Here is a 44586-nt window from a genome sequence, read left to right on the forward strand (position 1 = left end):
ATGAAGGACGCCATGGCGCAGCTCGGCGACGGCGGCGGGGCAGCCGCGCTCATGACGTCCTGGCAGCTGTACGCCACCGCCGCCGCCGGGGTGGGTTCGCTGTTCCTCCTTCAGAACGCCCTGCAGGCGGGCACCCTGGTCGCCGTACAGCCGATGCTGACCCTGGGCGACGCGGTGATCAGCATCCTGTACGGCGTGACCCTGTTCGGCGAGCATCTGCGTACCGGCTGGTGGCTGCTGCCCGAACTGGTCGCGCTCAGCCTGATCGCCCTGGGCTGCGTCGAACTGGCCCGCTCGCCGCTGGCATCCGGCAGCGCCGTACCGGCGTCGCGCGCCACCCGCGTGAAGTGACGGCCCGCCCGCCGGGAGGCCCCCTGAGCACTGTCCCGTATTCCCTGGCGGACGCACGACCACAGCTACGGCACCTGACCGCGTCGTCGCAACACCCGAATGCGCCCAGTATCCGGCTTCGACGCTCTGCTCGCCTACTTCCTCGACCGGCTCGTGCCCGTGTGCACCCAGCTGCTCGAAGCAGCAGCCGTCGCCGGCGAGATCCGCTCCGACATGGATGCCTACGAACTCATGCGCCGCGTCGGGAACCTTTGCACCGGCGCGGACAGCGATCCCCACTACGACGCACGTCGACTGGTCGAGCCCCTCATCGCAGGACTACGCCGACCGCACCAACTATCGGCCGGGCAGCTGATGCAGACCGGCCACCCCGGCCGCGATCAGCGCGAAGCACGGACCCTCGGCAGCCCCGCTCAGGAGCGCGGTCACCCGGCCGGCGTCGAACTCTGATGGGCCGTCAGCTTCGGCAGGTCGGAGAAAGGAAGGCTCTCCGCCAACGCTGCAAGGGATTGCCACAGCTCCGGACGAGCTGGCGCGCAGGACCCCAGGTCGGTGGGACGGCGGGGGCGCCACCGGAGTCGGCGCGGCCGGCCGCGCCCGTGGGGACGCCCCGGAGGGACTACTCCGTGCCAAGAGCTCCGCCTGAAGGCTGTGCATGGCCCTCGCGCCGAGTGGCAAGGGGCACGCTCAGGATGATGGTGGTGCCCTTCCCGGGAATGCTGCGGAGCGTGAGCTGGGCGTCGATGAGGTCTGCGCGCTCGTGCATGGCGGAGAGCCCCACTCCCCGCACGGTGGAGGCCGGGGGTGTGGCGACGCGCAGGACCGGCCAGCGTCTGGAATCCGGGGGCTGTGGCATTCCGTGCCCGTCGTCGGCAACGGTCAGCGTCATCACACGGCGGTCAGCCTCCATACCGACAGTGATCCGAGTGGGCTGGGCGTGTTTCACCGCGTTGGTCAATGCCTCCTGGACGATGCGGTACACGTGGGCCTGCGCTTCTGGAGTCAGCCGGTCGCTGATGTCGGTGTCCTGCGGATCGATCCGGAGATCGACGCGGATACCGAAGGTCTCCGAGGTGCGTCGGCACAGCGCCTCCAAGGCCACGCGCAGTCCCAGTTCGTCCAGGACCAAGGGACGCAGATCCGTGATCAGGTGGCGCAGCGAGGTGATCTGGTTGCCCACCAGGGAGCGTGCCTGCTCGATGGCGCTGTGCATGGCCTCGGGGCGGCCGTCGGCGACGGCGGAGGAGAGCACCACCTGCACGGCGCCGAGTTCCTGGAGGGTGTCGTCGTGCAGTTCCCGGGCCCAGCGGCGGCGTTCGCGCTCTGCGCCGTCGTGGCGGGCTCGGACACGTTCACGTTGGAGGCCTCGGTCTCGGTGGGTTGCACTGCGGACGGTGGAGGCCGTGTACGCAACCAGGAGAAGCGGGAGCACGTGCAGGGTGTTCATCAGCGGTTGCTCGGTGATGCGGACCAGGCTGGCCACGGCGAGCATGAGCGCGAGGGCACCGGCCACCACCATCCAGGTCCGGCGTCCCGCGGTGTACAGCGGCGCTGCCGCGAGATACGGGGTGGCCGCGGCAAGGGAGAGGGCCAGCTCGGAGGGCAGCGGCTGGTCGGTGACCTCCAGAGCCACCGCGGCCGCGAGCAGACAGGTTCCCGCCGCCTGCAGGGCAAGGCCCCATCGGAACCGGCGCGGTCCCCTCATGGCACCAGGCCGCGCTCGCGGGCCGCGGCGATGAGCTCCGCCCGGGTGTCCTTGCCGAGCTTGTCCCGGATCCGGGCACGATGGGTCTCCACCGTCCGGACCGAGACGTAGAGACGCTGCGCGATCTCCTGATTGGTGTGGCCCAGCGCCAGCAACGACAGGACCTCGGCCTCGCGTGCGGTCAGTGACTCCTGGTCGGCAGGTCCCGGCATCTCGACGGCGAGCCTGGCTCCCAGTACCGGCTGGACGTACGTCGCACCGCTGGCGACCTGGTGTGCGGCGGCCAGCAGTTCCTCGGCGGCTGCCTCCTTGAGCAGGTAGCCGGCCGCGCCGGTGCGTAGCGCCTCGCGGGCGAACGCCGGATCCTCCTGCATCGTGAGGATCAGGATCCGCGTGCCGGGTGATGCGGTGAGCAGCGCGGGAATCATGGGCAGGCTCGACTGGCCGGCCATGGTCAGGTCCAGGACCAGCACCCGCGGATGGGTCCGGTGCACGGCCTCGAGGGTGTCGGGGACCGTGGCGCTCTCGGCGACAATCCGGAATGCCGGGTCCTGGGCCAGCAGCAGCCGCATTCCGGCCCGGACCACCAGATGATCGTCGGCCAGTACGACGGTGGTCCTCGGGGGCCCTTGCCGGGACGGGGTGGAGCTGGGGGCGTCCATAGCTGCAACGGTAGATCCGCTGTGGCGGTCAGGCAGCCGCTGTCGGCTCGCGTGCGGGAAACCCGCAGGAAGGTGCGCGGGGATGGCGCAGCCGCGGACGGACATACCTGCGGTGCAGGTGCAGGGTCCTACGGATGCGCAGTGCGGGTCGGCACCGATGTGCCCGACGTCGTCGGGGCGGATGCTCAAAGGGATTGATTCGTGCATCCCCGCTCCCTTGAGGCAGTCCCTCATGACCCGATCCGCTCTCCCGCTCCCCCGGGCCGGCACCGGCCTCCGCAGGGCGAAGCGTCCAGCCGCTCAGGTGGGTACCGGCGGCCCCCGCGGGTGGCAGCTGTGGCACTTCCCGTGCCGCCTGCCGGCGGGCGGCGTCCTCACTCAGGCTGCGGTCCCGGTCGCGCTGATCATCGCCATCACTCTGGGCGCCACCTTCGCCCCTATGACCATCCATCTGTCCCCTCTCCTGGTCGCTGCCCCCACCTCCATGGCGGCGTTCGCCGGCTCCCGTTTCATCGCGGGTACCGCCCTGGCCGCCAGCGCGGCAATGCTTGTCATCGACCGCCATGACGGCCTGCTGCATTCGCCACTCCTGCCGATCCACATCGGCGCCCTGCTGGTGGTGTCGGGTTTCGTCGTCGCCGCCCGGGCGCTGCACGACCGCGACCTGAGGGAACTGACCCAGGTACGCGCGGTGGCCGAGGTGGCCCAGCGGGTCGTGCTGCGCCCCCTGCCCCGGCAGCTGGGTCCGCTGCGTGTCGCCTGTACGTACCGGGCGGCCGCGGCACACGCCCTGGTGGGCGGCGACCTGTACGCCGCCGCCCGGACCGGCCGGGCGACCCGGTTCCTCATCGGCGATGTCCGTGGCAAGGGCCTGCCCGCCGTCGAGGACGCCTCCGCCGTTCTCGGCGCCTTCCGCGAGGCCGCTTACCAGCACGCCACCCTTCCTGAACTGGCTGCCGCCCTGGAGAGCAGCGTCCGCAGGCACTTGGCGCAGCTCACCGACAGCGACCCCGAGAGCAGCGAGCGCTTCATCACCGCGCTCCTGGTGGAAATCCCCGACGAGGCTCCTCTCGTCCAGGTCATCAGCTGCGGGCACCCCTCACCCCTGTGGGGCCACTGCGGCAAGGTGGCCGCCCTGCCCATGCCTCATCCCGCACCACCCCTTGGGCTGGCGAGCACCTTTCCCGACACGTACCACGTCGACACCTTCGAGTTCGGCCCCGCAGACACCCTGCTGCTCTACACCGACGGCGTCATCGAAGCCCGCAACATCACCGGCGGCTTCTATCCGATCCTCGAGAGGGCCTCCACCTGGCCTTGGGATTGCCCGCACAGCCTGCTGCGGCACATCAACCACGACGTGGACACCCACACCGGCGGACGCCTGCAGGACGACCTCGCCCTGGTGGCCGTCCAGCGCACCTCCGCGCCGGACACCGGCCAGGGACCGGACTTCCCCCAGCCACCCCACTGCACGGAGGCCCACCCGTGACGCGCCTGCTGCTCCCGGAACGACACGCCATCCATGGAAAGGCGATGACGACGATGACCGTCACTCGACTGAACGCGGGGCTGTGTGCGCTGCTCATCGTCTACATCGGTGCGTCGTGCGCCGTGCAGCTCCAGGATTCCGCAGGCGGCCTTGTCCGCTGGTCGGGGTTCTCCGTGCTCATCCCCGTCGCGGCCGCCGCCCTTCTGCCTCCGCGGCGCTCCCTGATCATCGGAGTCTCCACGCTGGCTGCCACCATCGCCGTCTACGGCTTCGCCATCCACGGGGTATCGGCAGGCGGCCGGACGGTCGTCATCACCGCAGTCGCGCTGTCCTTCGCCTTCGGCCTCGTCCTCTGCTGGGCGCGGCCGCATCTGCTGCACACGCCCGCCACAGCCACGCGGAACCCGCCCAGCCTGCCGTGCCCGGACGGCAAGCAGGCCGGTAGCGCCCCCGACACACCGCGTGCGGTTCCGGCCTCAGCACGCAGCATCCTTCCCGAAGCGTTGCCGCAACCCGCGGTGGTAGAGCTGGCCAGCCAATACCGGACCGGGTCCGGCCAGCTTGGCATGCGTGCCCATTGGCTCGACGCCATCCCGTTGTCCGGCACCCGGGTCGGACTCGTCGCCGGCGCCGTGGCCGGGCCGGGCGCCGACGCCACCGCCACCGAACTCCGCACGGCGGTACGCACCCTGGCCGACATCGACCTGCAGCCCGAGGAACTGCTCACCCATCTCAACGATGTCCTGGCCCGGCTCCGCCCCGACAACCGTCCCAGTCACGACACCCGGACCACCAGCACCGTCAGCGCCCAATGCCTGTACGCGGTCTACGATCCCGCCTCCTGCCGCTGCACACTCGCCGGCGCCGGAAGCCCCTCACCCGCCGTCATCACACCCGACGGCACGGTCACAGTCATCGACCTGCCCGAAGGCCCACCCCTGGGACAGACAGACCTGCCCTTCGAAGCCACCGAGATAGACCTACCCGAAGGCAGCCTGCTCCTGCTGTACACCAACACCGGCACCGGCACCAGCGCGCATGAACCCGGCGGCGAGGAGCTGCTCGGCGCACTCGCCCGGCCCCAGTCCTGCCTGGACGCCACCTGCCGAGCCGCCCTCGATGCCCTGCTCCACGCTCCCCACACCCAGGTAGCTGTCCTCGCCGTCCGCACCCACGCCCTGGACACCCGCACCGTCGCCACCTGGGACCTGCCGGCCGACCCGGCCGCCGTCTCCCACGCCCGCACCCACATCGCGGAAAAACTGACCGCCTGGGGCCTGACGGACGCCGCCCCCACCACCGAACTCATCGTCAGCGAACTGGTCACCAACGCCATCCGCCACGCCCAACCCCCCATCCAGCTGCGCCTGATCCACCACGCCGGCAGCCTGGTCTGCGAGGTCGCCGACGGCAGCAGCACCTCGCCGCACCTGCGCCGGGCCCGCACCTTCGACGAAAACGGGCGCGGACTGTTCATCGTCGCTCAACTCGCCGAACGCTGGGGAACCCGCCACAACCACCACGGCAAGACCATCTGGGCCGAGCACACACCCGCACCTGACCGGCCCACCACAACGGCCTGAGCTTGTCCTACCTTCGGGGTGCGGCAGGTCCACCTCGCCGCCTCCGCAGCGCGCTCATCGACCTGAGGGGGACGTTGCGGCCTCGTCAGGAATGTTGAGCAGTTCGTTGCAGTGGTCTCGTGCAGCCAGTCCACCCTCGTCGCCCGCGTCGGCTGACTGCAGTCCGTAAGTGAGGACGCCCCTCCGCCTTCCGATGCACCACATCCGACGCCGCGCGCTGATCCACCAGAAATTACGAAGCAGCCCTCAGGCCGTCCGCCCGGATCCCGACCCTGTACCGGAAGCGGCCTTGATGCCCTTCGTGATCTCGTCCATCACCGAGAGCGCGGGCGCCTTGGAGCTGATGTCGAAGCCGGAGCGTACGACGACCAGCATGTCGGTGGAGTGCGGGGACGGGAGGGCCAGCGACTGCACGTACCCGTCGTCGCCCTTCTTCGTGACCACCTTCCAGCGCACCAGATAGCCCTTCTGGCCCGCGACGGTGACCGGCTCGGACTTGAGCTGCTGGTGCGAGCTGATGGCGCCGTAGGCCTTGCCGCCGTACGACTCCTTGGCGTTGACGACGATGTCCGCCTTGGCTGCCGCCTCCGCCGTCCTCGCCGTGATCTTCAGCGCCTGGGCCGGGGCGGTGAACACTCCGCCGCGCTCGCACTTCTGCGAGGGGTCGGCCGGGCAGGTGTACGTGCCGGTGCTCACCGACGCACCGATCGTGGCCGACTGCCCCTTCCAGCCGTCCGGCACCGGAAGGCTGACGCCGCTCATCACGTCCGTCACATAGCCGTCCTCGGACGGCGGCTGCTGCGGTTGCTGCTGGTCGGGCGCCGGGCTCCGGCCACCGCCGCCAGTACCACCCTGGCCGCCCCGGCCGTTCTGCCCGCCGGGGAGACTGGGCGCGGGCGACGCGGCGTCGGAGGAGGTGTTCTTCGTACGGCCGGAGTCGTCGGTCAGCATCAGGACGCCACCCGCGATCGCGGCGAGCACCACCACGCCGGCGGTGACGCCGACCCCGATCCGGATCCGGCGGCGCCGGACGGCCGCGGGCGGCATGCGGAGCTGATCGGTCCACCGGCTCCCGTCCCACCAGCGTTCCTGGACGGGGCCTGTTCCTGTATACCCGGGGTCCGTATGCCAGCCGGGAGGGCTCATCTCGGTCACGACGTCCACCGTAGAGGCCCTCCGTGAAAATCAGATGAAACCGCTTCGCCGAATTCGGCCACGCCCCTCTCGCCCGGGACTCCCGCCCGAGGGCCGTCCGACCGTGACCGGGGAGGTGTCGACCATGACCTGAGAGGTAATCGACGCATTTTCCCCCGTCGGACATCGTGTTCCTCACGAGCAGCACAGGAGCTCGGCCGCACTGCCGGGACATGACGAGAGGACAGCACGATGACCGCATACGAGGACGCCGTCCAGCGCTACTTCGTCGCCTGGAACGCAGCGACCCCCGAGGAGCTCGCCAAGGCCGTCGCCGCCGCGTTCACCGAGGACGCCACCTACACCGACCCGCTGGCCGACGTGCGCGGCCACGACGGGCTCGCCGCCGCGATCAGTGGTGCCCGTCAGCAGTTCCCCGGCTTCGAGTTCAAGCTGACCGGTACCCCCGACGGGCACCACGACATCGTCCGTTTCAGCTGGGACCTGGTCTCCACCGACGACGGTTCGGCGCCCGCCGCCGGGTCCGACGTCATCACCCTCGACGACGACGGGCGCATCAGCTCCGTCAGCGGCTTCCTGGACCGGGTCCCCGGCGCCTGAACGGGCGTTACACGGACCGGGCGGACCGGCGGCGCAGCGCGGGGTCGGTCAGCGCGACCGGTTGGTCACCGGCGTCGCGGGCCGACAGGTTGGTGCCGGGCGGCACGATCTTGTCGATCTGGTCGAGGACGTCCCGGCTCAGCCGCACCCGGTCCGCGCCGAGCTGGCCCGCCAGCTGTTCCTGCTCGCGGAGATCGGCCAGACACTCCGCGATGCGGCCCGCACCGGGTTCGACCACGACGAGTACCTCGGGGTCGAACACGTCCAGGAGCAGCGCCGCAGCCCGACCCACCAGCCGGGCCCTGCGCCGGAACAGCGCCACCGCCCGTGCTTCCCCGGCCAGGGCCTGGTTCAGCAGCTCCCTGAACGAGGCGACCAGCAGCCCCTGTTCGGCCGCGCGCCGCACCATGGCCCGCTCGCGCGTGGCGAACGGTGCGTTCAGCACCCTTACGCGGACACGTCCCGGCCCTGGCCGGAGACGAACCTGCCACCCTCCAGCAGGGTCTTGAGCGTCGAGAGGATCATGATCCAGCCGCCGCTGACACCCTCCAGCATCTTGCTGTCCGGGCTGTCGAAGCCATCGTGCGTAATGGTCAGCTTGACGCCCATCGCGGCCTCCTCGGCGGGCTCGATGTCGAACGTGACCTTCGACCGCTCCTTGACCGCCTCGGCCCACTCCTCGTCCGACATGAGACCGAACATCTCGCGGTGCATGGGCTGCAGGGTGTGCCAGGTGTACGCGAGGCGCTTGCCGGGCTCCGCCTCAAGGACCCGCTGGCCCACCTCTTCGAACTCGCCCTCCGGGTCCATCTTCCAGCGGACCGGCGCGCCGACCTCCCAGGTCGACTCGGGACCATAACCGCCCATGTAGATCTTGATGAGCTCGGGGTCGATCAGCGCCTGGTAGAGCTTCTCCGCCGTGGTCTGGATGTACGTGACGTAGACGAACTCGGGCTTGTCCATGACCGGACTTCCTTCCAGTGTGCGTTTGAGATGGGACAGGGCTGCCATACGGCCGCGCTCGTACCGGCCGATCCAGCGGTCGGCGACCTCCTGGACGGTCACCGGGTTGAGGTGGTGGAGCTTCTCGCGGCCCCTGCGGACGGTGGTGACCAGTAGGGCGGACTCCAGGACCGCCAGATGTTTGCTCACCGCCTGCCGGCTCATGGCGAGCCCTTCGCTCAGCTCGCGCAGAGTCTGCCCGCCGCGCGCGTCGAGCCGGTCGAGGAGCTGCCGACGGCTCGGATCGGCGAGCGCCTTGAATATCGCGTCCATCGCCACCGCGGTCGCCATCGCCTCTCCGATCTCCTGGCCCCCGTCGCACTATAGGCAACCTTTTGGTTGCCCATCGAGTGACGGGCGGACGATCGGACACCAGGGCGGTGGAACGATTTCTGGAATTAACCTCTGATGCCTTGTCATCACCGGTTCTACGCGCATAGCTTGTGGCCTCTCATCACACTCTGAGGGGCAGCTGACCGTGCACATATCCAGACCGCGTTCCGTCCTGCTGGCCGGCGCGGTCGCCGTGACCCTCTCGGCGACCGCTCTGCCTGCCGCCTTCGCGGCACCGTCCTCGACCGCCGTGATCTCCGAGGTGTACGGCGGCGGGGGCAACTCGGGTGCGACGCTCACCCGCGACTTCATCGAGCTGGCCAACGCCGGCTCCTCCGCATACGACCTGTCCGGCTTCAGCGTCCAGTACCTGCCGGGCTCGCCGTCCGCCGGTTCCCTGTGGCAGGTCTCCGCGCTGACCGGATCCGTCGCCCCCGGCGGCCGCTACCTGGTCGCCCAGGCCGCGGGCACCGGCGGCACCGTCGCTCTGCCGACCCCGGACGCCACCGGCACCGTCGCGATGTCCGCGACCAGCGGCACCGTCGCCCTCGTCTCGGGCACCACCCCGCTGACCTGCAAAACCGCGGCCGACTGCGCAGCCGACACCCGCATCGTGGACCTCGTCGGCTACGGCTCCGCGGTCGTACGCGAGGGCAGCGGGCCGGTGACGGGTACCTCCGCCACCGCCTCCGTGGCGCGCGCCGCGTCGCTCGCCGACACCGACGACAATGCGGCCGACCTGTCCGCGGGGGCCCCGACACCGGTCAACGCGGCCGGTGAGACGTCCGGCGGTGCGGGACCGGGCGACCCGGGCAACCCGACCGAGCCCGGCACCGTGCGGGTGCACGACATCCAGGGCACCACCCGCGTCTCGCCGCTGGACGGCCAGTCGGTGACCGGCGTCCCCGGCATCGTCACCGGTGTGCGGACCAGCGGTTCGCGCGGCTTCTGGATCCAGGACGCCACGCCGGACGCGGACCCCCGTACGGGCGAGGGGGTCTTCGTCTTCACCGGATCCGCCGCACCGGCCGTCGCCGTGGGCGACTCGGTGCTGGTCAGCGGCAAGGTGGACGAGTACTACCCGTCGACCACCACCCAGTCGATCACCGAGATCACCGCCCCCAGAGTCACGGTCCTGTCGTCGGGCAACGCACTGCCCGCGCCGGTCGTGCTCGACGCCGCCTCGGTACCGGACGCATACGTCCCCTCGGCGGACGGCGGATCGATCGACGCGCTGGCCCTCGACCCGGCAACGTACGCCCTCGACCTCTACGAGTCGCTCGAAGGCACCCGCGTCGAGATCGCCGACACCCGGGTCACGGGCGCGACGACCGCGTACCACGAGGTCTGGGTGACCATCAAGCCGAACGAGAACCCGACCCTGCGCGGCGGCACGCTGTACTCCTCGTACACCGACCAGAACACCGGCCGCATCAAGGTGATGTCCCTCGACGCCACCCGCCCGATCCCCGTCGCGAACGTGGGCGACGCGCTGTCCGGCACCACCACCGGCGTCCTGGACTACGACTCCTTCGGCGGCTACAACCTCCAGGCCACCGAGCTCGGCACGCTCACCGACCACCACCTGCGGCGCGAGGTCACCCGGAAGCAGATGGGCAAGGAGCTCGCGGTCGCCACGTACAACGTGGAGAACCTGGACGCGCTCGACGAGCAGGGCAAGTTCGACACCCTCGCCGCGGGTGTCGCGGTCAACCTCTCCTCGCCCGACATCGTGTCGCTGGAGGAGATCCAGGACGACAACGGTGCGGTGAACGACGGCACGGTCGGCTCCGACACGACGCTCAAGCGGTTCACCGACGCGATCGTCGCGGCGGGCGGCCCGCAGTACGCGTGGCGCTACATCGCCCCCGAGAACGGCAAGGACGGCGGCGAGCCCGGCGGCAACATCCGTAACGTCTTCCTCTTCAACCCCGAGCGGGTCGACTTCGTGGACCGCCCGGGCGGCGACGCGACCACTGCGGTGACAGCCGTGAAGACGGAGAACGGCGTCACCCTGTCGGCCTCGCCCGGCCGGATCGCCCCGACCAGCGACGCCTGGAACGACAGCCGCAAGCCGCTGGTCGGCGAGTTCCGCTTCCACGGGAAGCCGGTGTTCGTCATCGGCAACCACTTCGCCTCCAAGGGCGGCGACCAGCCCCTGCACGGCCGCTACCAGGAGCCGACGCGCAGCTCGGAGACGAAGCGCGTGAAGCAGGCGACGGAGGTCAACACCTTCGTCAAGTCGCTGCTGGCGGCGGACAAGTCGGCGCGGGTCATCACTCTCGGCGACCTCAACGACTTCGCGTTCTCGCCGACGATGGCCGCGCTGACCGGCGGCGGGACGCTCAAGCCGCTGATCACGACACTGCCGGAGAACGAGCAGTACAGCTATGTGTACGAGGGCAACTCGCAGACGCTCGACCACATCCTGATCAGCCCCGGTGTCCGCCGCTTCGACTACGACGTGGTGCACATCAACGCGGAGTTCGCCGACCAGGCGAGCGACCACGACCCGCAGATCGTGCGCGTGGACGTGAACGCCCCGGACCAGGGTCACCACTGACCTGACCGGCCCGCCCGACGGGTGTCGGGAGCGATGCGGGCGGCAGGAGCCGGGCGGCCCCGCACAGCTCTCCGCCGGCTCGGCCGCAGCGTCCGAGGATCCGACGATGCGGTCGAGCCGGGAGCCGCGAGATCACCGGCCGGTTCAACACTTCGGGGCGAGCCCGGGGGCCGTCGCGCCATGCCCCGCCCGACGCGGGCGCGGCAGTGCGGCGAGCCCCGGGGCGGTGTCGAGGGGGCGGTCGGTGAAGAAGCGGGCCACGAGATCCGATACATCATCGGGCCGTTCGAGGACGACCCAGTGGTCGGATTCCGTGAGGGTGAAGAACCGGCTTCCCTCGATGGTGGCGGCGAACTCCCGCTGCTTCGCCGGGGAGCTCACCGTGTCATGCTCCCCGGCGAAGACCAGAGCGGGCACGCCGGCAAGGCCGCCGGAGAAGTCCGGTGGATCTCCCAGCACCCGGCACACCGAGTCCGCAGCATGCGGTGAACGGCACAGCGCGTGCAGGAGCGAACGGCGTACGTAGCGAAGCGCCAGCTCCCTGCGGTGGACCGTGCGGTCCGGGTCGAGGCACATCAGCCCCTCGGCGGCGAGGGTCGCGGCGCCCTCGAGGTCACCGGCCTTCAACCGGTCCTCGGCCCGTCGCCAGTGGGCGCGTTGACCGTCGTCGATGTAGGACGGCACACCGCCGAGGATCAGCCGGGCGATGCGGCCCGGGTTGCGCTGAGCGCACTGGAGAGCGATCGAGGTGCCGTAGGAGTACCCGAAGAGATTGACCTTCTCCACACCCAGGTCGTCGATGATCCGGGTGAGGGCGGAGCGCATGATCCCGGCACTGGGGACGGCCGGAAGGGCGTCGGCCCCGCCCATCCCGGGCAGGTCGGCGGTGACGACATCGGCGACTGCCCCCACGTGGTTGTCCATCTGGGGCCAGCCGAACATTCCCTGGAGCGCCCCGCCGAGGATGACGACCGGTTCGGTGCGTGGTGCGGGCTGCTGCAGGAGCCGGTAGCCGTACCGCAGTCCGTACACCGACAGCGTCCGGAGAGTCTCCTCGGGCATGCGGGGTCTTCCGTTTCTGCATCAGGCCCTGGTGAGGACGAGTGCGGCGTTGTGGCCGCCGAAGCCGAGCGAGGTCTTGACAGCGACGTCGAACACGCCCGGTCGGGCCTCCTTGCTGACCACGTCGATGGGGATCGCCGGGTCGGGCGCGTCGAGATTGACCGTGGGCGGCACGAGTTGGCACTGGAGCGCGAGCACGGTCAGTGCCGTCTCGATGCCGCCCGCGGCACCGAGGGTGTGTCCGGTCATCGCCTTGGTCGAGGTGACGAGGGGATGGTCGCCGAGGACCCGGCGGAGCATCGTGCCCTCGATGAGGTCGTTGGCCACCGTCGAGGTGCCGTGGGCGTTGACATGGCCGACGTCCGCTCCGTCGACCCCGGCGTCGGCGAGCGCGGTGCGCAGCGCCCGTTCGATGCCGAGCCCTTCGGGGTCGGGGGCGACGGCGGAGTACGCGTCGCTGGCCGCCCCGTATCCGGCGATGCGGGCGCGGACCGTGGCGCCGCGGGCGCGGGCGTGCTCCGGGCGTTCGAGCACCAGGAGGCCGGCGCCCTCGCCGACGACGAAGCCGTCGCGGTGGGTGTCGAACGGGCGACAGGCCGCCTCGGGGTCGTCACGGCGGGTGGAGACGGCCTTCAGCTGGCAGGCGCTGGCGATCAGCAGCCGGGAGCAGACCGATTCGGCGCCGCCCGCGATGACGATGTCGCAGGCGCCGGTGCGCAGCATCTGGTGGGCGGTGCCGATCGCGACGGTGCCGGAGGAGCAGGCGGTGGAGACGGCCTGGCTGGGGCCGCGGGCACCGAGGTCCGTGGCGACGCTGCTGGCGGCGCCGTTGACGGCCGTCAGCGGGGCGAGCTTCGGGGAGACCCGGCGCGCACCGCGCCCGGCGAGGGTGGCGTGCTGCTCGTCGTAGAAAGGCAGTCCGCCGTGTGCGGAGCCGATGACGACAGCGACCCGTTCGCTGTCCCAGACCGAGGGGTCGAGCCCGGCGTCGGCGACGGCTTCGCGGGCCGCGATGACGGCGAGCTGCGAGAAGCGGTCCATCAGCCGGTGCGTTCCCACACCGAGGACGGCCTTCGTGTCGAGGCCGGTGATCGTGTACATGAAGTCGCAGGGCAGATCGGTGAGTTCGGGCCGCCGCAGGACGGAGGGCGCGGTGACTGCCTCGGACACGGTGCGCCAGGTGGCATCGGTGCCGACGCCGGCGGAGGTGACCAGACCGATTCCGGTGACGGCAGCGCTGAACGGCTCCAAACGCTGCGGCGGGTTCCGACGCGCGGCTACCGGACGGGCCGCCGGGCTCTCGCCGGCCGGCCGGGCCATCACGTTCTCGTCGCCCGGACGGGCCACCAAGCTCTCGGTGGCCGGGCGCGTTGTCACGCGGCCACCTTGCCGTGGATCGTCTCGACCAGTTGGCCCCAGGTGTCCCGCGAGGTCAGCTGGACATTGTCCAGATCGACCCCCATCCGGTCCTCGATCAGGAGCCGCAACTCCTCCAGAGCCAGTGAGTCCAGGCGGAGCTGATGGAGCGGCACCTCGGGCCCGATCGCCAGGGGATCGGTGCCGAAATTCGACACCAGCAAGGTACTGATCTCTTCCGCTGTGCTCATGGGGGCACTCCTCCGCTGTCGTACACGGTGACGCCTGCCGCGCGAGGTGCACGTGCCATCGGGGGACGCCGGCCGGTTCCGGGTGGACTCTTTATACGCCTTCGCGGTGAGGTGTCCGGTCCGCTGTCCCTCGTGCGGTGGTTGACCGTCCAGGTGTACGAATCCACAGTTCCGCGCGGAAGGGCCCCGATCTGTCGGCCAACCCCATTGGAGTGAAAGGGAGTTCGACACGCCTGAAGATCATTGTCATGCCCTGGACACATGAATACCTTGGGCGGGCTTTGTGGCCCCCGGCCCACCCCACTAGGGTCCGGGGGCCGTTCGTTCTTCTCTCCCCCCACAGAGCAGGAGCAGGTATGCCCAGACGAGCCGCAGCCCACACCGGGCGTCGCGCATCCGTCCTCGCGGCCCTCGCCGTCACCGCACTCAGCGCGACCGGCACACCGGCCGCCGCCGCCACGGCCGCACACCTTCCGGCGACACCCGCCGACGGCCGACACACCATGAACCAGGCGTTCGTGCAGGCGGCCGGAAGGTTCGACGTACCGCGTGATCTGCTCGCCGCCGTCGGCTACGGCGAGACCCATCTCGACGGCCACACCGGGCAACCCAGTCAGGCAAACGGGTACGGCGTGATGCACCTGGCGAGCAACCCCGCGAACCGGTCGCTGGAGAAGGCTGCCGCCATCACCGGCGAGCCGCTGTCCCGGCTGCGGCGGGACACCGCGGCCAACATCCTGGGCGGTGCGGCCGTGCTGCGTTCCTACGCGGACCGGCTGGGCCTGGACGGCGGCGAACGCGACGACATCGACGCCTGGTACCCGGCCGTCGCGCAGTTCAGCGGCACGACCGGCCGCGCCGCCGCCCGCTACGCCGACACCGTCTACGCATTCCTGGCACACGGGTTCGCCGCCGCCGTCCCCGGTGGCGAGCGGATCTCGGTCACCGCACGCCCCGTCGCGCCGGAGAAGGGCACCCTCTCCGCCACCGCCGGACGCGGCCCGATCACCCCTTACCCGTCGGCACTGTGGGTCCCGGCCGACTCGCACAACTTCACCGTCGGCCGGACGGCAAAGATCGACAAAGTGATCATCCATGTCACGCAGGGCTCGTACGCGGGCTCCATCAAGTGGTTCCAGGACCCGACGGCCGAGGTGAGCGCCCATTACGTGGTCCGCTCCTCCGACGGGCAGATCACCCAGACGGTGCGCGACAGCGACACCGCGTTCCACGCGAAGGAGGCCAACGCATCGGCGCTCGGCATCGAGCACGAGGGGTACATCGACGACCCGTCCTGGTTCACGGACACGATGTACCGCGCCTCGGCCGCGCTGACCAGGGCGCTGTGCGACAAGTACGGGATCCCGAAGGACCGGGCCCACATCATCGGGCACAGCGAGGTGCCGGGCACCGACCACACCGACCCGGGACGGTACTGGGACTGGAACCGCTACATGGGCTTCGTCGAGGGCAACAGCGGGGGCGGGAACGGCGGGAGCAACAGCAACGGGAGCAGCGGGAGCAGCACCAGCGGCAGCAGCGACGGGCTGGGGTTCGCCTCGTACCCGCTCCTGCAGAGCGGAGCGTCGGGCGCCCAGGTCACGGCGGTGCAGCAGTTGCTGAACACGCAGGGCTTCGCCGCGGGCGCCGCGGACGGGAGCTTCGGCGCGGCCACGTTGAGCGCGGTGAAGGCGTACCAGACGACCCACGGGCTGCCCGCGGGGGGCATCGTCGGCCCGAAGACCTGGACCGCGCTGCTGTCGGCCGGCTCCACGCCGACGCTGCGGCAGGGCGACTCGGGCGCCGATGTGAAGCGGCTCCAGCGGTCGCTGACCGCGGCGCTCGGCACGACCGTGGACGCCGTCGGGACCTTCGGTCCCGTCACGGCGACGGCGGTTCGCACCTACCAGACCCGCCAGGGGCTGGCGGTCACCGGGATCGTGAGCAGCAACACGTGGGCAGCGCTGCACGCGGGACGCTGACCCTGCATGCCGGAACGCAGCCGCTGAACGGCGGCCACGACGCGATGGTGCGCCGGAGGCCGTCTCGGCAAGCCATCGGATGGACCGTCAGGTGTCCTACACATCTCTTCTGTTGGGCACCTGACTCTGCTCCCGCACAACGGCTGCGGCCCGGCAGCCCTCCGCCCGGCGCGCCGGCGCATAGCCCGCCGCGGCCCGCCCGGACACTCGACCGCTCACCCTCGCAGGACCCGGAGGACACTGGAGACGACCGCAGACATGTGTGGGCCACGGGATGTCACCGAGGAGAGCCGTTGTGAGAGTCGGAGCCGCCCGATCCGCCGCAACCCAGTGGGTCGCCGAGCACGCCCGGACCGATCCCGGGTTCCGTGGTGCGTACTTCAGTGGTTCGACGGTCGGCCTGCCGGGCGACGCCGAGCTGTCACCGTCCTCCGACGTCGACATCGTGGTCGTCAGGGCCGAGGACAGTCCTCCGGCCAAGCCCGGCAAGCTCCGCTTCCGCGACACGCTCCTGGAGGTCAGCCATCTGCCGTGGGCCGAGCTCTCCTCGGCGGACGCCGTCCTCTCCTCGTACCACCTGGCCGGGAGCTTCCGCAGGGACACGATCATCGACGATCCGACCGGCCGGCTGCGCGCCCTGCACGCGGACGTCTCGCGCCGGTTCGCCGAACCCGCCTGGGTCCGCCGCCGGTGCGAGGACGCCCGCCACCGCGTCGAATCCCGCCTCGCCGCGTTCGACTCCTCCGCACCGTTCCACGAGCAGGTGACCGGCTGGCTGTTCCCGACCGGAGTGACCACCCACGTCCTGCTGGTCGCCGCGCTGCGCAACCCCACCGTGCGCCTGCGCTACGTCGCGGCCCGCGAGGTTCTCACCGCGTACGGGCACGACCATCTCTACCCCGAGCTGCTGGAACTCCTGGGCTGCGCACGGATCCCCGCCCCCGTCGTACGGCACCATCTGGACGAGCTGGCCAACACCTTCGACACCACCGCCCGGGTGGCCAGGACGCCGTTCCTCTTCAGCAGCGACATCACCGTGCAGGCACGGCCGATCGCCATCGACGGGAGCCGGTCGCTCATCGACCGGGGCGACCACCGCGAGGCGGTCTTCTGGATCGTCGCCACGTTCGCCCGCTGTCACACCATCCTGGCCGCCGACGCCCCGGAGCTGCACGCCGCGCGCACCCCGGCCTTCCGGGCGGCGGTCGCCGATCTCGGCATCACGTCCACGGACGATCTTCTCCGCCGCGCCGAGGACGTGGACCGGTTCCTGCCCCGGCTGTGGCGGACCGCCGAGGAGATCCTGGACAAGTCGGTGGGCGGACCGGCCGTTTGAGGGCACCGGCAGACACCTTCTGCGGGGTGTCCGCACCGACCGGTCGCCTGCTACGTTGCACGCATGTTCCTCCCCCGTGCCTAGGACCCCGCACCGACCGCACCCTGCAACACCGGGTGCGGCACTCCGGCGTCCCTGTACACGCACAGCGCGTGACTCCGCGCTGCCTTCCCGAGGAACAGTCCTCATGCTTTCGCCTTCGCACGCTCCCTCGTACGCAACCGTCCTGCGCACCCGTCATGCCTGCCGCACCTTCGGCGCCGCACTGCTGGGACGGCTCTCGTACGGGATGGTCTCCCTCGCCCTGATGCTGGCGGTCAAGGATGCCACCGGCTCGTACTCCGTGGCGGGCGCCGTCATGGCGCTGTTCGGCGCGACCAGTGTCTTCCTCTCACCCGTCCGTGCCGCGCTGATCGACCGGTACGGGCCACGCCGCGCGCTGCCGCCCATGGGGGCCGCCTACGCACTGCTCCTCTCCGCTCTGGCGTATGCCACCTGGCAGCCCGGCGTCTCGGGGCTCCGGCTGGGGGCGCTGGCCGTCGCGGCCGGTGCCTGCACCCCACCGCTCGGGCCCGTGATGCGGACCGTGTGGAGCAGCCTCGTACCCGACCGGGAACTGCTGCAGCGCGCCTACAGCCTGGACGGGGTGGCCGAGGAGCTGCTGTTCGTCACCGGGCCGTTGCTGGTGGGTCTGCTCGTGAGGTTCGCCGAGCCGGCGGCCGGTGTGGCTGTCAGCGCCGCTCTCGTACTCGTCGGCGCGTCGGCGCTGGTGTCGTCCCCGGCGCTGCGCGGTACGGGCGGCCGCCCGTCCGGGGCGACACCCCTGCCGACTTCCGGACCGTCCGGGAAACGGCTGCTCGGTAACGTCGGGCTGCGTCACGCCGCCGTGGTCTCGGCCGGCGTGGGACTGTGCCTGGGCGCCCTCGACCTGCTCCTGGTGGCCTTCACCGAAGAGCGTCATCAGGGTGCCTCGGTGGCCTGGGTGCTGGCGGCGCTCTCCGCGGGGAGCGCGGTCGGCGGTCTGGCGTACGGCGCCGTCTCGTGGCGCATGCCGAGTCGGCTTCGGCTGACGGTACTTGGCACGGCCCTCGGGGTTTCCTCGGTCGTGGCGGGGGTGTCGCCGAACGTGTACGTCCTGGTGGCCGTGGTCGCCGCAGCCGGGCTGTTCGTCGCGCCGGCCATCACCACCGCCTATCTGATTGCGGACGAGTCCGTCGGCGCGGGCAGCCGTACGCAGGCCGGCGCCTGGGTCAACACCGCGCTCAATGCAGGGTCTTCCGGCGGTACGGCCGCGGTCGGTCTGCTGGTGGGCCGGCTGCCGCTCACGGTGTGTTTCACGCTCGCGGCGGCGGCCCCGGTGCTGCTCTGCGCGGCGTTCGCCTTCAGCCGGGACCGGCGGTGATGTTCTCGCTGCCCGCACTCGACACGGTGGCGGACGCGGACGGGCGTGCCCGGCCGTCCCGTGGGACGAACGGCTCGGGCCGGTGGTGCGCGACATGAGGAGGTAACACCCTCCACCGCACCGTCCCTCCGGAACGCGAAGAGGCGGCTCCGCTCCCCGGCAGGGAGTGCGGAGCCGCCTCGAGCAACGTGCTCAGCAGGCCACTTCGGCCGAGGTCACTTCAGACCGAACGCCCGGATGATCTCCTGGTCGATCCCGAGCCCGTTTCCGGCCTCGCTGTGCGCCTTGACCGAGACGAAGCCGCCGGCCTTCTCGGGCGTCTTGAACCGGGCGGTCCAGTTGCCTTCGGAGGTCTTGCGCAACTCCGTAGCACTCCAGGTCCTGCCGTCGTCGTAGCTGACCGACAGCGAGGCCTTCTTGGCCTTCACCGCGCCGTCCAGCCACTCCTGCGTGCCGGAGGCGAGGCCGATCTCGGTCCACCGGCCGGACTTGACGTCCCCGGCGAGGTCGGTGTCGACGTCGTAGTCCAGCTGCAGCATCGGGATGTTCACCTGCCAGGGACCGTTCTCGTCCAGCGCGCCCGAGACGAAGTTCCACTCGGTGTGCGTGCGGGTGGACGTCTTCCAGTTCTCCGCGTCACGAGAGGCATCGAGCACCAGGCGGTACGGGAGCTTCTCCGGCGACACATCCTGTGCGTACGCGTCACGTCCGGGAGATTTCAGGATCAGCGTGTCGCTCTGGTAAAGGGCGATGGTGCCGGTGTCGTACTCCATGTCGGGCATCGAGCCGGAGTGGCCCTTTCCGGAGTCCGTCCACGGAGTCATGTTGAACTGCATGCCGTTGTAGATGCTGCGGGCCGGACCCCAGTAGCCGGTACCGAGCCGCGGGTGGCTGACCGGTGCGAACCAGTCGTCGGCGTAGGTGCGGCCGGCCGTGTAGTCCAGCTCGCCGCTCCGCATCTCGTAGGAGGTGTTCGTTGCGGTGGCGTCGAAGACCGAGTGGTTCTCGGACCAGTGCGACCCGCCGGGCAGCGGGGTGACCCATTCGGTGCGGGTACCGGGGAACTTCTCGTACTCCTCGAAACCGATACCCGTGCCGTAGTCCGGGACGTCGTAGCGGTAGCCGGCGCCGAGCGCCTCCCGCTGGCCGTAGAAGGTGTTCTCCACCTTCGCCAGCTGAGGCGTCGACGGGGCGAAGGCCAGATCGCGGTCCGGGACGGCGCCGTCGTGGCGGTCGACCAGGTCATACAGATAGCTCGCGAACCGCTGCTGATCGATCGTCAGCTGCCTGCCACGCTGGGCAGCCTTGATCAGCGTTTCGCCCGCGAGGCGCTGGACCGAGGCAACCGGGATGGCAGCTGTGGATCCGTATGCGGCGTACCACTCCATCAGCACACCGCGACCGTCATTGACGACGAACAGCGCCTTGGCACCCGCGGCGACCGCATTGGCGATCCGGTCTGCGGGGGCGACCGCGTCGCTGCGGCGGATCACGACGGCCTTGCCCTTGACGTTCAGGCCCTGGTAGTCGGCCGCGGCACCGTTGCCCGCGAAGACACCGGTCAGCTTCTGGCTGCTGTCCTCGGCGACGAGGGAACCGCCCTGCGCGGTCACCGGGACATCATGGCCGTCGGCCGACAGATCGATCTGCTTCTCGCCCTGACGCCAGCGGGTCAAGAAGCTGAAGCTTCCCTGGGTGACCTTCTTGGTCGGGCTCACCCACAGCTGGTCGTACATGACCGGAATCTGGAATGCGTCGCGCTGGACGGTGCCGTCCGGCGCGGTGCGTGCCATGTCATAGCGCAGCTGGCGGGTCTCGGTCGCCTTCGGCGTCTTCACGCTGACCTTGCGGGCCTTGGAGGCGTCGAGGGTGACCGTCATGGGCTTGTCGAGGATCGTCTCGGGGGCCGCCAGGAAGGCGACGGCCTTCGAGTCTGCGCGGTCACCGGCGATGTCGACGGAGGCCCAGGCGGCGTAGGTGCCCGGCGGCAGACGCAACGTGGTGTCTCCCGACACCTGGACGACGTCCAGATACTGGTCGCCGAGCTTGGCAAAGACGACGTAGCCGTCCATCGGCTTGCTCTCACGATCACGGAGTCGGAGCGTGAGGTCGTAGAGTTCCCGCTCCTTGTGCACGGCGAAGCCGGTGTGAGCGACCGTAGCGCCGGCCGTGTTCCTGGCGATGACCTGGCCGGAGAACTGCGTATCGACGGGTACCTTCGCCGGGTCCACGGTGAGCAAGACGTCGGCGGTGGAACCCGCCGGGACGGTCAGCTCCGACATGGAGAGCGTGTACGCGGCCGAGTCCGTGTCGGTGGCCAGGTCCAGGGTGACGTCCTGCGTACCGGTGTTGCGGTACGTGATCTTCCGCTCGGCGACCGGGTCGGACGCGCTGTGCGGCCAGTCGTACGAAGCGACGGCGACGGAGCCGGTGGCCTCGATCGTCGTGTCGATTGCCGCCTTCACGTCGAGCCGGCCGGTGCCCTGCTCGTACGGCGTGTAGTCGGGCAGCTGCTTCGACGAGGTCATCAGCGCGCCCTTGATGCGCTGACCGGACCAGTCGGGGTGACGCTGCTTCAGGATCGCTGCGGCGCCCGCGACGTGCGGGGTCGCCATCGACGTACCGGACATCTGCTGGTACATGCCGCTGATGCCGGGGACCGCCTGCGAGGCGGCGGCGTTGATGTCGACGCCGGGGGCGGACAGGTCGGGCTTCAGGCCGAACGACCTGACCAGGGGCCCCATTGAGGAGAAGTCCGCGCGGCCGTCCTGCTTGTCGACGGCCGCGACGGTGAGCGCCTTCTCCGCCGAGCCGGGCGAACCGATGGTTCCTGCGCCGTACGCGTTGCCGGCGGCGATCACGTACAGCGGACCGCCGTCCGCCGAGAGGGCGTCGACCGCCTGCGACATCGGGTCGTTGCCGTCGTCCGGGATGCTGGAGCCGAGGCTCATGGAGACGACGTCAGCGCCCTCGGCCTTCGCCCACTCCATCGCGGCGATGATCCCGGAGTCCTCGCCGGAGCCCCCGTTGCCGAGGACCTTGCCGATGATCAGGTCCGCGCCCGGGGCGACCCCCTTGTTGACGCCGTCCGACGCGGCACCGGAGCCCGCGATGGTGGAGGCGACGTGCGTGCCGTGGCCGTTCTTGTCGAGGACCTCCTCACCGGGAACGAAGCTCTTGGACTCGAGAATGCGGTCCTTGACGTCCGGGTGGGTCGGGTCGATGCCGGTGTCGAGAACGGCGACCTTGGTGCCCTTGCCGTCATATCCCTCGGCCCACGCCTGCGGGGCATTGATCTGCGGCACGGAGTCCTTGAGCGTGGCCTTCGCGCGGCCGTCGAGCCACAGCTTGGCGATGCCGTCGTCCAGCGAACGGGCTTTGGACGGACGCGCGATGTCCTTCCAGAAGGAACGGGCGGTGTCCTTGTCGGCCTTCAGCGCGGCTCCGTGGATGCTGTCGAGCAGGCGGACCGTCTTGGCACCACTGGGGGTGACGGGCAGCGAACGGGACCGGCCCGCCGAGTAGGTGGCGATCAGCGGGATGCCACCGGTCCGCTTGTCGTCGTAGCCCATCTTGGCGAGGGCCGTGACATTGAACAGCCGGCGGTCCAGCTTTCCGGCTGCCAGCAAGGGGGTCGCCTCGTCGGGCAGGACGTAGACGTCGTCTCCCGCCTGCTGCACATGCACACCACCGACCGCACCGTCGGGCCGGTCCACCGTGACGGTGTCCTGCTTGCCGACGCCGTCCGCGTAGTGGACGACGTCGCCCGTGAGCAGGGTGATGTCGTACTGATGGATCGGGGTCCGGGAGTGTCCGGTGGCCTCGGGGGCGGCCTGCGCCGCCGAGGCGACACCTGCCGCGGGCAGCAGGGCGCCACTCACAAGAGCGACGGAGGTCGCTATGAGCAGGGCCCTGCGTCCCGCACGCGCGGGTCTCGCCCGGCCGGAAGCGGAGGAGGGGGTGAATGTCATGGGGTTGATCTAGCGGCAAATTCGCACCCCCGTCTGCGCCCATGGCAGGCGGGATGCCGCCGTGGCGGCATTCCGCCCTTTCGGGAGTTCCGGCGGACACCCCCTCAACTACACCTGATTCAGCCGGTTTCACCCGCGACGGCTCATGCCCACTCGGCGGCGTCGCGCCGCGTTCCGGTGAGCCCGCACGCCCGGTCGCCGGATTCCGTGTCGCAGTCCGGGAGCCGGTCAGGCCACCGAGGAGATCCGTCCGGCCACCGGCTGCCCGCTTTCGTGATGGATCGGGGTGTGCGCGCCGGTGAGCGGGACTCCGCTGCCGCCGCGCCGCTCGGCGACGATCTCGGCGGCGATCGACAGGGCGGTCTCCTCCGGGGTGCGTGCGCCGAGATCGAGACCGATCGGCGAGTGCAGCCCGGCCAGTTCGAGTTCGGTGACGCCGACCTCGCGGAGCCGCTCGTTGCGCTCCAGATGGGTGCGGCGCGAGCCCATCGCCCCGACGTACGCGACCGGCAGCTTCAACGCCGTCTCCAGCAGCGGGACGTCGAATTTCGCGTCGTGGGTCAGCACGCACAGGGCCGTGCGCGCATCCACTGCGGTGGCCGCCAGATAGCGGTGCGGCCAGTCGACGACCACCTCGTCGGCGTCCGGGAAGCGGGCCTCGGTCGCGAAGACCGGCCGGGCGTCGCACACGGTGACGTGGTACCCGAGGAATTTGCCGACCCGGACCAGGGCGGCGGCGAAGTCGATGGCCCCGAAGACGATCAACCTGGGCGGTGGGACGCTCGACTCGACGAGCAGCCCGAGCGGCCGGCCGCAGCGCGATCCCTCGGCGCCGATCGTGAGAGGGCCGGTCCGGCCCACGTCCAGCATCGCGCGGGCCTCGGCCGCCGCCGTGCGGTCCAGCTCCGGATGTCCGCCGAGCCCGCCCTCGTACGAACCGTCGGGATGGACGAGGAGGGGGCTGCCGAGGAGTTCGGCAGGCCCGTCCGTGATCCGTACGACCGCCGCCGCCTCCCCTGCCACCGCGGCGGCGAGCGCGGCGGCGAACACCGGGCGTGCGGGGTCGTCCGCACGGACCGGTGTCACCAGGATGTCGATGACACCGCCGCAGGTCAGACCCACGGCGAAGGCGTCCTCGTCGCTGTAGCCGAACCGCTCCCGTACGGTGGTGCCGTCGTCAAGGGCCTGTTGGCACAGCTCGTACACCGCGCCCTCCACACACCCGCCGGAGACCGATCCGATCGCCGTGCCGTCGCGGTCGACGGCGAGGGCGGCCCCCGGCTGCCGGGGCGCGCTCCCACCGACCTCCACGACGGTGGCGACGGCGAATTCGCGTCCCTGCTTGACCCACCGGTGGAGCTCTTCGGCGATGTCCAGCATGGCGTGTCTCCTTAAGCGTGGTGTTCAGGGGCGGGTGTCAGTTGACACCCAGCCAGCTCTCGATCGGATGCAGTGCGAAGTAGACGACGAAGGTGACCGTCAGCACCCACATGAAACCGCCGATCTCACGGATCTTGCCCTGTGCCACCTTGATCGCGACATAGGAGATCACACCGGCGGCAACACCCGGGGTGATGCTGTACGTGAACGGCATCAGCACGACGGTCAGGAAGACCGGGACGGCGATCGCGCGGTCGCTCCAGTCGACGTGCTTGGCGTTCTGCATCATCATCGCCCCGATGACGACCAGGGCCGCGGAGGCTACCTGGGGCGGCACGATCGCGGTGAGCGGGGTGAAGAAGAGGCAGGCCGCGAAGAACAGGCCGGTGACCACGGAGGCGAGACCGGTCCGTGCGCCTTCGCCGACGCCGGTCGCCGACTCGACGAACACGGTCTGGCCGGAGCCGCCCGCGACACCGCCGATCGCACCGCCCGCGCCGTCGATGAACAGCGCCTTGGACAGGCCCGGCATCCGGCCCTTGTCGTCGGCCAGCTCGGCCTCCGTACCGACACCGATGATGGTGGCCATCGCGTCGAAGAAGCCGGCCAGCACCAGGGTGAAGACGATGAAGCCGACGGTCATCGCGCCGACGTCGCCCCAGCCGCCGAATTCGACCTTCCCGAAGAGGGAGAAGTCCGGGGCGGAGACCGCGCTGCCGCCCAGTTCCGGCGGCGACATGTTCCATGCCTTGGCGTCGAGACCGGCCGCCTTGTGGACGACGACCGCGATCACGGTGCCCACGACGATGCCGATCAGGATCGCGCCGGGGACGGCGCGGGCCTGCAGCATGAAGATCATCAGGAGGGTGACGCAGAAGATCAGGACGGGCCAGCCGGCGAGCTCGCCGTTGATGCCGAGGGTGACGGGCGGTCCGGTCGGCGAGCCCTTGCCGACGAACCCCGCCTTGTACAGACCGATCAGGGCGATGAAGAGCCCGATGCCCATGGTGATGCCGTGCTTCAGCGGGAGCGGGATCGCGTTCATGATCAGCTCGCGCAGGCCGGTGACCACCAGGAGGCAGATCACCAGGCCGTACATCACGCACATGCCCATGGCCTGGGGCCAGGTCATGGCGGGGGCGACCTGCGACGAGAGAACGCCGGAGACGCTGAGACCGGCGGCGAGCGCCAGGGGCACCTTGCCGACGAAGCCCATCAGCAGGGTGGTCGCGGCCGCGGCGAGCGCGGTGGCGGTGATCAGTCCCGGCTGGCTGAGCAGATGTCCTTCGACGTCCTTGCCGCCGAGGATGAGCGGATTGAGCAGCAGGATGTACGCCATGGCCATGAAGGTCGTGACGCCGCCGCGCACTTCGCGCGCGACGGTGGATCCACGCTCGGATATGTGAAAGTACCGGTCGAGCCAGGATCTGCCGGCGGGGATGCGCGAGCCGGGGCCCGCCTCCTCCGCGATGGTCCTGGGCTCCACTGACTGCTGGGTCATGATGCCTGACTCCCAAGGTTCACAGGGACACCCGCGATGGAGATTCGGAATGCGGGATTTGGGATGACTGCTTGGCTGCACGACCCGGGGGACGGCCCGAGACGAACTGTTCATGCAGAGTGGATGTGCGGGTACTGCTCGGTGGTGCGGGTGTTTCCGGCACAGCGGTACTGCGGATACTGCTGGGTGGTGCCGAGGACCGCGAGCGGTGCGGTACCCCGGGTCTCCGGGCGGTGCCGGCGGCGGAAGTGTGACGTTCCCGGCAGGCACGCACCGCCCGGAGAGTTCGGCGGGAGCCGCTCTCAGAGCCTGTCGGGTGACCTTCGATCGGAAAGCGGACGCGGCATGGTGCGTGCGATTCCAAGGCGCCGAGATGTCCTCGTAGCGGAGCTACTAGGGTATTTCGGCAATGCCGGAAGCGTGCGCGCCAGGGCCTGGCCGCCCGGTCAGAGGTCACCCGACAGGCTCTCAGGTGCCGGTGAGGTGCTCGGGGCGCACCGGCGTCCTGTTCAGCTCCAGGCCCGTCGCGTTCCGGATCGCCGCGAGGACGGCCGGGGTCGACGACAGGGTCGGGGCCTCACCGATGCCACGGAGCCCGTACGGGGCGTGGTCGTCGGCGAGTTCGAGCACATCGACCGGGATGGTCGGCGTGTCGAGGATGGTGGGGATCAGATAGTCCGTGAAGGACGGGTTGAGCACCTTCGCGGTCTTCGGGTCGACGATGATCTCCTCCATGACCGCGACACCCAGTCCCTGGGTGGTGCCGCCCTGGATCTGGCCGACGACGGACAGCGGGTTGAGCGCCTTGCCGACGTCCTGGGCACAGGCCAGTTCGATGACCTTGACCAGGCCGAGCTCGGTGTCGACCTCGACGACTGCGCGGTGCGCGGCGAAGGAGTACTGGACGTGGCCGTTGCCCTGTCCGGTGCGCAGGTCGAACGCCTCGGTGGGCCGGTGGCGCCACTCCAGCTCGATGTCGACCGCCTCGTCCTCCAGTACGTCGACCAGATCGGCCAGCACCTCGCCGCCGTCGGTGACGACCTTGCCGCCTTCGAGGAGCAGATCGGCGGTGGCCCAGGCGGGGTGGTACGTACCGAATTTGCGGCGGCCGATCTCCAGGACCTTCTCGCGGACGGCCTCGCAGGAGTGCTTCACGGCGCCGCCGGTGACGTATGTCTGCCGGGAGGCGGAGGTGGATCCGGCCGAGCCGACCCGGGTGTCGGCCGGTTGGATGGTGACCTGGGCGACGCCCAGCTCGGTGCGGGCGATCTGGGCGTGGACGGTGACGCCGCCCTGCCCGACCTCCGCCATCGCCGTGTGCACGGTGGCGACCGGTACACCGCCGACGACCTCCATCCGGACCCGGGCGGTGGAGTAGTCGTCGAAGCCCTCGGAGAAGCCGACGTTCTTGAGGCCGACCGCGTAGCCGATGCCTCGTACGACGCCTTCGCCGTGGGTGGTGTTGGACAGACCGCCGGGCAGGGCCCGCACGTCGGCCTCCTCGCCGGCGACCTCCCACTGGCGCTCGGGCGGCAGCGGCCGGGCCTTGACCCGGCGCAACAGCTCGGCGACCGGGGCGGGCGAGTCGACGACCTGCCCGGTCGGCAGGAGGGAGCCCTGCTCCATGGCGTTGAGCTGCCTGAACTCGACGGGGTCCATACCCAGTTCGGCGGCGAGCTTGTCCATCTGCGCCTCGTAGGCGAAGCACGCCTGGACCGCGCCGAAGCCGCGCATGGCGCCGCACGGCGGGTTGTTGGTGTAGAGCGCGATCGCTTCGATGTCGACGTCGTCGATGACGTACGGGCCGACGGAGAGCGAGGAGGCGTTGCCGACGACGGCCGGGGAGGCCGAAGCGTAGGCGCCGCCGTCCAGCACGATGCGGCACTTCATGTGGGTGAGCTTGCCGTCGCGGGTGGCGCCGTGCTCGTACCAGAGCTTCGCGGGGTGACGGTGGACGTGTCCGAAGAAGGACTCGAACCGGTTATAGACGATCTTGACCGGCTTGCCGGTACGGAGCGCCAGCAGGCAGGCGTGGATCTGCATCGACAGGTCCTCGCGGCCGCCGAAGGCGCCGCCGACGCCGGAGAGCGTCATGCGGACCTTGTCCTCGGGCAGGCCGAGCACGGGGGCGATCTGGCGGAGGTCCGAGTGCAGCCACTGCGTGGCGACGTACAGATCGACGCCGCCGTCCTCGGCGGGGACCGCCAGGCCGGACTCGGGACCGAGGAAGGCCTGGTCCTGCATGCCGAAGACGTACTCGCCGCTGACAATGACATCGGCGCGGGCCGCTGCCGCGTCCGCGTCGCCGCGGACGATGGGCTGGCGGTGGACGATGTTCGGGTGCGGGACGTGCCCGGCGTGGTGGTCGTTGCGTCCCTCATGGATGAGGATCGCGTCGGGGGCGGTGGCGGAAGCCTCGTCGGTGATGACGGGCAGCTCGCGGTAGTCGATCCTGATCTTCGCGGCGGCGCGGCGGGCCGTCTCCGGGTGGTCGGCGGCGACGAGCGCCACCGGTTCGCCGTGGTGACGGACCTTGCCGTGGGCGAGGACGGGGGTGTCCTGGATCTCCAGGCCGTAGTTCTTCACCGAGGTCGGCAGGTCGTCGTAGGTGAGTACGGCGTGGACGCCGGGGGTGGCGAGCGCCTCGGAGACGTCGATCGAGACGATCTCGGCGTGCGCCACCGTGGAGCGCAGCGTGTGGCCCCAGAGCATGTCCTCGTGCCACATGTCCGAGGAGTACGCGAACTCGCCGGTGACCTTCAGGATGCCGTCGGGGCGGAGCGTGGACTCGCCGATGCCGCCCTTGGTGCGGGTGCCCTGGTGGATGTTCGTGGGGGAGCCGGTAACGCCCATCGTCACACCGTCTCTTCCGCGCGGGCGGCCGCGAGGCGGACCGCGTCGAGGATCTTCTCGTAGCCGGTGCAACGGCAGAGGTTGCCGGAGAGCGCCTCGCGGATGTCCGCGTCGGACGGCTCCGGATTGCGTTCCAGCAGCTCGTCGGCGGCGACCAGCAGGCCGGGGGTGCAGAAGCCGCACTGGACGGCACCGGCGTCGATGAACGCCTGCTGGATCGGGGAGAGTTCGCCGGTGTTCCGGAACTGTTCGGCGGCCGGCTTGGCCTCCCACCGGCGGGCCTGGTCGAGCGAGGTGCCGCAGGCGCCGGAGGCGCAGCCACTGCCGGGGTGTGCCTCGGACCGGTGGGCGGCGAAGTCGGCGAGGCCCTCCACGGTGACGACCTCGCGGCCCTCCACCTGGCCTGCGGCGACCAGGCAGGAGCACACCGGGACGCCGTCGAGGCGGACCGTGCAGGAGCCGCACTCGCCCTGCTCGCAGGCGTTCTTGGAACCGGGCAGGCCCATCCGCTCGCGCAGCACGTAGAGGAGGGACTCGCCCTCCCAGACGTCGTCGGCCTCGTGCCTACGGCCGTTGACCGTGAAATTGACGCGCATGATCAGGCAGCTCCTTCGGTGCTGCGGCCGTTGCCGCGGTACGACTCCCAGGTCCAGCCGAGGGTGCGGCGGGCCATGATTCCCACCGCGTGCCTGCGGTAGCTCGCGGTGCCGCGCACATCGTCGATCGGGTTGCAGGCGCCGGCGGCGAGCGTGGCGAACTGCGCGGCGATGGACGGCGTGATGATCGTGCGGCTGTCCCAGAACCCGCCCTCTTCGAGCGCGGCGTTCAGGAATTCCTCCGCCTCCTTCGCCCGGACGGGTGTCGGGGCGGCGGAGCCGATGCCGGTACGGACCGTGCGGGTCTCGGGGTGCAGGGCCAGGCCGAAGGCACAGACGGCGATGACCATCGCGTTGCGGGTGCCGACCTTGGAGTACTGCTGGGGCCCGTCGGCCTTCTTGATGTGCACGGCCCGGATCAGCTCGTCCGGTTCGAGGGCGTTGCGCTTGACGCCGGTGTAGAAGGCGTCGATCGGGATCATCCGGGTGCCGCGCACGGACTCGGCCTCGACCTCGGCGCCCGCGGCGAGCAGTGCCGGGTGCGCGTCACCGGCGGGCGACGCGGTGCCGAGGTTGCCGCCGACGCCGCCGCGATTGCGGATCTGCGGCGATGCGACGGTGTGCGAGGCGAGCGCCAGACCGGGCAGCTCGGCCCGCAGGTGCTCCATGATGTGGCTGTACGGCACGGAGGCGCCGAGCCGCACGTTCTCCTGGCCCACCTCCCACTCGGACAGCTCACCGATGCGGTTCAGGTCCAGGAGGTACTCGGGCCGCCGGTGGTCGAAGTTGATCTCGACCATCACATCGGTGCCGCCCGCGATGGGCACGGCCGTCGGGTGCTCGGCCTTGGCGGCGAGCGCCTCCTCCCAGCTGGCGGGGCGAAGGAAGTCCATGAGTGGCTCTCTTCTTCTCAATCGGGTCGTTCGCTGGGGCTGGGGACGGCCGGCCCTCGATTGGCTTGTTCATGTGCTGTTAACGCGGTGTGTGGCCCAGTACACAACCGGGACTCCACGCGGTGCAGTCACCGAAACCATGAAGGAGTTGGCTGGTCTCCGTCCTCGTCTTGTAGATTCGAACGAATGGCGGGGCTCAGTAACCTCACCGCAATACCCAGTTTTCACCCGCCCCAACGAAAGAGATCGGCGGCAACGACATGCGGCTGCGCGCACTGCTGGAAACCGATGCGCTGGGCCTGCGGCTGCTCGGCGGAGAGGACGAACTCGACCGGTCCGTCCGCGGCGTCATGACCACCGACCTGCGGGACCCGAGCCGCTACCTGGCCGGCGGCGAACTGGTCCTGACCGGCCTGGCCTGGCGCCGGGACGCGACGGACTCGGAGCCGTTCGTACGGATCCTCGCGGGCGCCGGGGTCGCCGGACTCGCGGCGGGCGAGGCGGAGCTCGGCGAGATCCCGGGCGATCTGATCGAGGCGTGCGAGCGCCATCACCTGCCGCTCTTCGCCGTCCACGAGACCGTCGCGTTCGCAACGATCACCGAGTACGTGGTGCGTCAGGTCTCCGGGGAGCGGGCGGGCGATCTGGCGGCGGTCGTCGACCGGCACCGCAGGCTGATGACCTCGGGTCCGGCCGGTGGCGGCCCCGAGGTGGTCCTCGACCTGCTCGGCTCCGACCTCGACCTGCACGCCTGGGTGCTCTCCCCCACCGGCCGGCAGATCGCGGGCGCCGGTGCGCCGGTGCCCGGACCGGTGGGCGCGACGCTGGCGGGCCACCATCTGGCCGCCACCCGCACCGGCCGGCGGAGTCCGCACCAGGCCACGGTCGACGGCGTCACGTATTCGCTGTTCCCGATCCGCAACACCGGCCGGGGCGCTGCTCCCGCCTCCCGCGACGTCCGCGAGTCGGTGCTCTCCGACTGGCTGCTCGCCGTCGAGGCCGACGCGAGCGACTGGCCGGCCGCCCGGCTGGACCTGCTCCAGGGCGTCACCCAGCTGATCGCGGTCGAACGGGACCGGCGCGACGCGGCCCGTACGGTACGCCGCAGGCTCGCCCAGGAAGTCCTCGAACTGGTCCAGACGGGCGCCGCGCCCGCCGAGATCGCGGCCAGGCTGCGGGTGGCCGCCCCGGTCCTGCTGCCCGGCCTGGGTACCGCCCCGCACTGGCAGGTCGTGGTGGCCCGCGTCGACTGGGGCGCGGAGGGCGCGCCGGGCCCCACGGGCGGTCCGCTCACAGCCGGCATCGCGGGCGGCCCGGTTGCCCAGGCGCTGCTGGAGGAGATCCTCGTCGACCCGGCGGTCACCGGCCCCGACTCCGCCGACCGGATCGCGGTCGCGCACACCGGCGACGAGGCCATCGCCCTCGTACCGCTGCCCGCCCGCGCCGCTTCGCCCGCCGACGCCACGGACCTGGCGGAGGTCGGCGACGCAGGCGGTGCGGCGACGGCCAAGGACGACCCGGCGCTGCACGCCGACGCACTGCTCGCCGCCGTTCGCGAACCGCTCTCCGCGGGCCTCGCCGACGACGGCCGCCTGACACTGGGTGTCAGCGCCGCCGTGCACTCCCCCGAGGGGCTCCGCGGCGCCCTGGAGGAGGCCCGGCACGCCCGCCGGGTGGCGGCGGCCCGTCCGGGCCGGGTCTGCGCGGCCGGCCACCACGAGCTGGCCTCGCACGTCCTGCTGCTGCCGTTCGTCCCCGACGATGTGCGCCGTGCGTTCACCGCACGGCTGCTCGACCCGCTGCGCGACTACGACCGGCGCCACCGCGCCGAACTCATCCCGACGCTGGAAGCGTTCCTGGACTGCGACGGTTCGTGGACCCGCTGCGCGGCCCGGCTGCACCTGCACGTCAACACATTGCGCTACCGGGTCGGGCGAATCGAGCAGTTGACGGGGCGTGACCTTTCCCGCCTGGAGGACAAGCTCGATTTCTTCCTGGCCCTGCGTATGAGCTGACTCGGCGGACCTACCACAGCCCTCCCCGCGAGCGACCGATTGTGAATTCATTCACCTGACCCCTTGGCCCGGCGTGCCATTCCGTGCTGAGATGCCGCCAGACTCAACAGCTCAATGGCGCGCTCGGGGAGGGCAATGTGGCGTATACCGCCATGTCTGGTTCCGGAACGACAGCAGATGACGATCCGCCGCTCCAGACAGCGGTATGGCGGCTGCGGTCACGCGCCTGCTGGACGGATGCCGCTGCTCTGCTCGACCACGACGCCGCCACCGATCCGGCCGCGGCGCTCCAGCGGACGGCGCTGCTGATCGAACGGTGCCTGTACACCGGCCAGGGCTGGACCGACGCCGAGGACGCCCTGCGCACCGCCGAGGCCCTCGCCCACGACGACGCCGAGCGCGGGGCCGCGGCTTGTGAACGGGGTCACCTGGCGTATGCGTCGACACTTCTCGGGGTACGGGACCGGGCCGACGAGGCCCGTGTCGCACTGAGCCGGTCCGCGGCCCTGCTCTCCCCCGCCGCCCCGGCGCGCCCGCTGCTCGACTTCCGCCGGGGCCTGATCGCACAGAACATCGCCGACTCGCCGCAGGCCGCCCGCGCCGCGTACCGCAGGGCGCACGCCGGCGCCGTGGCCCAGGGCGATCAACTGTTGCTCTCCTCCACCTGGCGCCATCTCGCGCTGCTCTCGCTGCGCGAGGGCGAACTGGCCGAGGCCCGGCACGGGTTCGCCGAATCGCTGCGGATAAGGGAGGAGCTGGGCTATCTGGTCGGTACGGCCCCGGCCCTGATCGCCCTGGCGGATACCGAACCGGAACCGGAGGCGGCTGCGCGGCTGCGCGCCGAGGCGGGCCGCCTCTTCCGCCTCCTGGGCGGCGTCCCTACCTGGCTGGCCCCGCACCTCGACCCGCCCGCCCCGAAGACGGCCGAGGCGAACTGAGCACGGGCCCGCCGCGGAGGGCCGTCAGGCGCGGTCCTCGACCGGATCGCCGGGCTGCCGGCCCGCGTCGCTCCACTCGGGGGTCGGCGTCGGACGCGGTGGAGCGGGCGGCGGGGTCGGGCCGCGGTTCGGGTTCTGCGGTACCGCGGCGGCGGGCTTCCCGTTCTGTCCGCTGCTGTCGCGCCGGGGCGGCGTGACGGGGGATTTCGGCGGTGCGGGCTTCCTCGTCGGCGGCACCGAGACGGCGACCGCAGCGGAGGCGGACGGGGTCGCGGAGTGCGTCGGCGAAGGCGCGGCGGAATCCGCAGGTGTACGGGTGGGGCTCGCGCTCGGCGACGGCGTCGCGGGAGTGGGCGTCCCGGTGGACCTGCCGGACTCGGAGCAGCCCGCTGCTGCCAGCGCCAGCGCCACCAGCAGCGCGGACACCGGCCAAGGCCCTCGGTTCCGTATCATCCCGCCCCCTCGAAAACGATCATGTGATGAGAGGCACAGAGTAGCCACAGCGGTCCGTGGAGGCGGCGGCAGCCCGGGGGAGGGAGGTCAGCGGTCCGCGCCGGTGAAGTGCTCGCGCACCAGTGACTGCACGACGGGCAGATCCTCGGCGATCAGCGCGTCGAGCAGCGCGGTGTGTTCCACGGCGTCGGCGAGAAGGTCGGCCCGGCGGGTGGCCGGGTTGTGCCCCAAGGGCCACTGGGAGCGGCGGTGCAGATCGTCGGCGACCATCACGAGTTGCTGGTTGCCGGAGAGCGCGAGGACCGCTCGGTGGAAGGCCCGGTCGGACTCCGCGTAGCTCGCCCGGTCGCCCACCGCGGCGGCCGCGACCGTGGCATCGGCCAGCGGGCGCAGGGCGGTCCACCGGGCCCGGTCCACGGTGCGGGCCAGCCGCAGCATGACGGGGACCTCGATCAGGGCGCGCACCTCGGCCAGCTCGGCCAGCTCGTGCGGGCCGCGCTCGGCGACCCGGAAGCCCCGGTTCGGGACGACCTCCACGGCACCCTCGATGGCGAGCTGCTGCATCGCCTCACGGACCGGTGTCGCCGAGACACCGAAGCGGGCGCCGAGCACCGGGGCGGAGTAGACCTGACCCGGCAGCAGCTCACCGTCGACGAGGGCGGCGCGCAGTGCGTCCAGGATCTGCCCGCGTACGGAGTGCCGCTGCACCACGACGCGGGGCACGGGCGACTCGCAGTGGGTGTGCTCCCCGCGGGCCTGCTCGCCGCGCGGCTGTTCACCGGGTGACTGCACACCGGGTGGCTGCTCGTCCCGCGCCCGCTGAGCGCGCGCCTGCCCGGGCACCCGGTCGGGGGCCGCGTCCGACCGGGCGGCCGCGGATGCGGTGGACGTGTACGGCGGACGCATCTGCTGATGCGCTCTGCCCTGCTCCACTCCTACCTCCTCGGCCTGCTCCGGGCCGGCCCGCCTGCGCCATGCCTCCTGTGCACGATAGGCGGAGGAGGGCGCAGTTCAAACATCGATCTCTTCGGGTAAGGTAAGGCTAACCTGCAAACGATCGCGATTCGGTGGTCCCTGCATGACCCTGCCCACCCTGCTTCCCGGCACAACGACGTCCGCCGTGTCGGACGCGTACACCCGTCTGACCGAGGTCTTCCCCGGGCTGCGTGCCGAGGTTCTCGGGGACGACGAGCCGACTCCGTCGGGCGTCGGCTGGGTGGGGGCACACGAGCTCGCGGCCGGCGGCGCCGCCCTGGACACCTTTCTCGCCTGGGACAACGCGCAGGTGCTGCGGGACCACGGGAAGCAGGCCCGGCCCGATGTGGTCGCCAGCTTCGGCCTGCACCGCTACGCCTGGCCCGCATGTCTGCTGGTGACAGTGCCGTGGTTCCTGCACCGGCGGGTGCCACGGATCCCTGTCGAGGACGTGGCGTTCCAGCGGGCCCTGGGTCATCTGACCGTGCGGGTACGGGAGTTCGCCTGCCTGCCGGACGATCCGGCGGCCGCGCTGCCGGGGGCCAGAGTGGTGGCGGACGAGGCGGCACTGCGGGCCGAGGTGCTGGCCGCGGTGGCCGAACACATCGGTCCGGTGCTCGACGGCTTCGGCCCCCGGATGCGCCGCGGCAAGCGGGCCCTGTGGGGCATGGCGACGGACGAGATCGTCGAGGGTCTCTGGTACATCGCCCATCTGCTCGGCGAGGAGCGGCAGGCGATGACCGAGCTGGAGGAGCTCCTGCCGGGCACCACCAAGCCGTATGTCGGCACGGCGGGCTTCCGTGAACTGACCGGGCCGAACGGGGAGTCGCTGCCCACCCGTGACCGGGCCAGCTGCTGCCTCTTCTACACGCTGCGGCCCGAGGACACCTGCGTCACCTGCCCGCGCACGTGCGACACCGACCGGGTACGGAAGCTGACGCCCGCCTGATCCGTACCGCCCGCGCGGCTGGCGAAATTCGAACACAACTCGACTGCCACAGACGGTCGTTCGATGAGTTTCGGCCCATCCGTACGCCCCGCCACCCCAATGGCATTCTCTTGTCCCGAAACCCCCTGAGCCCGAAGGGATTTCCGCCACCATGGCGCCCGAAACCCCTAACGCGATGCAAGGGACCGCGCATGAGACTGACCGACATATCGCTGAACTGGCTACTTCCGGGCGCAGTCCTGCTCGTGGGGGTCATGGCGGCGGTGGCGATGGTCGCGCGCGGCAAGCGCGCCGCTGACAAATCCGCGGCCGACGACAGCTGGGAACGCAGCGAGGACCGGCGCAGGCGCAAGGAGGCGCTCTACGCCACCGCCTCGTACGTGCTGCTGTTCTGCTGCGCGGCAGTCGCCGCCGCGCTCTCCTTCCATGGACTGGTCGGCTTCGGCCGGCAGAACCTCAGCCTCTCCGGGGGCTGGGAGTACCTCGTCCCGTTCGGCCTCGACGGGGCGGCGATGTTCTGCTCCGTGCTCGCCGTGCGCGAGGCCAGCCACGGTGACGCGGCGCTCGGCTCGCGACTGCTGGTGTGGACGTTCGCGGGTGCGGCCGCCTGGTTCAACTGGGTGCACGCACCGCGCGGTATGGACCACGCGGGCGCCCCGCACTTCTTCGCGGGGATGTCGCTGTCCGCGGCGGTGCTCTTCGACCGGGCACTGAAGCAGACCCGCCGGGCCGCGCTGCGCGAACAGGGTCTGGTGCCCCGTCCGCTGCCGCAGATCCGCATCGTACGGTGGCTGCGCGCACCCCGGGAGACCTTCGGCGCCTGGTCGTTGATGCTGCTGGAGGGCGTACGCACGCTGGACGAGGCGGTCGACGAGGTACGCGAGGACCGGCGGGAGAAGGAGCAGAACCGTCTCCGCAGGAGGGACCAGGAGAAGCTGGACCGGGCCCACATCAAGGCCCTGAACCGGCAGAACCGAGCCTGGGGCCGGGCCGGCCGGGGCGGTGCCCAGGTCGACGTACCCGCCATCGCCCCGGCGGCGGGCTCCGCACAGTCCGTCGTGGAACCCGCCATACCGGAGCCGGGACAGCTGCCTCTGCGACCCAGACCATCCCTGCAAGCCGTGAACGGCACGAGCTCGAAGGGCTCCCCGGACCGGAGCACAGGTGATCCGAGGACCGTCGACCTCACTGCCGAGGACGACATCCAGGCCCTGCCCCGGCTCGACTCGCTGGAGCGGAAACTCAAGGACCTGGAGCAGCAGTTCGGCTGATCGAGACCCTGCTCCGCGGTACCCGGACGGTCAACGTCCGTGCAGGTCAAGGCGGAAGGCCCCATCCTGGCATCCGGCTCGTCCGGACTCCCAGGCCCCTCAGGGCCTTCCGCCGTCCAGTTCGAACCACACCACCTTGCCCAACGCGTGCGCCTTCACGCCCCACGCGTCCGCAAGGCTCTGCAGCAGGATCAGCCCCCTGCCGTGCGTACCGTCGTCGGCGTTCGGTACGCACGACATGGGCAGTCCGGATACGAAATCCCGCACCTCGACCCGCAGGGTCGCCGGCGCCACGGTCACCGTGACGACCGCGCCGTGCCGCGTATGGACCAGAGCGTTCGTCACCAGTTCACTCAGCAGGAGCTCCGCCACTTCGGCCGACTCCTCGCGCCATCGGTATCGTAGGAATTCCCGCAGCGCACAGCGCACTTCGGAGATGTCCGCCAGATCGGTATGAGCCAGTCTGCGGTGCATTCGAATCAGCTGCTGACGCTCCATCGTTTCCCCCGCGTGCACAGTGAATCACCCCCTTCTCGTCGAACACCTTCCCGGGATGCATGCCCCGCACGCGAGCTGTCACGCTCGTCGACTCATCAATAAGCACATATGGGGACGGGGCAGCCTTCACGACCTCGGAAACACGGCCGACACATTCCCGTCGCTCCGGTTAACTTCCAAAAAATTCACACGAGTTGGCGTTGACGAGGACATGTCTACGCGCGTCATCATGGTGGACATGCGAATCCCCCCACGGATCACAACGCTCGGCGGTGTCGCCGCCCTCCTGTCCGTCCTCTTCGTCGGCGGCCCGATCACGGCGTCCGCCACTGCCGCCGCCACATCGGTCGGCAGCATCTGCTACTCGGACCTGCCGTCCCAGGCACACGACACCCTCGATCTCATCGAGGCGGGCGGCCCCTTCCCCTACTCGCAGGACGGCATCGTCTTCCAGAACCGGGAAGGCGTGCTGCCCAGCCGGAGCACCGGCTACTACCACGAGTACACGGTGATCACTCCGGGCTCGCCGACACGCGGCGCGCGACGCATCGTCACGGGTGAGCAGAGCCAGGAGGACTACTACACCGCCGACCACTACGTCACGTTCGACCTCGTCGACCACGGCTGCTGAGGCTCCACCGGCAGCACCCTCCGGACCGGTCCGCGCCGTAGCCCCCCACCTGCGGCGCGGATCACCGGACCGACGAGACGGCGGTGCCTTGTACGCTGCGCCCATGACCGTGACCTATGTGATCGACGGCTCCGAAGTCACCGGACTGGAACGGTTCTGGCAGGTGATCGGCGAGGCGGTGAACGGTCCCGGTGGCTACTTCGGCCGCAACCTCGACGCCTTCGCGGACTGTCTGAGCGGCGGCATGGGGACACCGGACGACGGCGACTTCGTCATCGAATGGCGCGACCACGAAAGGTCCGCACGCGCCCTGGGCCACGAGGAGACCGCACGTCACGTGCGCCAACTGCTCGGCCGGGCACACCCCACCAACCGGCCGGCTCTCCAGCGGAATCTGGGCGAGGCACTGGCCGGCCACGGTCCGACGCTCTTCGACCAGCTGGTGGAGATCATCGAGGAGCGGACCGCGCCCGGCACACTGCGACTGCGCTGACCGTCGCCGCGCCTGCGGCCACGCCCGAGTGCCACGCCTCCGGTGCCCACCGGGGCACATCGTCCGTCACGGACCCGCGCCAGGGGTGCCCCGCGCATCGCCGGGGAAGTGGTGCCATGAGCACCCCGCAGCTGCCGATCCCGAGGAGCCGTGATGCACGACGACCGCACGCTGGTGGAGGGCCGCCTGGAACGGGCCCTCCACCAATTCATCCGCCCCGCCCAGTACGCGGACCGGTCCCCGCTCAGCCTCTCGGTGTGGCATGCCCCGGGCGAGCCGGTGCCGGTGGCGGAGGCCATGAAGGGAACGTACGAGCCCTTCGCGACCGGAACCGAGTGGGGCAGGCCCTGGTCGACCAGCTGGTTCCGGCTGGAGGGCACGGTGCCCGAGGCGTGGGCGGGGCGTCATGTCGAGGTGGTGGTGGATCCTGGTTTCTCCGGTCAGGGGCCCGGCTTCCAGGCCGAGGGGATGCTGTACGACGACGGGGGTGTACCGCTCAAGGGCATCCATCCGCACAATCGCCATCTGACCGTCTCGGCCTCGGTGTCGGGCGGTGAGCCGGTCTCCCTGCTGCTGGAGGCGGCGGCCAACCCGGCCGTCCTTGAGCACGGCTTCGAGCCGACCCCGCTCGGTGACGTCCTGACGGCGGGCGACCGGCCGCTCTACAGGTTCACCTCCGCGGACCTTGCCGTGCTGGACGAGGAGGTCTGGCATCTCGTCCTGGACATCGAGGTGCTGTCCGAGCTGATGCACGAGCTGCCCGCCGACCGGTCGCGGCGCCACGAGATCCTGCGGGCGCTGGAACGGATGCTCGATGCCCTGGACCTGCACGATGTGGCAGGCACGGCGGCCGCGGGCCGCGCCGAGCTGGCCGGGGCCCTGTCCCGCCCGGCGTCGGCGAGTGCGCACCGGATCTCGGCGGCCGGCCATGCGCACATCGACTCCGCGTGGCTGTGGCCGCTGCGGGAAACGGTACGGAAGGCCTCGCGTACGTTCGCCAACGTCACCGCGCTCGCCCAGGACTATCCGGAGCTGGTCTTCGCGTGTTCGCAGGCCCAGCAGTACGCCTGGGTGCGTGATCACCAGCCGCACATCTGGGAGCGGATCAAGCGGGCGGTGGCGGACGGGCAGTGGGCGCCGGTCGGCTCGATGTGGGTGGAGTCCGATGCCAATATGCCGGGCGGCGAGGCGCTGGCGCGGCAGATCGTGCACGGGAAGCGGTTCTTCGAGCAGGAGTTGGGGGTGGAGACGCAGGAGATCTGGTTGCCGGACTCCTTCGGCTACACGGCGGCCTTCCCACAGCTGGCACGACTGGCGGGGGTGAAGTGGTTCCTGACGCAGAAGCTGTCCTGGAACCAGACCAACAAGATGCCGCATCACACCTTCTGGTGGGAGGGCATCGACGGGACCCGTGTCTTCACCCACTTCCCGCCCGTCGACACGTACAACGCGAACTTTCACGCAAGTCAACTCGCGCATGCGGAGAAGAACTTCGCGGACAAGGGGCGGGCGACCCGGTCCCTGGTGCCGTTCGGCTGGGGTGACGGCGGGGGCGGTCCGACCCGGGAGATGCTGGAGAAGGCGCGCAGGCTGCGGGATCTGGAGGGTTCACCGCGGGTCGAGATCGAGAAGCCGTCGGCGTTCTTCGCGGCGGCCGAGGCGGAGTACGCGGAGCAGGCACCGGTCTGGTCCGGCGAGCTGTACCTGGAGCTGCACCGGGCGACATACACCACCCAGGCCAAGACCAAGCAGGGCAACCGGCGCAGTGAACACCTGCTGCGTGAGGCCGAGTTGTGGGCGACCGCGGCGGCCCTGCGGTCGCCCGGATACGCGTATCCGTACGAGACGCTGGACCGGGTGTGGAAGACGGTCCTACTGCATCAGTTCCATGACATCCTGCCGGGCTCGTCGATCGCGTGGGTGCATCGCGAGGCCCGCGACACGTACGAACAGGTGCGGGCCGAGCTGGCGGACCTGGTGGCCGACGCGGTGACGGAACTGGGCGCGGCGGATGGACTAGTTGCGCTCAATTCCTCGCCGTACGAGCGAAGTCAGGTGATCGAGCTGGACGCGGAAGCAAGCGCGGTGCTGCCGTCCGGTGCACAGGTGCAGCCGCTGGACGAGTGGCGTACGGCGGTGTTCGCCCGGTCGCCCGGGCTGGGCGCGGGGCTGCTCGACGGATCGGCGGTGCCGGAGCGGGAAGCGATGGCGAGCCGCACGGCGGACGACGGGTTCGTTCTCGACAACGGGCTGCTGCGGGTCACCGTCGACCGCGACGGGCTGATCGCGGCCGTCCGCGATCTCGACGGGCACCGCGAGGTCATCGCCCCCGGCCACCGGGCCAACCTCCTTCAGCTGCACCCGGATCACCCCAACCACTGGGACGCCTGGGACATCGACCGGCACTACCGCCGCTCCCGCACCGATCTGACCGATGCCGACTCGGTCGAGCTGATCGAGGAAGGGCCGCTGCGGACGGCGGTGCGCGTGGTGCGGACGTTCGGGAAGTCCCGGATCGTGCAGGAGATCCGGCTGGCCGCGGGCAGTCGGCAGATCGACATCGACACCGAGGTGGACTGGCAGGAGTCGGAGAAGGTCCTCAAGGCGGCCTTTCCGCTCGATGTGCATGCCGAACGGTCCACGTCCGAGATCCAGTTCGGCCACGTCCACCGGGCCACGCACGACAACACCGGCTGGGACGCCGCCCGTTTCGAGATCTGTGCGCACCGCTGGCTGCGGGTCGCCGAGCCGGGGTACGGGATCGCAGTGCTCAACGACTCGACGTACGGGCACGATGTGACCCGGACCCCGCACGAGTCGGGTCTCGCCACGACCGTACGGCTGACGCTGCTGCGCGCCCCGCACAGCCCGGACCCGGAGACCGACCTCGGCACGCACCGGTTCCGGTACGCGCTGGCGCCCGGGGCGGAGGTCACGGACGCGGTCCGCGCGGGGCTCGCGCTCAATCTGCCGCTGCGGGCAGCGGTGGCCCCGGTGGTGCCGTCGCTGGTCACCACCGGGCATCCGGCGGTGACCGTGGAGTCCGTGAAGCTGGCCGAGGACCGCAGCGGCGATGTGATCGTGCGGCTGTACGAGTCGGCGGGCGGCCGGGCCGCGGCGACGCTCCGGGTCGGCTTCCCCGTCGTACGGGCGCAGATCACCGACCTGCTGGAGCGGCCCCTGCACGAGGCGACGGCCGATGAGCACGGTCTCGTAGTGGAGCTGCGGCCGTTCCAGATCCTGACGGTACGGCTGGCTCCGGCCTGAGCGGCCGCCCCGCCCCGCACCGGCTCAGGGGCGGGGCACGTTCCGCAGGTTGGAGCGGGCCATCTGAAGCATCCGGCCCACGCCTCCGTCCAGCACGATCTTGCTGGCGGAGAGCGCGAACCCGGTCACCATCTCCGCGCTGATCCTCGGCGGGATGGAGAGCGCGTTGGGATCGGTGACGACGTCGATCAGGGCCGGGCCCTTCTGCTTGAAGGCGTCCTTGAGGGCGCCTTCGAGCTGTTTGGGCTTCTCGACCCGTACGCCGTACGCCCCGGCGGCCCGCGCGATCGCGGCGAAGTCCGGGTTCTTGTTGGTCGTACCGAACGACGGCAGACCGGCGACCAGCATCTCCAGCTCCACCATGGAGAGCGAGGAGTTGTTGAACAGGACCACCTTCACCGGCAGGTCGTACTGGACGAGGGTCAGGAAGTCGCCCATCAGCATGGTGAATCCGCCGTCGCCGGACATCGACACGACCTGCCGGTTCCGGTCGACGAACTGGGCGCCGATGGCCTGCGGCAGCGCGTTGGCCATCGAGCCGTGGCTGAACGAACCGATCACCCGGCGCTTGCCGTTGGGCGACAGATAGCGGGCCGCCCAGACATTGCACATTCCGGTGTCGACGGTGAACACGGCATCGTCGTCGGCGAGTTCGTCCAGCACCGAGGCGACGTACTCCGGATGGATCGGAATGTGCTTCTCGACCTTGCGGGTGTACGCCTTGACCACGCCCTCCAGCGCTTCGGCGTGCTTCTTCAGCATCCGGTCGAGGAACTTCCGGTCGGTCTTGGCCTTCACCCGCGGCGTCAGACAGCGCAGCGTCTCGCGGACATCGCCCCACACCGCCAGATCCAGCTTGGAGCGGCGGCCCAGGTTCTCGGGGCGCACATCGACCTGGACGATCTTCACATCGGTGGGCAGGAAGGCGTTGTACGGGAAGTCGGTGCCGAGCAGGACCAGCAGATCGCACTCATGGGTCGCCTCGTACGCGGCGCCGTAGCCGAGCAGTCCGCTCATGCCGACGTCGTACGGGTTGTCGTACTGGATCCACTCCTTGCCCCGCAACGCGTGCCCGACCGGGGCCTTCACACGTTCGGCGAACTCCATGACCTCGGCGTGGGCGCCCGCGGTGCCGCTGCCGCAGAACAGGGTCACCCGCTTCGCCTCGTCGACCATCCGGCAGAGCTTCTCGATCTCCTCGTCGCCGGGCCGCACCGTCGGCCGTGAGGTGACCAGGGCATGCTCGATCGACTTCTCCGGCGCCGGCTGGGAGGCGATGTCACCCGGCATCGAGACGACGCTGACGCCTCCGCGGCCGATCGCATGCTGAATCGCCGTCTGGAGCAGCCGTGGCATCTGCTGCGGGTTGGAGATCATCTCGTTGTAGTGGCTGCACTCCTGGAAGAGCAGATCCGGATGGGTCTCCTGGAAGTAGCCGAGACCGATCTCGCTCGAAGGGATGTGCGAGGCGAGGGCGAGGACGGGAGCCATGGAGCGGTGGGCGTCGTAGAGGCCGTTGATGAGGTGCAGATTGCCGGGGCCGCAGGAGCCCGCGCAGGCCGCCAGGGTGCCGGTGATCTGGGCCTCGGCACCGGCGGCGAACGCGGCGGTCTCCTCGTGCCTGACCTGGATCCACTCGATGGCGGAGTTGCGGCGGATGGCGTCGACGACCGGGTTGAGGCTGTCGCCGACGACGCCGTAGAGCCTTTTGACGCCCGCCCGGACGAGAATATCGACGAACTGCTCCGACACGTTCTGCTTGGCCATGGGTGCGTATCCTCTCCGCGCCGGCAGCGCGCTAGGAGTCCATCAACCCATGGCCCGCACGGTTACGCCTCCCAGACGCCGACACTCGTGCGGTCGTCGGCGTACCCCTTCACCCTGAGCTGGGTGTCCGCGAGGAAGGCCGCCAGGCCGGGCGGTTCCTGGGGCGTCCAGCGTTCGGCGAGCTCGTCGGCGAGGGCGGGCTCGCCGCGCAACGGCTCGGCCAGCCCGGTGCTGCAGAGCAGCAGCGTGTCCCCCGGTCGGGCCACCGAGGCCCGGAACCGGAAGGGCTCCGCGGGCGGCGGGGGCGGGCTCTCGATGTACGGGGACGGGGGCGTCGTGATCCCCAGGTCCATGGTCAGCCGGTCGCCGTGGGGGCCGCTCTCGGGGGACGCGGATCCGAAACCGACGACGGGCTCCCCGGTGACGGCCCCGGGCGCCGGAACGTCCGGTTCGAGGTCCCGCCAGACGCCGTCGCGCAGCCGGAAGAGCCCGCCGCCGCCCACTCCGAAGAAGACCCGGGTGCGGCAGTCGGGGTCGGCCGACAGCAAGAGGCAGCGCAGGCCCGCGGTGTACTCGTGCGGTTCGAGCCCCAACTCGGCGGCGCGGGCGCGGAGCCTGCCGTAGCTGCGGTCGATGAGGCGGTGCAGCCCGGACTTGAGGTCGCCCCGGCGGCCTGCCCTTATGTCCTCGGCGAGCCGGGCGTGGCTGCGGCCGACAGCTCCGCCGATCCAGCGGCAGGCGTCGGCGGCCGCGAGATGGGCGCCCTCGGCGGCGCGGGCGCCGCTGGCGACGGCGACGAGTACGAGGGCGTTCTCGGCGGCGCCGAAGCGCACAGTGAGCAGGGCGTCGCGCCGGGGCTCGCCGCGGAACCGCGCGGAGTCCCCGCGCACCGAGGCGGCCCGCAGGGTGTACGTGCCGTACCTGGCCCCGTCGAGCACGGTGTCGGCGACGAGCCCGTCGAGTTCCTGGGGTGTGGTGGCGGGCAGGGCGGTGGGCTCGGCGTCGTAGGTGGGCGGCCGGTCCCCTACATACAGGAGTCCGGGGCGGGATGCGCGTCCGGGAGCCACCGGGTCCGGGCCGGCCGGGGTGACCCCGGAGCCGGAACCGGTCGCCCCTGCGGTTGCAGACTCCTCCGGGGCCTCGGCCCGCTCTGCGACCGGCCGCCTCGGCAGAGGCGGCACATGCTCGGGCGGGGCCGGGGCCGGAGGCGGAGCCGGGGCCGGGGCCGAAGGCGGAGCCGGGGCCGGGGCCGAAGGCGGAGCCGGGGCCGGGGCCGAAGGCGGAGCCGGGGCCGGGGCCG

Annotated in this window: 33 protein-coding genes and 2 pseudogenes (1 of these 35 only partly in view); 16 read left to right on the forward strand and 19 right to left on the reverse strand. The window is 70.7% G+C overall.

Annotated elements, in window-relative coordinates:
- Together ACWCP8_RS12015 and ACWCP8_RS12020 are read left to right on the forward strand one after the other, a co-directional pair.
- On the forward strand, nucleotides 1-351 hold the end of the coding sequence (locus ACWCP8_RS12015) for a DMT family transporter (RefSeq protein WP_355997240.1). It extends 531 nt beyond the left edge of the window; 351 of the gene's 882 nt are visible here — the last part of the coding sequence; the start codon falls outside the window, past its left edge; the stop codon is at nucleotides 349-351.
- Nucleotides 352-462: 111 nt separating this feature from the next.
- Nucleotides 463-684, forward strand: a pseudogene (locus tag ACWCP8_RS12020) (TetR family transcriptional regulator); the annotation flags it as partial.
- 286 nt (nucleotides 685-970) lie between these two features.
- Here ACWCP8_RS12020 and ACWCP8_RS12025 read toward each other — a convergent pair.
- On the reverse strand, nucleotides 971-2056 hold the full coding sequence (locus ACWCP8_RS12025; RefSeq protein WP_451115703.1) for a sensor histidine kinase: 1086 nt from the start codon (nucleotides 2054-2056) through the stop codon (nucleotides 971-973).
- Entirely contained in the window at nucleotides 2053-2718 is a 666-nt protein-coding gene (locus ACWCP8_RS12030) for a response regulator transcription factor (RefSeq protein WP_352264985.1), read from the reverse strand. The genes ACWCP8_RS12025 and ACWCP8_RS12030 overlap by 4 nt, the downstream gene beginning before the upstream one ends.
- 232 nt (nucleotides 2719-2950) lie before the next feature.
- On the opposite strand from ACWCP8_RS12030, the gene ACWCP8_RS12035 reads away from it, so the two are divergent.
- Nucleotides 2951-4210: a PP2C family protein-serine/threonine phosphatase gene (locus ACWCP8_RS12035; RefSeq protein ID WP_451115705.1), complete on the forward strand. Its 1260-nt coding sequence runs from the start codon at nucleotides 2951-2953 to the stop codon at nucleotides 4208-4210.
- Complete coding sequence (locus ACWCP8_RS12040) at nucleotides 4207-5793, forward strand: SpoIIE family protein phosphatase (RefSeq protein ID WP_451115707.1); 1587 nt, start codon at nucleotides 4207-4209, stop codon at nucleotides 5791-5793. The genes ACWCP8_RS12035 and ACWCP8_RS12040 overlap by 4 nt, the downstream gene beginning before the upstream one ends.
- 246 nt (nucleotides 5794-6039) lie before the next feature.
- On the opposite strand, the gene ACWCP8_RS12045 is transcribed toward ACWCP8_RS12040, so the two are convergent.
- On the reverse strand, nucleotides 6040-6948 hold the full coding sequence (locus tag ACWCP8_RS12045) for a DUF2510 domain-containing protein (protein ID WP_352264980.1): 909 nt from the start codon (nucleotides 6946-6948) through the stop codon (nucleotides 6040-6042).
- Between the two features lie 231 nt (nucleotides 6949-7179).
- Here ACWCP8_RS12045 and ACWCP8_RS12050 point away from each other — a divergent pair, with 231 nt between their 5' ends.
- A complete protein-coding gene (locus ACWCP8_RS12050; RefSeq protein WP_355997228.1) occupies nucleotides 7180-7548 on the forward strand; it encodes a nuclear transport factor 2 family protein in 369 nt (122 codons plus the stop codon).
- Nucleotides 7549-7555: 7 nt separating this feature from the next.
- Here ACWCP8_RS12050 and ACWCP8_RS12055 read toward each other — a convergent pair.
- Nucleotides 7556-7966: pseudogene (locus ACWCP8_RS12055) on the reverse strand (aldo/keto reductase); the annotation flags it as partial.
- Between the two features lie 29 nt (nucleotides 7967-7995).
- Nucleotides 7996-8823, reverse strand: coding sequence for an ArsR/SmtB family transcription factor (locus ACWCP8_RS12060; RefSeq protein ID WP_451115760.1), 828 nt, complete (start codon nucleotides 8821-8823; stop codon nucleotides 7996-7998).
- Between the two features lie 205 nt (nucleotides 8824-9028).
- Between ACWCP8_RS12060 and ACWCP8_RS12065 the strand changes: the two genes are divergently transcribed.
- The gene (locus tag ACWCP8_RS12065; RefSeq protein WP_451115710.1) at nucleotides 9029-11446 is read left to right on the forward strand and encodes an endonuclease/exonuclease/phosphatase family protein; all 2418 of its coding nucleotides are present in this window, start codon (nucleotides 9029-9031) and stop codon (nucleotides 11444-11446) included.
- A gap of 144 nt (nucleotides 11447-11590) precedes the next feature.
- On the opposite strand, the gene ACWCP8_RS12070 is transcribed toward ACWCP8_RS12065, so the two are convergent.
- Genes ACWCP8_RS12070 through ACWCP8_RS12080 form a run of 3 tightly spaced genes read right to left on the reverse strand, consistent with a single transcriptional unit; the run spans nucleotide 11591 to nucleotide 14115 of the window.
- The gene (locus ACWCP8_RS12070) at nucleotides 11591-12508 is read right to left on the reverse strand and encodes an alpha/beta fold hydrolase (RefSeq protein WP_451115712.1); all 918 of its coding nucleotides are present in this window, start codon (nucleotides 12506-12508) and stop codon (nucleotides 11591-11593) included.
- Between the two features lie 21 nt (nucleotides 12509-12529).
- Nucleotides 12530-13828 carry a beta-ketoacyl-[acyl-carrier-protein] synthase family protein gene (locus ACWCP8_RS12075; RefSeq protein WP_451115762.1) on the reverse strand — a complete coding sequence of 433 codons (1299 nt, stop codon included), beginning with the start codon at nucleotides 13826-13828 and terminating at the stop codon, nucleotides 12530-12532.
- 53 nt (nucleotides 13829-13881) lie between these two features.
- A complete protein-coding gene (locus ACWCP8_RS12080) occupies nucleotides 13882-14115 on the reverse strand; it encodes an acyl carrier protein (RefSeq protein ID WP_352264973.1) in 234 nt (77 codons plus the stop codon).
- Between the two features lie 356 nt (nucleotides 14116-14471).
- Here ACWCP8_RS12080 and ACWCP8_RS12085 point away from each other — a divergent pair, with 356 nt between their 5' ends.
- The 3 genes from ACWCP8_RS12085 (at nucleotide 14472) to ACWCP8_RS12095 (ending at nucleotide 18835) form a co-directional block, all read left to right on the forward strand.
- The gene (locus ACWCP8_RS12085) at nucleotides 14472-16097 is read left to right on the forward strand and encodes an N-acetylmuramoyl-L-alanine amidase (protein ID WP_451115714.1); all 1626 of its coding nucleotides are present in this window, start codon (nucleotides 14472-14474) and stop codon (nucleotides 16095-16097) included.
- A 295-nt stretch (nucleotides 16098-16392) separates the two neighbouring features.
- Nucleotides 16393-17433, forward strand: coding sequence for a hypothetical protein (locus tag ACWCP8_RS12090; protein ID WP_451115716.1), 1041 nt, complete (start codon nucleotides 16393-16395; stop codon nucleotides 17431-17433).
- 187 nt (nucleotides 17434-17620) lie between these two features.
- Nucleotides 17621-18835 (forward strand): MFS transporter, encoded by a 1215-nt coding sequence (locus ACWCP8_RS12095; RefSeq protein ID WP_451115718.1) that lies wholly within the window; start codon nucleotides 17621-17623, stop codon nucleotides 18833-18835.
- A gap of 215 nt (nucleotides 18836-19050) precedes the next feature.
- Here the strand turns inward: ACWCP8_RS12095 and ACWCP8_RS12100 are convergent, their stop codons facing one another.
- The 6 genes from ACWCP8_RS12100 to ACWCP8_RS12125 form a co-directional block, all read right to left on the reverse strand.
- A complete protein-coding gene (locus tag ACWCP8_RS12100) occupies nucleotides 19051-22806 on the reverse strand; it encodes a S8 family serine peptidase (protein WP_451115720.1) in 3756 nt (1251 codons plus the stop codon).
- Between the two features lie 228 nt (nucleotides 22807-23034).
- Entirely contained in the window at nucleotides 23035-24186 is a 1152-nt protein-coding gene (locus tag ACWCP8_RS12105) for an XdhC family protein (protein ID WP_451115722.1), read from the reverse strand.
- Between the two features lie 37 nt (nucleotides 24187-24223).
- Nucleotides 24224-25687, reverse strand: a complete 1464-nt coding sequence (locus tag ACWCP8_RS12110; RefSeq protein ID WP_451115724.1) for an NCS2 family permease — start codon at nucleotides 25685-25687, stop codon at nucleotides 24224-24226.
- Between the two features lie 468 nt (nucleotides 25688-26155).
- The gene (gene pucD, locus ACWCP8_RS12115; protein WP_451115764.1) at nucleotides 26156-28540 is read right to left on the reverse strand and encodes a xanthine dehydrogenase subunit D; all 2385 of its coding nucleotides are present in this window, start codon (nucleotides 28538-28540) and stop codon (nucleotides 26156-26158) included.
- Between the two features lie 2 nt (nucleotides 28541-28542).
- Nucleotides 28543-29136: a (2Fe-2S)-binding protein gene (locus tag ACWCP8_RS12120; protein WP_451115726.1), complete on the reverse strand. Its 594-nt coding sequence runs from the start codon at nucleotides 29134-29136 to the stop codon at nucleotides 28543-28545.
- A 2-nt stretch (nucleotides 29137-29138) separates the two neighbouring features.
- Nucleotides 29139-30029 (reverse strand): FAD binding domain-containing protein, encoded by an 891-nt coding sequence (locus ACWCP8_RS12125; protein WP_267000448.1) that lies wholly within the window; start codon nucleotides 30027-30029, stop codon nucleotides 29139-29141.
- A 260-nt stretch (nucleotides 30030-30289) separates the two neighbouring features.
- Here ACWCP8_RS12125 and ACWCP8_RS12130 point away from each other — a divergent pair, with 260 nt between their 5' ends.
- A complete protein-coding gene (locus tag ACWCP8_RS12130) occupies nucleotides 30290-32044 on the forward strand; it encodes a PucR family transcriptional regulator ligand-binding domain-containing protein (protein ID WP_352264956.1) in 1755 nt (584 codons plus the stop codon).
- Between the two features lie 152 nt (nucleotides 32045-32196).
- Nucleotides 32197-32982, forward strand: coding sequence for a hypothetical protein (locus ACWCP8_RS12135; protein WP_451115729.1), 786 nt, complete (start codon nucleotides 32197-32199; stop codon nucleotides 32980-32982).
- Between the two features lie 24 nt (nucleotides 32983-33006).
- Here ACWCP8_RS12135 and ACWCP8_RS12140 read toward each other — a convergent pair whose 3' ends face one another.
- Both ACWCP8_RS12140 and ACWCP8_RS12145 read right to left on the reverse strand, forming a co-directional pair.
- Nucleotides 33007-33408, reverse strand: a complete 402-nt coding sequence (locus ACWCP8_RS12140) for a hypothetical protein (protein WP_451115731.1) — start codon at nucleotides 33406-33408, stop codon at nucleotides 33007-33009.
- A 114-nt stretch (nucleotides 33409-33522) separates the two neighbouring features.
- Nucleotides 33523-34368, reverse strand: coding sequence for a GntR family transcriptional regulator (locus tag ACWCP8_RS12145; RefSeq protein ID WP_352264951.1), 846 nt, complete (start codon nucleotides 34366-34368; stop codon nucleotides 33523-33525).
- Between the two features lie 145 nt (nucleotides 34369-34513).
- Here ACWCP8_RS12145 and ACWCP8_RS12150 point away from each other — a divergent pair, with 145 nt between their 5' ends.
- Together ACWCP8_RS12150 and ACWCP8_RS12155 are read left to right on the forward strand one after the other, a co-directional pair.
- Nucleotides 34514-35359 carry a (2Fe-2S)-binding protein gene (locus tag ACWCP8_RS12150; protein ID WP_352264950.1) on the forward strand — a complete coding sequence of 282 codons (846 nt, stop codon included), beginning with the start codon at nucleotides 34514-34516 and terminating at the stop codon, nucleotides 35357-35359.
- A gap of 191 nt (nucleotides 35360-35550) precedes the next feature.
- Nucleotides 35551-36630 (forward strand): DUF2637 domain-containing protein, encoded by a 1080-nt coding sequence (locus ACWCP8_RS12155; protein ID WP_451115734.1) that lies wholly within the window; start codon nucleotides 35551-35553, stop codon nucleotides 36628-36630.
- A 99-nt stretch (nucleotides 36631-36729) separates the two neighbouring features.
- Here the strand turns inward: ACWCP8_RS12155 and ACWCP8_RS12160 are convergent, their stop codons facing one another.
- Entirely contained in the window at nucleotides 36730-37104 is a 375-nt protein-coding gene (locus ACWCP8_RS12160) for an ATP-binding protein (RefSeq protein ID WP_451115736.1), read from the reverse strand.
- A gap of 262 nt (nucleotides 37105-37366) precedes the next feature.
- Between ACWCP8_RS12160 and ACWCP8_RS12165 the strand changes: the two genes are divergently transcribed.
- The 3 genes from ACWCP8_RS12165 to ACWCP8_RS12175 all read left to right on the forward strand — a co-directional run bounded on the left by ACWCP8_RS12165 (nucleotide 37367) and on the right by ACWCP8_RS12175 (nucleotide 41519).
- The gene (locus tag ACWCP8_RS12165) at nucleotides 37367-37759 is read left to right on the forward strand and encodes a ribonuclease domain-containing protein (RefSeq protein WP_352264946.1); all 393 of its coding nucleotides are present in this window, start codon (nucleotides 37367-37369) and stop codon (nucleotides 37757-37759) included.
- A gap of 103 nt (nucleotides 37760-37862) precedes the next feature.
- Nucleotides 37863-38252 carry a barstar family protein gene (locus ACWCP8_RS12170; protein WP_352264944.1) on the forward strand — a complete coding sequence of 130 codons (390 nt, stop codon included), beginning with the start codon at nucleotides 37863-37865 and terminating at the stop codon, nucleotides 38250-38252.
- A gap of 153 nt (nucleotides 38253-38405) precedes the next feature.
- A complete protein-coding gene (locus ACWCP8_RS12175) occupies nucleotides 38406-41519 on the forward strand; it encodes an alpha-mannosidase (protein ID WP_451115739.1) in 3114 nt (1037 codons plus the stop codon).
- Between the two features lie 24 nt (nucleotides 41520-41543).
- On the opposite strand, the gene ACWCP8_RS12180 is transcribed toward ACWCP8_RS12175, so the two are convergent.
- On the reverse strand, nucleotides 41544-43286 hold the full coding sequence (locus ACWCP8_RS12180) for a pyruvate dehydrogenase (RefSeq protein WP_352264941.1): 1743 nt from the start codon (nucleotides 43284-43286) through the stop codon (nucleotides 41544-41546).
- Between the two features lie 62 nt (nucleotides 43287-43348).
- A partial coding sequence (locus tag ACWCP8_RS12185) for a protein phosphatase 2C domain-containing protein (protein WP_451115741.1) occupies nucleotides 43349-44586 on the reverse strand: 1238 nt, incomplete at its 5' end.

The sequence above is a fragment of the Streptomyces sp. NPDC002206 genome (genome assembly GCF_053593595.1).

What these genes read in the sequence shown, in the direction of transcription:
- ACWCP8_RS12025 (WP_451115703.1), bottom strand. Translation starts at nt 2,056, where the DNA reads ATGAGGGGACCGCGCCGGTTCCGATGGGGCCTTGCCCTGCAGGCGGCG.
- ACWCP8_RS12030 (WP_352264985.1), bottom strand. Translation starts at nt 2,718, where the DNA reads ATGGACGCCCCCAGCTCCACCCCGTCCCGGCAAGGGCCCCCGAGGACC.
- ACWCP8_RS12035 (WP_451115705.1), top strand. Translation starts at nt 2,951, where the DNA reads ATGACCCGATCCGCTCTCCCGCTCCCCCGGGCCGGCACCGGCCTCCGC.
- ACWCP8_RS12050 (WP_355997228.1), top strand. Translation starts at nt 7,180, where the DNA reads ATGACCGCATACGAGGACGCCGTCCAGCGCTACTTCGTCGCCTGGAAC.
- ACWCP8_RS12060 (WP_451115760.1), bottom strand. Translation starts at nt 8,823, where the DNA reads ATGGACGCGATATTCAAGGCGCTCGCCGATCCGAGCCGTCGGCAGCTC.
- ACWCP8_RS12070 (WP_451115712.1), bottom strand. Translation starts at nt 12,508, where the DNA reads ATGCCCGAGGAGACTCTCCGGACGCTGTCGGTGTACGGACTGCGGTAC.
- ACWCP8_RS12075 (WP_451115762.1), bottom strand. Translation starts at nt 13,828, where the DNA reads ATGGCCCGGCCGGCCGGCGAGAGCCCGGCGGCCCGTCCGGTAGCCGCG.
- ACWCP8_RS12080 (WP_352264973.1), bottom strand. Translation starts at nt 14,115, where the DNA reads ATGAGCACAGCGGAAGAGATCAGTACCTTGCTGGTGTCGAATTTCGGC.
- ACWCP8_RS12085 (WP_451115714.1), top strand. Translation starts at nt 14,472, where the DNA reads ATGCCCAGACGAGCCGCAGCCCACACCGGGCGTCGCGCATCCGTCCTC.
- ACWCP8_RS12095 (WP_451115718.1), top strand. Translation starts at nt 17,621, where the DNA reads ATGCTTTCGCCTTCGCACGCTCCCTCGTACGCAACCGTCCTGCGCACC.
- ACWCP8_RS12100 (WP_451115720.1), bottom strand. Translation starts at nt 22,806, where the DNA reads ATGACATTCACCCCCTCCTCCGCTTCCGGCCGGGCGAGACCCGCGCGT.
- ACWCP8_RS12105 (WP_451115722.1), bottom strand. Translation starts at nt 24,186, where the DNA reads ATGCTGGACATCGCCGAAGAGCTCCACCGGTGGGTCAAGCAGGGACGC.
- ACWCP8_RS12110 (WP_451115724.1), bottom strand. Translation starts at nt 25,687, where the DNA reads ATGACCCAGCAGTCAGTGGAGCCCAGGACCATCGCGGAGGAGGCGGGC.
- pucD (WP_451115764.1), bottom strand. Translation starts at nt 28,540, where the DNA reads ATGGGCGTTACCGGCTCCCCCACGAACATCCACCAGGGCACCCGCACC.
- ACWCP8_RS12120 (WP_451115726.1), bottom strand. Translation starts at nt 29,136, where the DNA reads ATGCGCGTCAATTTCACGGTCAACGGCCGTAGGCACGAGGCCGACGAC.
- ACWCP8_RS12125 (WP_267000448.1), bottom strand. Translation starts at nt 30,029, where the DNA reads ATGGACTTCCTTCGCCCCGCCAGCTGGGAGGAGGCGCTCGCCGCCAAG.
- ACWCP8_RS12130 (WP_352264956.1), top strand. Translation starts at nt 30,290, where the DNA reads ATGCGGCTGCGCGCACTGCTGGAAACCGATGCGCTGGGCCTGCGGCTG.
- ACWCP8_RS12135 (WP_451115729.1), top strand. Translation starts at nt 32,197, where the DNA reads ATGTCTGGTTCCGGAACGACAGCAGATGACGATCCGCCGCTCCAGACA.
- ACWCP8_RS12150 (WP_352264950.1), top strand. Translation starts at nt 34,514, where the DNA reads ATGACCCTGCCCACCCTGCTTCCCGGCACAACGACGTCCGCCGTGTCG.
- ACWCP8_RS12155 (WP_451115734.1), top strand. Translation starts at nt 35,551, where the DNA reads ATGAGACTGACCGACATATCGCTGAACTGGCTACTTCCGGGCGCAGTC.
- ACWCP8_RS12160 (WP_451115736.1), bottom strand. Translation starts at nt 37,104, where the DNA reads ATGCACCGCAGACTGGCTCATACCGATCTGGCGGACATCTCCGAAGTG.
- ACWCP8_RS12165 (WP_352264946.1), top strand. Translation starts at nt 37,367, where the DNA reads ATGCGAATCCCCCCACGGATCACAACGCTCGGCGGTGTCGCCGCCCTC.
- ACWCP8_RS12170 (WP_352264944.1), top strand. Translation starts at nt 37,863, where the DNA reads ATGACCGTGACCTATGTGATCGACGGCTCCGAAGTCACCGGACTGGAA.
- ACWCP8_RS12175 (WP_451115739.1), top strand. Translation starts at nt 38,406, where the DNA reads ATGCACGACGACCGCACGCTGGTGGAGGGCCGCCTGGAACGGGCCCTC.
- ACWCP8_RS12180 (WP_352264941.1), bottom strand. Translation starts at nt 43,286, where the DNA reads ATGGCCAAGCAGAACGTGTCGGAGCAGTTCGTCGATATTCTCGTCCGG.